The organism is Aeromonas sp. A600620 (assembly GCF_029479985.1).
Lineage (GTDB): Bacteria > Pseudomonadota > Gammaproteobacteria > Enterobacterales > Aeromonadaceae > Aeromonas > Aeromonas veronii_A.
Genome location: NZ_JAAKXB010000019.1, coordinates 1 through 55,893, shown reverse-complemented (window position 1 = coordinate 55,893; position 55,893 = coordinate 1). Strand labels below are relative to the sequence as shown.

Below are 55,893 nucleotides of genomic sequence, written 5' to 3'. Positions count from 1 at the left end.
CCTCCCTGAACGAGGCATGGCAGAGTCTGACCGAACAGGCCGATCAGGCGCTCTACCACGCCAAGTCTCAAGGACGGGCGCGCACTCTGGCCTATCGGTGATCCCATGCTGTTGCGTCGTTATCCCATCTTCAATCGCCGCCTGGCCCTGGTGGCCTACGGCATCGATTATCTGCTCGGCTCACCGGACGAGTGGCCCTCGCTGGCACAACATTGCCGCCTGCTGGCACAAGGGCGCCAATATCTGGTGCCCTTCACCCACGAACAGCTCGATGAACAGCGCCCCCTGCTGTTTGATCAGGATGCGATCCCGCTGGTCGAAGCCTCCAGCGAACGGCTACCAGCTTCCTTTCCGGTGCTGGAACAGTGGCGAGACAGTCGACGCCGGCTTGCCGTACACGGGGTCAGCCGTGAGCCACGCTGGCTCGGTGCCAGCCGTCTGCTGGTATTCTGGATGGGCGAAGAGGGGATCTGCCAGCCCACCGAACACAAGCGGATGGCCCTCGATATCGAAACCTGGGAAGACTTTCTCCCGCTGCGAGAGGCCGGAGTCGACTTCTTTGCCGGTGGTTTTCTCGCCCGCCCCGAGCTGGTCAATCAGCGTGCCACCCAGCCCGACATGGCACTTGTGCAGCAGATCCTCCAGCTCATCTGCCACGAGGAGTTCTCCTTTGCCCAGGTGGCCCGCCTGCTGGAGCAGGATGCCTTGCTCCCGGGCCAGCTACTCACCTATGTCAACGCCCCCGGCTTCGATCATGCCGCCCCCATCACCTCGGTTTCCCGCGCCCTCTCCTATCTGGGAGAGCAGGAGATCCGCAAGTTTGTGCTGATCAACGGCCTGGCCCGGGTAAGCCAGCATATGCCGGAGGCCTCTACCCGGATGGCCATCGCTCGCGGTCGCTTCTGTGAACTTATCGCCCTCACCGCCCTAGACAAACGCGAAGCAAGCTGGGCTTTTCTGGTAGGGCTGGTACTCGATGGTTCCCTGCTATCGGAGTCGCTGAAGGCCCACCTGCCCAACAACGTAAAACGAGCCATCGAGCGGCACGAAGGGCCGCTGTTCCACCTGTTCCAGCTGGTCAGGACCTACGAACAGGGCAACTGGGCCCTGCTGGAGCAGCTGGCACCGAAATACCAGCTCGACCCGACCAGACTCACCCCCGTCTATTTTCAGGCGCAAATGTGGGGGCAAGCGTTTCTCACCTGCTAGGTGATGGCGAGGCGGGGAGCCACTGGCTAGAATGGGCTCCCTTTTTTCAGAGACTGACCCGCACCATGACGCTTTCCGGATTCCAAGGCCTGGTCTTTGACCTTGATGGCACCCTGGTCGACTCCATGCCGCTGCACCTCGCCGCCTGGGAACATACCGCCCGTGAGTTTGGCTTTCGCTTCGATGCCGACTGGTTCTATGAACTGGGTGGCATGCCGAGCCGCAAGATAGCCCTGCTGGTCGCACAGGAGCAGCAGATCCCTCTCGATCCGCTCGAAGTCACCCGCTGCAAGACCGCCCACTATGTGGCCAACCTGCACAAGGCGACCGTCTTTCCGGCCATGCAGGCGCTGGTCGAGCGCTATCATGGCGTCATCCCGATGGGGATTGGCACCGGCTCGCCCCGCGTCAACGCCGAAGCGGTGCTGCGCAACACCGGGCTGGATCGCTATTTCTCCGTGGTGGTCACCGCAGACGATGTGGAGCTGCACAAGCCCAATCCGGACACCTTCCTGCTGGTCGCCAGCAAGCTGGGGGTCGAGCCATCAGGCTGTCTGGTGTTTGAAGATACCGGTATCGGGGTACAGGCCGGAGAGGCGGCGGGTATGCAGACCTGCATGGTCAAAGAGGGTCAACCGGTTGGCATAACCGCGTAGTGCGGAAAAAAATATCGCCCTGCAAGGGGCGATAACCGGAACCGGCTCTCATACGGGACATGAATGAAAAATGAGAGCAGGTTCCGTCAGCCGCTGACGCAGGGCGCGTCAACGGGGCGTGCGGGGCAGACGATTACTCGTTGTTGCCGCCGCCCTGATTGTCGTCATAACGACCCGGCGCACCGTGGGGGCGCGGCGCCATGGAGACACGCGGCTTGCGAGCACGCTGGATGTTCACCTGCGGACGGCCGGTGTGCATGGCGATGGTGGAGATCTTGGCCTTGTAGACCAGCTGCTGGTTACCATGAGCATCGGTCAGCAGCACGCTGTACTGGTCGAACCCGCTGATGGTGCCTTCCAGCTTGATGCCGCTCACCAGAAAAATAGCGACCTGACTGCGGTTCTTGCGCAACCAGTTGAGGGCAGAATCTTGCCCGTTCCCGAGGGAGAAGGCTTGCTCAATCGTGGAGTAGCTTGGGGATTCAGTTGTCATAAATTATTGTCCCGCGGAAAAAAAGTGGCGTTTGATTGTGCTAAATGGGCACTGGCTTGTCAAAGTCATTCTCACTCCCGCCAGCAATAGCGGCCTCCGGGGGCTGGTCGCTGACCAGCACAACTGCGATAATCGCCAGCTCTGGCTCCACCATGGGCCTTATCTGGGGTTTTATCTTGCATCCGGTTTCACACCAACACCACACCACCTATGTCCATGATGCCACTGCCTGCGAAGAGTGTGACCTGCTGATACCGGCCACACCGCTCGAGGTGGGACAGGCCAGCTGCTGCCCCCGTTGCGGACACACCCTGAGTCGCCACCTGCCACAGCAGGAGTTGCGGCCGATCTCCTACGGGTTCGCGGCACTTATCATGTTCGTGCTCGCCAATGCCTTTACCTTTATGTCCTTCTCGGCCAAAGGGGTGGGCCAGGAGATGACCTTTTTGCAGAGCATCACCACCCTGGTGGATGAGGGCTATCTGTTTCTCGGCGCGGTACTGAGCCTGACCCTGATCGGCCTGCCACTGGTTTATATGGGCTCCATCATGCTGGTGCTGTGGCGGATCGATAAAGATCTGCACAGCAATGCCCTGCGCTCCCTCGGCCGTCTGCTCTGCCGGATCAAACCCTGGCTGATGGTGGATGTCTTTCTGGTGGGGGTGCTCATCTCGCTGGTCAAGCTGATGGGGATGGCCGACATCAAGATGGGGCTGTCATTCTGGGCTTTCGTCGGCTACACGGTGCTGCTCATCAAGATGATCTCCTCGCTGGATCAGATGTGGCTGTGGCAGCGGCTGTTCGGCCCGACCGAGGCGCGGGAGATCGACCCGGAAGCGGGCGCGCTGGAATCAGGTCTGGTGGGCTGCCATATCTGTGGCGCCCTGAGCGAGGTGGGTAGCCACAGCTGCTCCCGCTGCGGGGGCAAGCTGCATGCGCGCAAGCCGGGCGGCCTGAACCGCACCTGGGCGCTGCTGTTTACCTCCGCCATTCTCTACATTCCGGCCAACGTCTATCCCATCATGGATACAGTGTTTCTCGGTGATGACAGCCCCTCCACCATCCTCGGCGGTGTGGTGCTGCTCTGGGCCATGGGCTCCTACCCCATAGCTGCGGTGATCTTTTTCGCCAGCGTGGTGGTGCCGCTGGTGAAAATACTGGCGCTATTCTGGCTTTGCTATATGGTGCAGCGCGGCAATGTCACCTCCCCCCTCGGCAAGCTCAAACTCTATCGCATGACCGAATTTGTCGGACGCTGGTCGATGATCGACGTCTTCGTGGTGGCCATTCTGGCGGGCCTGATCCGGCTCGACAATCTGATGACTATCTACCCCGGCCCTGCGGCCGTCGCATTTGCTGGTGTGGTGCTGATCACCATGGTCGCCGCCATGAGTTTCGACTCCCGCCTGATCTGGGATTTACAACAAGGAGAACGCGAACGTGAGTGAGCGTAAAAAAAGGTGGAAACCGGGCTCTGACTTTCTGAGCTCTGCCGCCGCAATCTGGATGGTGCCCCTGCTGGCGCTGTTCATCGGTCTCTGGATGCTGTTCCAGCACTGGTACTCCCAGGGCCCCAGTTTCACCCTGACAGTCGCCACTGCCGAGGGCATAGTCGCCGGCAAGACGGTGATCCGCTCCCGCGAAGTGGATGTCGGCCGCATCGAGGCCGTCGAGCTGAGCGATGACTACAGCCATGCGGTGCTGAAAGGACGGCTGACCAATGCCGCCTCCGGCATGCTGCGCGGTGACAGCCAGTTCTGGGTGGTCAAGCCCAGAGTGGGCCGTGAAGGGGTATCGGGTCTAAGCACCCTGCTCTCCGGCGCCTATATCGAGCTCGCCCCCGGCAAGAAAGGTCGGGCGCGGGACGAATACGCCATGCTCGACAAACCGCCGCTCGCCTCCCTCGATGCCAAGGGGCTGCGCCTCACCCTCAGCAGTCGCGACACCCGCGCGCTGGGGGAAGGCTCACCCATCAACTATCAGGGCTTCACCATAGGTCAGGTGGAAGAGGCGAAGTTCCTGCCGGAAAAGAGCGAGATGCAGTATCAAATCTTCATCCACGCTCCTTATGACATTCTGGTGAGCAGCAACTCCCGCTTCTGGATGACCCCGGGCTTCGAGGTCTCCATGAGCAGCGAGGGGATGAAGGTGAAGATGGATTCGCTGGAGAGCCTGATCGATGGCGGCATCACCATGGGTCTGCCACCCGGCTGGGCGCCTGGCGAACCGGTCAAACAGATGGAAGGGTTCACCCTGTTCCAGGATGAGGCGAGCGTGCTGGCCGGTAGTCTGGATCAGTTCATCGACTACGTCTTCCTGTTCGATGACAACGTGGGTGGCCTGCACCCGGGCGCGGCAGTGCAGTATCGCGGCATTCGGGTCGGTACCGTCATCTCCGCCCCCTACCTCATCGAGGACAAGGGCGTGCAGATCTTCAAGAGCCGCCAGATCCCGGTGCTGGCCCGCATCGAGGTGCAGCGCCTCTCCCACCGCTATGCCAAGGCGGAGAAGGATCAGTGGCGTGCCCTGTTCGGCAAACAGTTCAAGGAGGGGTTGCGTGCCAGCCTCAAGACCTCGAGCCTGCTGACCGGCGGCAAGATCATCGACCTCAACTTCTATCCGGACGCGCCACGTTTCGAACAGGCCAAGCTGGCCGGTTATCAGGTCTTCCCCACCGTGCAGGGCGGGCTGGATCAGATCGAGCGCAAGGTGAACCTCATCCTCGACAAGTTTGTCGACATGGACATGGCGACCACCCTGACCAAGGTCAACGGGTCACTCACCACCCTGGATGGCACCCTGAAGAACATCAGTGCAGTCAGCGCCAACCTGAACAAGCTCACTGCCAAGGATTCCACCCAGCAGCTGCCGGCCTCGCTCAACGAGAGCCTCAAGCAGTTGCAGGAGACCTTGCAGGCCTATGATGCCCAGTCGCAGACCAATCAGGACCTGCGCCAGTCGGTGCAGACCCTCAATCAGTTGATGCGCGAACTGCAGCCGCTGGTGCACTCCCTCAACGAGCAGCCCAGCTCGCTGATCTTCGATCGCGCGCATCCATCGGACCCTGAGCCCAAGCGAGGCAAACAATGAAAAAAGAGATCCTGACGCTGGCCCTGCTGGGCCTGCTGGCGGGTTGCAGCAGCCAGCCAAGCCTGCACTACTACTCGCTCGATGCCGACAACCAGCAACCCGTAACGGCCCCGGCCCAACCGCAGCACCAACTGGTGCTGCGCCCGGTGGCGCTGGCCAGCCAGCTCGACCGGATCAGTCTGGTCTATCAGCTGGAAGGGCAAGAGCTCCACTTCACCGAGTACCATCGCTGGGCCGGTGCGCTGGACGATCAGCTCAACCAGCTCACCCTCAATGGCCTCTCCACCCGCCTGCCGGGCTGGGTGGTACGGCAGGATGGCGCCCGCAAGGGGCCTGTGCTGACCATTCTGGTGGAGCGCTTTCAGGGCCGTCATGACGGCAGCGCCGTGCTGAGCGGCCGCTGGCGCCTGCTGGCGGAAGATGGCACCGTGCTGCGCGATGCCCCCTTCCGTCAGGAGCGGGTACTGCCAGCCGATGGCTACAACGCACTGGTGAACGAACTGGGTCAGGGCTGGCAACTGCTGCTCGACCAGATCGCCGCCGAGGTGCGCCAGAGCGCCAGCTAATCGCCCATCCGCCGATTGCAGAGATAAAAAAACGACGCCAGCTGGCGTCGTTTTTTTATGGGCAAGAGTCGGGGGCGACTTATGCCTTGGCAGGCAGGCTCAGGCGGGCAACCGCTTCCACATGCATGGAGTGCGGGAACATATCGACCGGTTGCACTTCGTCCAGCACGAAGTCCTGCTTGACCAGCCAGGCAAGGTCGCGGGCCAGGGTCTGCGGGTTGCAGGAGACATAGACCAGACGACGGGGCGCCATGGCGACCAGGGTCTGCAGCACCGCTTTGTCACAGCCTTTGCGGGGCGGATCCATCACCACCACATCAGCGGTCACGCCCTGGGCGTGCAGCTCGGGCATCAGCTGCTCCGCCTTGCCAACGTGGAATTCGGTGTGCTCGATGCCGTTGAGGGCAGCGTTGCGGCGGGCATCGCTGATGGCGCTCTCCACCGACTCGATCCCGACGACCTTGGCGGCCTTGCCAGCCAGGAACAGGGAGATGGTACCGATACCGCAATAGATGTCGAACACCGTCTCGTTGCCGGTCAGCTCGGCATACTCGAGGGCGCTGGAGTAGAGCACATCGGTCTGGGTCGGGTTGTTCTGGAAGAAGGAGAGCGGCGAGATCTCGAACTCGAGCTCATGGATCTTGTCGCGGATCACCCCTTCGCCGAGCAGCACCCGGTTGGTGGCGCCCAGAATGCGGTTGGTGCGCTCATCGTTGATGTTCTGCACCAAGGTTGTGACCGGCAGATCGCTCAGGGCTGCCAACAGTTCGGCTTCGAACGGTAGCTCCTCACCCAAAGTGACCAGCACCACCATCAGCTCGCCGCTCTTGAAGCCCTTGCGGGTCATCAGGTTGCGCACGCAGCCGCTGTGGTTCACTTCGTCATAGGCAGCGATGTCATGCGCGCGCATCCAGTTGCGTACCCGGGCGTTCAGCTCCACGTGCAGCGGATCCTGCACCGCACAGTCATCGGCGGTGATGAGATCGTGGGAGTGCTTGCGATAAAAACCGATCTCGGCACCGGCGTCACAGCCACGCACCGCATATTGCGCCTTGTTGCGATAGGCGAACGGGCTCTCCATGCCAAGGATATCCTTGACCGGCGTGTCACCCAGCCCGACCTGCTCCAGTGCGCTTTGCACCAGTGCCTGCTTGAGCTTGAGCTGGGCCGGATAGGCCAGCGGACGTACCTGACAGCCACCACACTCGGTGTTGGGGCAGAAATCGGCAACCCGATCTGCAGAGGGCTGGAGCAGCTCGGCAACCTTGCCGTGCAGATAGTTCGGCTTGACCTCGGTCAGCTCCACCAGCGCCTGCTCACCGGGCAGCAGACCTTCGACAAACAGGGGGCGATCGAACAGGCGTCCTTTGCCATCTCCTTTGTCGGTCAGTTCCAGGATCTCGATCTGGTGTTGATGTCCCACTAACGGCATGAGCGGCTCCAAAAGTACTAAAAATGGGGGGGGGGATGAACGCGGCAGAGCCATGCCCATCGAGAAAAGGTGGCAGAGTTTAGCGGAGATCCGGCCAAATTGCAGGCATAAAAAGCCTGCTTGTTGCAATGGTCATTGCCCCTGGTCATCTGCCGGGCGTGGCCACCTTTCGGGTTGCGGCAAATTTAGCCCTTGGGCCATAACGCCCAGCCTGTTAAAATTCCGCCCTTGAAATTATCCTGGGCCCCGCGCCCGTTCTAGCTAAGGTCTACCGCGATGCGTACCAGCCAATATCTGCTTTCCACTCTCAAGGAAACCCCCTCCGACGCTGAAGTTGTCAGCCACCAGCTGATGCTGCGCGCCGGGATGATCCGTAAACTGGCCTCCGGCATGTATGCCTGGTTGCCAACCGGTCTGCGGGTACTGAAGAAAATCGAGAACATTGTTCGCGAAGAGATGAACAATGCTGGTGCCGTCGAAGTCTCCATGCCGGTGGTACAACCCGCCGAGCTGTGGCAGGAGTCAGGCCGCTGGGATGACTACGGTCCCGAGCTGTGCCGTCTGACCGACCGTCACAACCGTCCCTTCGTGCTGGGCCCGACCCACGAAGAGGTGATCACTGCGCTGGTACGTTACGAAGTGAACAGCTACAAGCAGCTACCACTCAACCTCTACCAGATCCAGACCAAGTTCCGCGACGAAGTGCGCCCCCGTTTCGGCGTGATGCGTGGCCGCGAATTCCTGATGAAGGATGCCTACTCCTTCCACATCGACAAAGAGTCTCTGGTCGATACCTACGAGAAGATGCACGCCGCCTACTGCAAGGCGTTCACCCGCATGGGTCTGAACTTCCGTCCGGTGCAGGCCGATACCGGCTCCATCGGTGGTACCGGTTCCCACGAATTCCAGGTGCTGGCCGAGAGCGGTGAAGACTTGATCGCCTTCTCCGACAGCTCCGATTACGCCGCCAACATCGAGATGGCCGAAGCACTGGCACCGGCTGGTGAGCGCCCTGCCGCCACCGCAGCCCTGACCAAGGTTGCCACCCCGAATGTTCACACCATCGACGAAGTGGCTGCCTTCCTGAACGTGGCACCGACCGCCATCGCCAAAACCCTGCTGGTACTGGCAGAGGAAGATGAGCACGGCAAGCAGGCCGTTATTGCGCTGGTACTGCGTGGCGACCACGAGCTGAACGAAATCAAGGCAGAGAAACTGGCTGGCGTGGCTAACCCGCTGACCTTCGCCAACGACGAGCAGATCAAAGCTGCCGCCGGTTGCGACGCAGGCTCCATCGGCCCGGTCGGCTTTGCCGGTCGCATCATCGTCGATCGCAGCGCTGCCCATCTGGCGGACTTCGTCTGCGGCGCCAACGAAACCGGCTTCCACCTGACCGGTGCCAACTGGGATCGCGACATCACCGCTTACGAAGTTGCCGACCTGCGCAACGTGGTGGAAGGCGACCCGAGCCCGTGCGGCCAGGGCAAGCTGCTGCTCAAGCGCGGTATCGAAGTGGGCCACATCTTCCAGCTGGGTACCAAGTACTCCGAAGCAATGAAGGCAAGCGTGCTGAACGAAGCTGGCAAGTCCGTCACCATGGAGATGGGTTGCTACGGTATCGGGGTTTCCCGTCTGGTGGCCGCCGCCATCGAGCAGAACAACGACCAGTACGGCATCATCTGGCCGGACGCCATCGCTCCGTTCGAAGTGGCCATCGTGCCGATGAACATGCACAAATCCGAGCGCGTAGCCGAGCAGGCACAGCAGTTCTACGCCGAGCTGAAAGCGGCCGGTGTGGACGTGCTGTTCGACGACCGTAAAGAGCGCCCGGGCGTGATGTTCGCCGACATGGAGCTGCTGGGCATCCCGCACGCCATCGTCATCGGCGATCGCGGCATGGATAACGGCGTGGTCGAGTACAAGTGCCGCCGCACCGGCGAGAAGCAGGAAGTGGCCATCAGCGATATCGTCGCCATGATCAAGGCCAAGCTGGGCCGCTAAGCCCACCCTCTTCCCGATATAAAAAAGCGCGCCCAATGGCGCGCTTTTTGTTTGTCTTCTCTTCTAAAGCAAAGAGGATTGCCGCAAGGAGCCTACTCGTTGCGACCGATAAAGAGATCGGTCACGTGGCAGCTGCTTCTGGCTTCCAGTGCGTCGAGCATATAGGCCGCCGCATCTTCCGGAGTCATGAAGCCACTCGGGTCCACGTGATCCGAGTTGTCCCAGAATTCGCTGCGGATCCCGCTCGGGTAGAGGTTGACCAGCCGCAGTGGCGAGCCTTTCAGCTCGGCGCGCAAGGATTCGAGAAAGCCGCGCATCCCCCATTTGGAGGCGCAGTAGAGGCTCTCGTTGGCCTTGCCCACCTGCGCGGCGGAGGAGAGCACATTGGCCAGCACTCCGCCCTTGTCGCCGATAAGCCGCACCGTCTGCTGGGCCACCAGAATGGTGGAGATAAGGTTGCTCTCCACCACCCGGCGGATCTGCTCGGCAGTATAGACACCGACCGGGCCAAACTCACCCACCCCGGCGCAGTGGATCACCATGTCGGGCAGCCCGCCCCACTCCACCGCAGCGGCGAAGGCGACATCGACCTCTTCATGGTGCGCCAGATCGGCGGCGATGCCGATCACCGCGCTGCCGAGCAGTTGCTCCTGCTCCTGCAGTCGCTGATAACGGCGCCCCATCATGGAGACCTGGTGGCCCCGCTCAACCAGACCTATGGTCAGCGCCCGACCCAGACCAGAACCGGCACCTGTCACTATGATGTGGCCCATTATCGCTCCTCTTCGTCAGTTGACGGTCAGATTAGAAAGTGAATTCGCCGCCCATGAACCAGCCATCGATACGCTGGTCAACGTTGTCGAAGTCGACCTTGGCTTCACGCCAGCCGGCACGCAGCTTGATCGGCATGGAGGAGAACTTGTAGGAACCGCCCAGACGGTAGTCATAGTTGTCCGCATCGTGAGTGCGCAGATCACCGAAGAAGGCGATGCCGGTGCCCGGGATCTTCACTTCGCTGCCGGCATAAGCCATCAGGGTATCTTCGTTATAGCCCTTGCGACCGACATAGACCTGCTCGCCATCGTAGTGACGACCGGTCATACCCAGATCGATCTTGAACAGATCGTTGTTGAACAGACGGTAGTAGAGGCTCAGATCGTAGGCGGTCAGGTCGTTCTTGAAGTTGCCGCCGGAGGTGCTGAAATCGGAGACTTCAAACTTGGCGTTCGGCAGGAGGATGATGCCGTGCTCCAGTTGCAGATAGCCGTTCCAGTTGTAGCTGTCGTCATAGCTGCCATCGGCACTGGTGCCATAAGCCTGACCACTGCCCTTGGCTGCCCATACGTCGGCACCGGCGGCAAAACGCCAGTCGTCAGCGGCCATGGCACTCTGGCTGCACAGAGCCAGCACAAAACCGGCAATCAGCGTCTTTTTCATTACGTCACTTCCTCTTGCATACATGGAAAAGAGCACTATTTTACTCGGTGCAGCCAAAATACCCAGCGTCAATCCTGAACAAACGACGACAAATGTCAGTGCTTCATATGCTTCATCTCTGCCATCGGCTCAATCGGCTTCACCGGCAGTGACAGCTCCAGCTTCTGACCATCGTCCATGGTGAGGGTGAGCGGGAAAGGAGTCTGCTCGGAGAGCGTACCCACCTCGAACAGCATGATGTGCAGGCTGCCCGGTTTCAGCACCGCCTCGCCCTTGGCCGGGATCTCGATATTCTCGACCTGACGCATCTTCATCACACCATTTTCGTGCAGATGAGTGTGCAGCTCGGCACGCCCGGCCGCAGCAGAAGCCGCTGCCACCAGCTTGACCGGCTGGTCGGCGTCATTCTTGAGCACCATAAAGGCGGCAGTGTTGGGGGTGCCCGGCGGCAGCAGGCGCACATAGCCGTCGACGGCCTCGACCTTGGCCAGCGCGGGAGCCGTCATACCGAGCACCAGCAGAGAATAAAACGCACGTTTAAACATGGTTGAAATCCTTTTATGATGTTGTTAAACGGCAGCAAGGTTACCCCAGCAGAAACCTTTTGTGCACCTTTCAATAACAAGGATTTAGACATGGCCCCCATTCTCATTGCCGAGCGGCAGGATGGCTTGCTCACCCTGACCCTCCATCGCCCCGACAAGCGCAACGCCCTCAATACCGAACTGTACCGGCAACTGGTGGCAGCGCTGCGAGAGGCGGCGGTCGATGAGGAGGTGCATGTCCTGCTGTTGCAGGGGCAGCACGACTGCTTTACCGCGGGCAATGATCTGGCCGACTTTATGGGCAAGAGCTCGCTGGAGCCCGATGACCCCATCTTGCAGTTCCTCCACACCCTGGCCGATTTCCCCAAACCTGTGATCGCCGCTGTTGCGGGCCCGGCAGTGGGGATTGGCACCACCATCCTGCTGCACTGCGATCTGGTCTATCTGGGGGATAACGCCCGCTTGCAGCTTCCTTTCGTCGAGCTGGGGCTGGTGCCGGAGTTTGCCTCCAGCCTGCTGCTGCCACGTCTGGTGGGGCATCTCAAGGCAGCCGAGCTGTTGTTGCTGGCCGAGGCAATCGATGCCGAGGAGTCGCTGCGGCTCGGGCTTGCCAACAAGGTGGTGGCGGCCGATGGATTGCTTTCCTTTGCCCGCGAGCAGGGGCTGAAGCTGGCGGCCAAACCGCCCAGGGCGCTGCAAAAGAGCAAGGCGCTGCTCAAGCAGGAGCTTAAACAGGCGGTGCACTTTGTCATCGATCTGGAGGCGCGCGCCTTCGCGCAGGCACTGCAAGGGGAAGAGGCACAGCAACGCATTGCCCAGAAGCTCAAGCGACGGAGTTAAGTTATCGCTCAACCCCGGTCAGTTGAGGCGAAAGCGGCCGATCAGCTCGCAGCCCTGTACCTTGTCCTGTAGCTGGATCAGCCGGGCAATCTCGGGATTGGGGTGACGCTTGAGAAAGGCGAGCAGGGCGCCGCGACAGCAACCCAGTTCGCTGATCAGCGCTTCGCACTCCCGGTTGGGGCACTGTGGTACCAGTGCAGTCACCAGCTCGGAGGCGAGCTTCAGGTAGCGCAGCTCGTAAGTCGGCTCATCCATCGCCCGCCAGAAATCGGCCAGCCGGTGACAGGTGGCGACCCGCATGGTGGCCAACTCCGTCAACTCGACCTGGGTCATCTCGTAAACATCCCCCAGCGCCTGCTGATAAAAGCAGATAGCCGCCCCCAGCGAACCGGCCTGCCAGGCACGCTCCGCCTCCAGCATGTATCGTTGCCAACTTTGCGGTGTCATCTCGCTCTCCCGAGTCCGTCATGGTGGGAGTGTTATCATGGCTAATTGAGAATAAATATCAACCAGAGGGTTAGTGCAGGATCTCTCCCGCCCTTGGCAACCTTGCCATGACCGCCATGAGTGACGCTCGATCACCACCAGACAGCAGAAGGGCGACCCCGGGGTCGCCCTTCTGCTGCATTCCTTATTATGCCGCCATCACTTATCCGCTCACTGTGCGGTTTTGGACTGATTGAGACTGCACTGCTTGCCGGGATAACCGGGCAAGTCACTGGCATCGCTGCCGCAGGCGAGCCGTTTGGCCTGTTGCAGCCGGGCCGCCAGATTGGTGCTGTCTACCGGCATCCACTGCATCTGCTTGCCGAGCCAGCTGGCCCAGGCAAACTCGACGAAATAGACCCGTTTGTCCTTGCGAAAGTAGCCCGCATTCTGCAGCAGTCCGGCGAGGGTGCGATAGGGGTAATCAGGCAGCTTGTCGATGCTGGTCGGCAACTGCTCCGGGGTCAGCGGCTGTCCCTTCTCATCCTTGAGCCAGGCCCAATGATTGTTCTGCATCTGGCTCCAGAAGTTGGCTTTGTCCTGCAGACGGCCAATCACCTTGACCCGGGCATCCTTGACGCCCTGCTGCCACAACGCCTTGGTGAGATGGTGCCTGTCCACCAGCCAGTAGCTGCCATCCGGCGCAATCACCACGGGGATCTCTTTCTTTTTCATCAACTTGTCGAGCTGCTTTGCGCTCATGTCCGCCAATGTGGCCTGGGTCTCATCGACCTGGATCTGGCCGACGCCCCCCTGAGTCGGGTGCAAGGCATCGATGCCGATCTCGCACCAGTTGCCCACCGCCGTGTCGCTCTGGCACGGGGCCAACGCCCAGGCACCCTGGCTCAACACACAGGCCAGCACTAACCATGCTTTCATCGTTTGACACTCCTCACCACATTGAACTGCACAGACGCCGGGAACGCTCTTCTACCCCGATTGGGAGTGAGAGTCGAATGCTGGCGGTCAGACCAGCAAACGGGATATCATGATTTCCCATCTGTCGGCGATATTTTCTCGCCGAGTTTTCTCCCCGCTTCACACTATTTGAAGGATCCGACCCATGAAAGGATGGAGCCCCTTGCTGGCCCTGCTGGGCTGTGCTGCTGTCCAGGCTGCCGATATTCCCGCCGGAACACAACTCGCCGCCGAGCAGATTGTCGTCCGCCACCTCAAGGATGAACCTGCGAGCCTGAGCCCGCTCAAGCTGGTCGGCCTGCCGGAGTTGCAGGTACTACGGGATCTGTTCGAGGGGCTGCTGACCCAGGGGCCGGATGGCAAACCGGTTGCCGGAGTGGCGGCCAGCTGGGAGAACAAGGGCAACCAGTTCTTTACCTTCCATCTGCGCCCGGATGCGCGCTGGTCCAACGGCGATCCGGTCAAGGCCGGCGACTTCGTCTACGGCTGGCGCAAACTGGTCGATCCGAAAGAGGCGGCCACCTTCGCCTGGTTTGCCCAACTGGCCCGTTTCGACAAGGTGGACGAGATAGTAGCTAGCAAATTGCCTGCCAGCGAGCTGGGGGTCAAGGCCCTCGATGATCACACCCTGCAGGTGACCCTCTCCCAGCCGGTGCCCTACTTCCTGAACCTGCTGAGCCACCCCAGCCTGTCGCCGCTCCATCAGGCCAGCATCGAGCAGTACGGCAACCAGTGGACTCAGCCCGGTAAACTGGTGGGCAACGGTGCCTTTGCGCTGAACCATCGGGTGGTCAACGAGAAGCTGGAGCTGACCCCCAACCCTTATTACTGGGATCGGGCACATACCGTATTGACCAAGGTGATCTTCATGCCGATCAATCAGGAGAGCGCGGCCACCAACCGCTACCTGGCTGGCGATCTGCATATCACCGAATCCTTCCCCAAGGAGCAGTACGACAAGCTGAAGCAGCAGATCCCGAATGAGGTCTATACCCCGGATCAGCTCGGCACCTACTACTACGCCTTCAATACCAAACAGGCGCCACTGAACGATGTGCGGGTGCGCAAAGCGCTCTCCTACACCATCGACCGCGCCCTGATCGCAGACAAGGTGCTCGGCACTGGCGAGAAACCGGCTTATCACTTCACTCCGGATGTAACCGCCAGCTTCACCCCAGCCGCCAACCTGCTCTCCACCAGCAGCCAGCCGGAGCTGGACAGCAAGGCCAAGGCCCTGCTCAAGGAGGCCGGTTACGGCCCGGGCAAGCCACTCAAGCTGACCCTGCTCTACAACACCGCGGAAATTCACAAGAAGATGGCGCTGGCCATCGCCAGCATGTGGAAACAGAAGCTGGGCGCCGAGGTCGAGCTGACCAATCAGGAGTGGAAAACCTATCTCGACAGCCGCCAGAGCGGTCAGTTCGAGGTGATCCGCTCCTCCTGGGTCGCTGACTACAACGACCCGTCAGCGTTCCTCGGCCTGTGGGGCTCCCGTCACAGCGGCAATATGGCAGGCTTTGCCAATGCCCGTTATGACCAGCTGCTGGCAGAGGCGGCCAGCACTCAGGATGCCGCCAGCCGCAGCAAGCTGTTTGGCGAGGCGGAAGCGATCCTGCTGGATCAGGCCCCTATAGCCCCCATCTACCAGTACACCAATGCCCGCCTCATCAAGCCATGGCTCAAGGGCTACCCCATCAACAACCCGGAGGATGTGGCCTACAGCCGCCAGCTGTACCTGATCAAACACTGACACCGGCCACAACGATGCGAGGCCCCGCAGGGCCTCGCTATTGATACTGTTAACACCCCGATTTCCAGCCTAAAATGCCGCCCCTTCTGTTCAATTAATCTTCAATACCCAGTCAGACATGCGTTATTTGATACTGCTCTCGTTGTTGTGGACCCTGCCTGCACAGGCCAACAGCGAATCCCAATGCCAGCAAGAGTTTGTCGGCTGGATGCTGCATCAGCAGCAACAGTTCAGTGATCGCAAGTCTGACAAGATGGAGCGACGCCGGGCCGAGCGGGCCATCGATCTTGCCCGGCAGGAGTACGACAAGCAGGCCAGCTTCTGCAAGACCATGCAGCTTGTTCGTGAATACAAAGATGGCGATCCACGTTTTACTCCGCGCCCCGGAGAGATACACGACTACAGTACGACTTCTGACAACACATCAGGGTGACCCTGACCAGAAAAACCAAAAGCGCGTCGATTGACGCGCTTTTTGTGGTTCTTGCCCTGACAAAGCGGCTTATTCGGCCGTCTCGCTGCTGGCAAACTCCGGCACCTTGGCCATGGCATCCAGCACCACCTGAATACCGGCGCCCGGTTTGCAGGCGTTCTCGCTCAGGTGGCGGCGCCAGGCGCGAGCCCCCTGCATGTTCTGGAACAGCCCCAGCATGTGGCGGGTCATATGGGAGAGGTAGTTGCCCTTGGCCAGCTCCTGCTCGATATAGGGCAGCATCATCCGCACAACCTCGTGGCGGCTCGGCACGGCGTTGTTCTGGCCGAACACCAGATTGTCCACCTGCGCCAGAATGTAGGGGTTCTGATATGCTTCACGCCCCATCATGACGCCATCGACGTGTTGCAGGTGCTCCAGAGTCTGCTCCATGGAGGTGACGCCGCCGTTGAGGGCGATGGTCAGCTCCGGGTAATCCTGCTTGACCCGATAGACGCGGGGATAATCGAGGGGCGGGATCTCGCGGTTCTCCTTGGGGCTCAGGCCGCTCAGCCACGCCTTGCGGGCATGGACGATAAAGGTATCGCAACCGGCATCGCGCACCTGTTCGATAAAGGTCTGCAGAAATTCGTAGGAGTCCTGATCGTCGATGCCGATACGGGTCTTCACCGTCACCGGAATATCGACCACATCGCGCATTGCCTTGACGCAGTCCGCCACCAGCGCTGGTTCGCCCATCAGGCAGGCGCCAAAGCGACCGTTTTGCACCCGATCGGAGGGGCAGCCGACGTTGATGTTCACCTCGTCATAGCCGCGCTCCTCGGCCAGCTTGGCACAGCGCGCCAGATCGGCCGGATTGCTGCCCCCCAGCTGCAGGGAGATGGGGTGCTCCTGCTCGCTGTAACCCAGATAATCCCCCTTGCCGTGGATGATGGCGCCGGTGGTCACCATTTCGGTATAGAGCAAGGTCTGGCGGCTCATCAGTCGATGAAAGTAACGGCAATGCCGATCAGTCCAGTCCAGCATGGGGGCGATGGAAAAACGCTGCGCCTGCATAAAAATCATCCGGGTTGGCTAAAGAAAGGGGCGGATTTTATCACAACGTGAAGCAGCCCCAGAAAATGAATTTTGTCGCCGCGCCATGCGAGGCCCTGTGATAGTATCCGGCTAATAGAAAGGGTATCTGCGCGATCATGAATCAAGACCAACTTTTACAACGAGCCGAGCGACTCTGTATACAGCGAGGGATCCGCTTCACCCCGACCCGACGTCAGGTATTTCGCCTGCTGGCGGCACACGGCAACGCCATCAGCGCCTATGATTTGTTGGCCCAGCTGCAACAAACCGAAGCCAATGCCAAGCCGCCAACCGTCTATCGGGCACTCGATTTTTTGCTCGAACAGGGCTTTGCTCACAAAGTGGAATCGCTCAACGCGTTTATCTTCTGCTGCCACTTCGATCACGCTCACCCGATGCAGCTGCTGATCTGCGACGAGTGCGGGGATGTGGTCGAACTTCACGATAGTGCAATAGATAGCGCGTTTTCCGAGCAGGCCCACTTGCATGGCTTTACGATTACCAATAAGACAATAGAGGCACATGGCCAATGTGCTCGCTGTACGCCCACTGTAGGAAGTCATCATGAAGGCTGATTTTGTAAATCCGTTCCTGCTATCTCTGCTCAATGTGCTCTCGACCATGGCACAGCTGGAACTAAAACCGGGCAAACCGAAACGCAAGATGGATGAGCTGGCACGCGGCGACGTCTCCGGTCTGATCGGCATGGTCGGCCCGCAGACCCGCGGCTCCCTCTCCATCAGCTTCGAGAAGGGGCTGGCGCTGGAGATCATGCGTCGCATGCTGGGGGAAGCTCCCGCCTCCATCAATGAAGAGGTGACCGACATGGTCGGTGAAATCACCAACATGGTGACCGGCGGTGCCAAGCGGATGCTGGGCGAGAAGGGCTACGAGTTTGACATGGCGACCCCCATCATCGTCTCCGGCCCCAACCACACCATCACCCACAGGGCCGATGGCACCAAGATAATGATGCCGTTCGAATCCGATTTCGGTCGCGCCACTATCGAAATTTGCTTCGAGTAATCCTATGTGGAAAGCATTGAAATGGATTTTCATCTGCTGGGCACTACTGTTGATCCTGTCGGACATTCAGATCAGCACCTCCCTCTACAAGTACGAAGATAACCGGGTTCTCATCAACTTCCCGCGCTGGGAAACCAAACAGCCCTGGGGCACCTTCGAGTGGCATGCCGGACGGGTAGAAACCCACTGGTATGGTCTGGATGGCAAACCCAAGCCAGCAGGCCCGCAAATCTGATCCGGTAACGGATCCGGCAGAAACAGAAGAGGCCAGCAGATGCTGGCCTCTTTGCTATCTCGTTGATCCTGAATCAAGCCGCTTCGGCAGCCAGCTTTCCGTTTGGTCGCATCAAGATGCCAACGATGCAGGCCAGCAGAGTTGGCAGCAGCCAGGCAAGTCCCTTGTCGAACAGCGGCAGGAAGGCAAAGCCGTCCATAGCCATACCAGCAGCGCCCAGTCCGTCCAGACAGCCAAACAGGAAGGCGACCAGCAGCACGCCACGAAACGCCAGCCGTGGCTGGGCAAACCACCCTTTGAGGAAGGTCACCAGCACCAGTGCAATGGCAACCGGGTAGATGGCTACCAGCACCGGGATGGAGAGACTGATAAGCTCACTCAGCCCCACATTGGCCACCAGCGCGCAGAGTGCCCCCAGCAGCATCACCCACTTGTGGTAAGCCCAGCCAGTCAAACCTTGGAAATAATCGGCTCCGGCACAGAGTAGGCCTACTGCACTGGTAAAACAGGCCAGAGTGATGATGGCCGCCAAAATAAGCTGCCCAGGCTGACCAAACAGGCTCAGGACGTAGGCATTGACGATGGCACCGCCGTTGCTGATGTCGCTCGCTACTCCGCCGGCACTGTTGCCAAGCTGGAAAAGAGAGAGATAGACCGCCGACAACCCGACCGCCGAGATCAGGCCCGCAATGGTGAGGTATTTGAACTGGCTGCGATAGTCCTCGATCCCCTTCTGGCGCAGCAACCCGATGATCAGTGCGCCAAACATCAGGGATGCCAGGGTATCCATGGTGTTATACCCCTCCAGCATCCCCTTGGTGAGCGGAGCGCTGATGTAGTCACCGCTGGCATCGGGCATGGTACCCTGTGGCGCGATAAAGACCCCGACCGCCAGAATGAGCAGCATCGCCATCAGGGCGGGAGTCAGGTACTTGCCAACCGCATCGAGCAGTTTGCCCCGATCGAGCGCCACCATGATCACCAGCGCAAAGAAACTCAGGGTGTAGATCAGCAGCCCCTCATGACCGGCATCGCCGAGCCAGGGCTTGAGCCCCATCTCGTACGCGACCAGACCGGTGCGGGGAATGGCAAAGGCGGGCCCCATGATGATATAGATGGCGATGGCCAGCGCCGTCGCCGCCCCGGCGGGCAGATAGCGGGTCATTCCGGTCCAGCCACTCGCGCGGCCCCCCGAACTCCCCTTGGCAACCGCAATCAGGGTGATTAACGGCAGCCCCACCGCCGTCAGTAGAAAACCGCACATGGCGGCCAGCAGATGCTCACCAGCCATAAAACCCGCAAGCGGCGGAAAAATGATATTGCCAGCCCCCAGATAGAAGGCAAACGTCATAAACCCCAGTCCGAATACGTCGGACAACTTCAATGATTTCGTCAAACCCAACCTCATCTGCCTTATCAGCTTGTTATTGATTGCACCCACTGCCTGGCAGATAACCGGATAACAATACTGCTCGCTCCCCTGCGGTCAGCAGACCGGATGAGGAGCACCACCTTTAGCATAAAGAAGAGATGCGGGATCTCAATCACACATTAATATCTTGAAACAATTTATCCGCTCAAAATTAATCACCGAATGACCGAATTACCCAGACTGGGTGTAAACGCGCAGATAAACAGGGGATAGGGCCGCAAGGGAGCTGAAATTAGCCTGTGAGGATGGCCGGATACCATCCACCGGGCAAACCGCCAGCAGAACAGAAAAACAAAAGAGCCTGCACGGGGCAGGCTCTTGGCAATATCACATCGGGCGTGATCAGGCAGCTTCGGCAGCCATCTGTGTCGGACGCACCATCACGCCAACTACGCAGGCCAGCAGGGTCGGCATCAGCCAGGCGAGGCCCTTGTCGAACAGCGGCAGGAAGGCAAACGCATCCATCTTCATGCCGGCAGCACCCAGACCATCCAGGCAACCAAACAGGAAGGCAACCATCAACACCCCACGGAACACCAGACGGGGACGGCCGAAGTAACCCTTCAGGAAGGTGACCAGCACCAGCGCCACGGCAACCGGATAGATGGCAACCAGCACCGGAATGGAGAGGCTGATCAGCTGGCTCAGGCCTACGTTGGCCACCACGGCACAGATAACGCCCAGCAACACCACCAGCTTCTTGTAAGCCATACCGGTCAGATTGTGGAAGAAATCGGAACAGGCGGAGATCAGACCGACTGCAGTGGTAAAGCACGCCAGAGTGATGATGGCCGCCAGAATGAACTGACCCGGCTGACCAAACAGGCTCAGTACGTAGGCGTTGACGATGGCGCCACCATTGCTGACATCGGTCGCCACACCGGCTGCAGTGTTACCCAGCTGGAACAGGGAGACGTACACCACGCTCAGACCAACGGCAGAGATAAGGCCGGCAATGGCCAGATACTTGAACTGGCTCTTGTAATCGTTGATGCCTTTCTGGCGCAGCAGATCGACGATCAGGGCGCCAAACATCAGGGACGCCAGGGTGTCCATGGTGTTGTAGCCTTCCAGGATCCCTTTGACGAAGGGGCTGTTCTGATAGTCACCGGACGCATCAGGCATGGAGCCTTGCGGCGCAACAAATACCCCGATCGCCAGAGTCAGCAGCAGCAGCATCAGTACCGGAGTCAGGTATTTGCCGATGGCGTCCATCAGCTTGCCCTGGTTCATGGAGACCAGAATGGCCACACCAAAGAAGATCACGGTATAGGCAGCCAGACCCGCTTGCCCCATGTCACCGATAAACGGCTTGAGGCCCATCTCGTAGGCAACCAGACCGGTACGGGGCGCGGCAAAGGCCGGGCCTATGATGATATAGATGGCAACGGCCAGCGCAGTCGCGACACCGGCAGGCAGCAGCTTGGTCATGCCAGCCCAACCGTTACCGGCTTTCGCCACGGCCAGAATGGTCACCAGAGGCAGGCCCACGGCAGTGACCAGGAAGCCAAACATCGCCAGGGAGAGGTGCTCACCAGCCATGTAACCGGCCAACGGCGGGAAAATGATGTTACCGGCGCCCAAGTAGAAGGCGAAGGTCATAAACCCTAATCCGAGTACATCGGACAATGTGAGTGATTTCGTCAAGTTCAACCTCGTCTGTCTTGTAAATTATTGCTTGTTATAGTTTTTATCGGTCGCTGACCGGGTGTGTTCAGGGGGTATAAAAAAAGAGCCCCGCATGTTTTTTCATCGCAACCAGTGGTTTTAGCTGGTCTGGAGCGGGCGCTCGATCTGGAACCAGCATAATGGCGTGAAAAAATAGTTCAAGACGAAATTTACATCTTCAAATAGAAGGGGTTGGTCAGTTGGATATATCTGTCGGAATAGGCCCCATCAGCAGAATGGATCACAATTTCACCCCTCTCACACCTGTTTAATCCTCTGCCAAGTAGCAATAAAACACGATTTGCCTCTTTACCCTCTCTGGTGATAACAGCTGTATAACAAATGCCATGCAGATCATAATTCGCCGAAATGCATAAAATTTCATCGGCCATCGCCGTCGGCAGCACCAGCGCTACCTGCCCATTCGGGCTCAGCAAACGATCGCAGGCCGCCAGTAATGCGTGGCTGTCGAGGGCGCCGGTATGGCGGGCCAATGCCCGCGCCGGATCGCTAAATGACTGGCCTGCCACGAAATAGGGAGGGTTGGAGACGACAAGATCGTAAGGGTCAGCCTGATAATCCTGAATGGCACTCTCTATGACGGTCACCCGATCGGCCCAGGGAGAGGCAGCCGCATTCTCCTGCGCCTGACTGGCCGCATTAATATCCAGCTCGACCGCATCAAGACGGCAGTCAGATCTGCTGCGTTGGGCCAGCATCAGGGCGATCAGGCAGCTGCCGGTGCCGATATCGAGCACTCGACGCGCCTGTTCGACCGGCGCCCAGGCACCGAGCAAAATGCCATCGGTGCCCACCTTCATGGCGCAGCGATCGTGATTGATATGGAACTGTTTGAAGGTAAATCCGCGACTACGTCCCATCTGGCCCCCGTCATCTGCAAAAATGGTGGGCGATTATAGCGGCTAAGACACACTCACCAATAGGAGCCGACGAGATAATCGCCTATAATCTGCCGTTTCCTTAATGACCGAGTATTGCCATGAGCCAGTCCTTTGATGATTTCGACCTGCACCCAGCCCTCAACCGGGCCTTGGCCGAGATGGGATTCACCCGCCCCACCACCATCCAGCAGATGGTGCTGGAGCCAGCCCTGGACGGCCGCGATATTCTGGCATCCGCTCCGACCGGTACCGGCAAGACTGCCTCCTTCCTGCTGCCGGCACTCCAGCACCTGCTGGACTTCCCGCGCCGCAAGCCGGGCCCCTGCCGCATGCTGATCCTGACCCCGACCCGCGAGCTGGCCCTGCAGGTGACCGCCCACGCCAAGGCGCTGGCGGCCCACACCAACCTCAGCATCGAGACCATCATCGGCGGCGTCAGCCATGAAGAGCAGCTGCCTGCCCTGACCAAGACCACCGACATCGTGGTGGCCACCCCGGGTCGTCTGCTTGAGTACATCGAGAAAGAGGAGTTCGAGAGCCACGACATCGAAGTGCTGGTGCTGGATGAAGCGGACCGCATGCTGGACATGGGCTTTATCAAGGATGTGAACCGCATCGTGGAAGAGGCGCGCTACCGCAAGCACACCATGCTCTTCTCCGCCACCCTGGAAGGGGCCGGCCTTGAGAAGTTCGCCAACGAGATCCTCAAGGATCCGGTGGAGCTGCACGCCGAGCCGCCCCGCAGCGAACGTCGCCCCATCACCCAGTGGATCCATCTGGCCGATGACGCCGCCCACAAGCTGGCGCTGCTGACCCATATCCTGAAAGATCCGGAAACCCAGAAGGCGATCATCTTCGTCAAGACTCGCGAGCGTCTGGCGGAGCTCTCCGGCCAGCTGCAGGCGGCAGGTATCTCCTGCGCCTGGATCCGTGGCGAGATGGAGCAGAGCAAGCGTATCGAGTCGATCCGCAAGTTCCACGAAGGGGAAGTACCCTTCCTGATCGCCACCGACGTCGCCGCCCGCGGCATCGATCTGCCGAACGTCAGCCATGTCATCAACTACGACATGCCCTACGGCGCCGATGTCTACGTCCACCGGATCGGCCGTACCGGCCGCGCTGGCAACCGTGGCTGTGCCATCAGCCTGGTGGAAGCCCACGACATGGCGATGGTCGCCAAGATCGAACGCTACACCGAAGAGCGCCTCAAGCGCCGGGTGATCGACGAGCTGCGCCCGAAACACAAGGAAGCGCGGGTACCGGTGAAGAAGAAAAAGCCGGTCGACAAGAAGAAGTCCGCCAAGAAGAAAAAGAAGAAGTGATCGCCTAACGATAAAGAGAAGGGCCATCCCGCGGGATGGCCCTTCTGCATTCTGAATCACTCTGACGAGTGGTTATGCCACCACTCTGCGCATCCCCATATGGGGGATATCATCTTCGAGATAGCCTTCCCCTTCCGCCAAAAAACCGTGTTGGCTGTAGAAGCCTTGCAGATGGGCCTGCGCCCCCAGCCAGATGCTGTGGGTCGGCCAGCGCGCCTCGCACGCCTTGACCGCCTCGCTGATCAGCTGGTGACCGAGACCTCCGCCGCGCGCCTTGGGTGAGGTCACCACCCGACCGATAGCGGCACCGCTCTCGTCGCCGATGCCTGGCGCCATAATCCGCGCGTAAGCAGCAAGCTGGTCGCCCTGATAGCCGAGCAGGTGCCAGACCCCTTCGCGGCGATCGAGCCCGTCCAGATCCTGAAAGGGGCAGGTCTGCTCCACCACGAACACCTCGGCCCGCAGCGCCAGCAACTCATACAACTCGTCAGTGGTCAGTTCAGACCAGGGTTTCAGGATCCAGTTCATCGGCAACTCCTTATCAGTTCGGCCTGCCAGCATAATCGTGGCGCCAGCGCCCTGCATTAACCTTTGTTAAGTTCTTTCAGCCGTTTGCGAATGCGACTAAGACTGATGGGAGTGATACCGAGATAGGCGGCGATCTGGTGGTCGGGCACTCTGGCATCGAGTGCGGGAAAGCTGTCGAGAAAGTGCTGATAGCGCGCCTGCGGGCTGCCGGTCAGCAGCAACTGCTCCTTCTCCTCCTTGATGCGCAGCTGCACCTCCAGCAGGTGCTGGTACCAGCGCGGCCAGCCGGGCAGCTGGCGCAAGTCGACCAGACTGAACAGCTGCAGATGGCAGGGTTCCAGCGCCTCCACGCTGTAGCGGGCTGGCTCGCCACTGAGCAGGTGGTGGAAGTCGAGAAACTCGTCCCCCTCCCAGTAGAACTCCTTGATGTACTCGCGGCCATCCTCCAGCACCAGCTTGGCCCGCAGCAGCCCCTGCTCCACCCTGACCAGCAGATCCGGGCTGTCACCGGCGTGCCAGAGGCAGCTTTTCGGGCTGAGGGTCAGCGGGCGGGCAAAAGAGAGGAGGCGCGCGGCCTCCTCTTTATCTGCGACCTGCGCCCAATCGAAGGGGGGTCTGTCAGTCAGCATGATTAACCGCGACGCTGACGCACGGCTTCAAACAGGCAAACGCCGGTTGCCACCGAGACGTTGAGGCTGGATACCGCCCCTGCCATCGGGATGCTCACCAGCTCGTCGCAATGCTCGCGGGTCAGACGGCGCATGCCTTTACCTTCAGCCCCCATCACCAGCGCCATCGGGCCGGTCAGTTTGGCCTGATAGAGGTCGTGATCGGCCTCGCCAGCGGTGCCGACAATCCAGACGCCGCGCTCCTGCAACTCGCGCATGGTGCGGGCCAGGTTGGTAACCTGAATGAGCGGCACCACTTCGGCCGCGCCACAGGCAACCTTGCGTACGATCGGGGTCAGGCCGGTGGCCTTGTCCCGCGGCACGATGACAGCATGAGCTCCGGCAGCATCGGCGCTGCGCAGGCAGGCACCGAGATTGTGCGGATCGGTCACGCCATCCAGCACCAGCAGGAAGGGCTGGTTCTGTTGTGCCGCCAACTCATCCAGCAGGCTGGCCAGATCGTGCTCTGCCAGCTTCGGCGCCTCTTTCACCCGAGCCATGATGCCCTGGTGATTGTTGCCCTCCGCTTTATCGTCGAGTGTCTTGCGGTTCACGCTCTGCACCTTGAGGCCGAGGGACCCCAGCTCGGCCAGCAGGGGCTGCAGCCGGTCGTCATCGCGTCCCTTGAGTGCCCACACTTCGATGAAACGCTCCGGGGTGCGCTCCAGCAGCGCGGTGACAGCGTGAATGCCGTAGATCAGTTCAGTACTCATGTTCAAGATCCGTAGGTCGGGTCGCATGAATGCACCCCGAAGAAAAATGGCCGTACCGGCAGCCTGACCACAATGATGCTGGTCTCGTCACCGGTCGCTAAATGATGACGCATCATACCAGAGAGACCGGCATCTAGGGAGGAGGAAGCTGCTAGGCCAAGCGCCGAAACTATGACAGGCCTCTTGATCCGGCGGTGCCATCATCCTTGATGGTACACCTGACCCTACTCTCGGCTGATTGCAGGAGGACAATACCCTGCCCGGCAGTGACGAAGTGGGCTCGCTACGCGGCGCTCAAAACGGTCGCAGTCCCATTTTCAGCCCTTGGAGATCAGCCCTTTCGTTGTGGATGTTCGACTTCAACACGGCTCAAGATGATTAATTTATTGAGCTTGCTCAAAAAATCACCACCCCCTACGATCCTCTCCTGCATCGCACGCTAATATACTCGTTTAGCAACAGCCTCGTAGGAGTCACCCATGAGCCAAGCCAGTGCAACATCGCCGGTAAAAAGCAGCAGACTGGGGGCTGACACTCAGGGGCGGTAGCCTTGCCGGATAGCATGGATAAGCGAGTGAAGCAAAACGGTGGCTGTCCCAATTTCAGAACCACAGCTGACCAAGCCTGTCGACAACCCACTGGCGCCGGTGCTCATAGCTATTGCCAGAATGCGTATCTTGTCCACACAAGAAAGCCCGCCGCACACAACGGCTGACCACATGGTAATAGGGTGTATCTTGCAAGCTGATCTGGCGTGAACGAGCGATGGTCATGGCACACTCCTCGACTGGCGACCCATCAAGCGAAGCAGCATGCTACGCTACTGTCAAATTGGTGGGTGTCCCAGATTTTCACGGGCTGCTAGTAGCGTTGGCAGCCCCTTAAGCAGGCGTTAGGCAAGGAGAATGAAGATGGGTGACTGGGATCGAATGTTCGGTTGTGACGTCAGCGCAGAGTCTGTCATTGATGGCATCAACAGGGACTACTTCGCGGAGCAGAGGCGCGGAGAACGAGAAGCCCGTACATCCCGAAAGAAGGTATTCAGCACCTTTCAGGAAGCTTCAAACTGGGCAAGGAGCAACCCCGGGAAGTCCTTCAAGAGATCTCCAGACGGAAATGGATTTACCGAAACATGAAACAGTGGATTCATAACAAGGCATCCGTGATTTTCTGGGTCACGCTTGCCATATACATACTCATATGGATAACAGCCTCTTATGTTGGCGTCTATGTTACGTATGTTGCAGGCCCAGTCTTGGTATTCTCTGGCGCTATTGCCTGGCTGACATATCCCAATGAAGATGTTTAACAATTCATTCAAGCCGACGCCGCTTCGCGGCGCGGCTTAATTCAGATGGTTAGCTACTCATCAACGAACTATTGGGACACCCACCTTTCTGGCCTGACCACCATGATGCTGGCGTCGTCACCGGTCGCTAAATGATGACGCATCATACCAGAGAGACCGGCATCTAGGGAGGAGGAAGCTGCTCGGCCAAGCGCCTGCAGCTATATCGAGCCCTTCGGCGGCACATGGCGACAAGCCAATCATGGCCTGTTAGCCGCTGCGCGGTGCTCAAAGCGGTGAGTGTCCCAATTTCAGTCCCAATTTCACTGGGGTGATGAGTGTCTGAAGTGTCACGATACCGGGCGAGTGGTTCCGGATGCTGAGCTCGTGTCACGGCGCTTTGGAATGGCAATGAGCGAAGCTACAGAGCGACTGGTTGACGAGGTGATCCACCAGGCGTCAGACTTGGTGCGGATCATGGGCTGACAGGTGAGGGAGATGCTCGGGGCATAGGGAATCATCATACACTATGCAAAATAACACGTTGTTAAACGCTAATTTTCAGAATAACGGTGTATGATATAAGTATCTGAATATAATGAATATATGTGTTTTTTGGCACATTGAAATAGCACAAATTGTGATATTTTTTTATTGACGGAACAGCCATCATTGGCCATGATTCCGCTACACCTTTCAGTAACGAATCGTTAGTGAAAAGTGTAAAAAAGGGCCCGAAGGCCCTTGGATTTAAGTGAATATCTCCCCTATTTGCTCTATGGCATCTAAAGCAAGCCTGACAAGTCTGCAAAACGCGTTGGCTAGCTTGAGGAGTGATTCAACTGATTCAACTGTCGCAACCAGTTTCTCAGTTAGTTTCGAAGGCCCTACAGTCGCAACCTGTGGGGTCTTTGTCTTTTCGGCAGTTGCCGAGCCTTTTCGCCCTTTCGGACGTCTCGATGGCGCCATATAGTTCCTCCCTATTCGGCGGTTGATAAAGTCGTGTGTGTAAAAGCATGTTCACCTCGCTCGCTGTTTGGTGTTGTTGGGCCTTGTGGCCAATCCCTGTATTTTCCGATCATTCGTCAGCAGGGACAAGGCATGATTATCAATGTCTGTGTTGCGATTTATGACCTTACTGAATCCATTGCCAGAAGCTACCAGCAACCATCATGGTTCGCCAAACCGATCTGCGCATTTTTCATCACATCAGAATTCATTCGCACAAAATCCGATCACTTAGACATTGCCAAGCTGCTGCCATCACACAGCTACTCGACTATTGTACCACCGACACTGTATGTGATTTTTTTACTGTCGAGCTACAAGATATGGAGTCGGCACAGTTAATGCTACGTGTGGATAACTGGCTTGCTGTGGATAAGTTGTGCGTGTTGTTGTCCCTATTAGTAGTTGCTCACAGTGAGCGGGTTTTCATTCTTCTGTTTCGTCAAATGCAAGCATCCCGTGTGCAGATGGAAAATTTAAATAACTTTTTTTGCTTGCGAACCACAGGCCTTTTTAATAACAAACTCAATTTGGATGTAAATCGCACAGTGTTGAGCAAGTTCTGTTCTTCGACCACAAGAGAAAAATAGGAAAGAGAAAAAAGAAAAATAGGACACCCACCTTTCTGAGCGCCGCGTAGCGACCAATAAAGTGACCATCGCGCAGGGAGTGTACTCATCGCCATAGGCACCGCGCTTGGCCGATCTCCGCCTAAGGGCTGAGCCCCCCCCCACTTCGCTGACCATAAAAAATCCGAACCCCGGTAACAAGGTTCGGATTTTTTTCGTCGACATGCTGGCGGAGATAACCATAGGCCACCAGCCCTTTACGACTTCAGCCCGGGTCGTCGGACCCAAGCCATAGGCCGAGGGCTTACCCCTTGGCCTTCACCTTATCGCGAGCCTTTTTGCTCGGTCGCCTGTTGCTCGGTTTGGCGCGGCCACCCTTGTCGGATTTGCCGTGATCCTTGCCCTCTTTACGTTTTTCGTGGCGCTGGGCGCTCTTGGCCTTCTCTTTCTTGATCTCGGCCTGCTTGCGCGCCATCTCTTTGGCGTTCTTGCCGGTGGCCTTGAGCGGCTCTTCCACCATCACGAAGTCGATCTTGCGATCGTCCAGGTTCACGCCCATCACCTTGACCCGCACCTTGTCACCCAGACGGTAGCGACGGCGGAAGTTCTCGCCAATCAGCTGCATGTGCAGGGGATCAAACTGGTAGTAGTCGTTGGTGAGGGTGCTGACGTGCACCAGACCGTCGATGTGGATCTCCGCCAGACGTACGAAGAAGCCAAAGCCGGTGACGCTGGCGATAACGCCGTCAAACTCGTCACCCACGTGATCCAGCATGTACTCGCACTTGAGCCAGTCGGCCACATCGCGGGTCGCATCGTCGGCACGGCGCTCGGTCATGGAGCAGTGCTCGCCCATCGGGTCCACTTCTTCCAGCTGGTAGTGATAACCACCGCTCGGGGTCCACTTGTGGCGCAGGTTGCCCTGTTGCTCCTTGGCAGTCTGATACTTGATCGCCCGGTGTAGGATGAGATCTGGGTAGCGACGGATTGGCGAGGTGAAGTGCGCATAGGACTTCAACGCCAGACCGAAGTGACCGATGTTGTCGGCCTGATAGATGGCCTGACGCATGGAGCGCAGCAGCATGGTGGAGAGCAGCTCCGCATCGGGGCGCCCTTCAAACTTGGCGGCCAGCTCGGCAAAGTCTTTCGGCTCGGGCTCGAGTCCGCCCTTGAGCTCCAGACCCAGTTCGGCCAGAAAATCGCGGAAACCGGTCAGACGCTCTTCGCCCGGACGGTCGTGCACCCGGAACAGGGCGGCGGCTTCGTTCTTCTCGATATAACGGGCAGCAGCCACGTTCGCCTGGATCATGCACTCTTCGATGATCTTGTGGGCATCGTTGCGCACCAGCGGCACGATGCGGTCGATCTTGCGCTGGGCGTTGAAGATGAAGCGGGTCTCCTCGCTCTCGAACTCCACCGCGCCACGCTGATGGCGGGCATGCTTGAGCGCCTTGTAGAGGTTGTTGAGCTCCTCGATATGGCCCACCAGCGGATCATACTGCTGGCGCAGCTTGGGATCCCCGTCGAGGATCGCCGCAACCTTGGTGTAGGTCAGACGGGCGTGAGAGTTCATTACCGCTTCGTAGAACTTGTAGCCGGACATGCGACCAGCGGCGGAGATGGTCATCTCGCACACCATGCAGAGACGGTCAACTTGCGGGTTGAGCGAGCAGAGGCCATTGGAGAGCACCTCCGGCAGCATGGGCACCACGAACTCGGGGAAGTAGACGGAGTTGCCGCGCTGATACGCTTCGGCATCCAGCGCCGTGCCGGGCTTCACGTAAGCGGAGACATCCGCAATGGCAACCCACAGACGCCAGCCGCCACCACGCTTGGCTTCACAGAAGACGGCGTCATCAAAGTCACGGGCATCTTCCCCGTCGATGGTCACCAGCGGCAGGGCGCGCAGGTCGATGCGGCCCTCTTTGGCTTTCTCAGGCACCTGCTCGCCGAGACCGGCAACCTCTTTGGTCACCTCTTCCGGCCAGGTGTGCGGGATGCCGTGGGTACGCAGGGCAATTTCGATCTCCATGCCCGGCGCCATGTTCTCGCCCAGCACTTCCAGTACGGTGCCGACGGCATTGATGCGGGAGGTGGCGCGCTGATTGATCCGCACAACCACGACCTGGCTCTGACGAGCCCCTTTGTTCTCCCCTTCCGGGATGATGATGTCCTGGCCGATACGGCTGTCATCCGGCACCACGAAACCAACGCCATTCTCGACGAAGTAACGGCCGACAATGTCTGCCTCACGGGACTTGAGGAGGCGCACCAGACGCGCTTCCTGACGACCCTTGCGGTCAATCTCGGTCGGCTGCACCAGCACGTAATCGCCATGCATCAGGCGTTGCATCTCTCGGTTGTTCAGATACAGATCCGGACCACCACCTTCCGGACGCAGAAAACCGAAGCCATCCTTGTGGCCGATTACATAACCTTTGACCAGATTCAGGCGATCCGGCAGGGCATAACATTGGTTGCGAGTGAATACCAGTTGTCCATCACGCTCCATGGCGCGCAGACGACGACGCAAGGCTTCCAACGGCTCTTCATCTTTCAGCTTGAGGACCTTGGCCAACTCTTCACGGGACATGGGCTTTTCATGGCCCTTGATGAGTTCCAGGATCAACTCGCGACTGGCGATGGGGTTATCGTATTTTTCGGCCTCGCGTTCGAGGAAAGGATCTTTTTGAGACATAAGCAGGCCTTAGGGTAGGTGGTAACGGTGCCATTATATCGGAGGGGGGGGCGAATGGCATCCATCGGCTGCCTTTTGGCCAATCTCTCTGTCATACTATCTTCAGTTCGCTGGCATAATGAGACACAGAACTCATGAGTAAGGACACATTTGCCCAATCCGCCGCCTATCTCAAACAGGCGGTCCCTTTGATGATCAAGTACCAGATCCCCACGACGCCGGACAATTACCACCTGTGGTACAACTATGTCTCGGCCAGCATGCCCGAGCTCAACCAGGCGATTGATCAGGCTGTCAAAATGCAGGGAACCTGCTCGCTCACCACCTGCGAGCGACTCTATCACCAGTATCTGGCCGCTCAGGACGAAAAGCAGATGGAGGCGATGAAACTGAGCCTCGCCGCCATGGCCAACGAGCTAGGCCACTCCATGCAGGACGCCATCTCCGATACCGGCATGTTTCAGGAGATGCTCGACAAGAGTTTTGACAAGCTCAGCCGCATCGATGACGAGGGCTTCAGCCTGGAAGATACCATGGGGATCCTGCGAGAGCTGGTGCGCGAATCGCGGGATGTGCGCATGTCCACCATGCACTTTCGCAACCAGCTCAGCAATGCGGAGAAAGAGATCAAGGAACTGCGGGCGGCGCTCAACGAGACACGCAAACTGGCCAACGAGGATGCCCTCACCAACCTGCTCAACCGCCGCGCCTTCGATCTGGAGCTGGAGGGGTTGATCCGCAGCCAGCACCCCTTCTCGCTGATCCTCGCCGATATCGATCGCTTCAAGAACTTCAACGACGAGTACGGTCACCTGCTCGGCGATCAGGTGCTGCGCGCCTTCAGCAAACGGCTGCGCGATGCATGCAAGGAGGGGGTCACCGCCTATCGACTGGGTGGGGAGGAGTTCGCCATGCTGGTCCCCCATCGCTCGCTGGCGCTGGCCAGACAGATGGCGGAGAGCATGCGCCGCGCCATCGAGCGGATGTCCATTCTGGATCGCAAATCGGGCCGCCGCATTGACCACATCACAGCCTCGTTTGGCGTGGGTGAGTTCAACGGTCAGGAGAGCGCAGACTGTCTGGTCGAACGTACCGACAAGCTGCTCTACAAGGCCAAGGAGCTGGGGCGCAACCGGGTGATGCCGCTCCCTTCCTGATTTAGTCCCCTGCCCGACCGCAATGCCAATGTAAAAAGCCAGTCAGATCAACTGACTGGCTTTTTGGTCTCTCTTGCTCCGACAAGGGCTGTTCATTCCAGCCCCAGTGGAACTCTGCTCAGTGTGAAGGATTACTCCTGCACCTCGCTGACACCTTCGACTTTCACATCAACACGGCGATCCGGAGCCAGACAGACGATCAGCTCACGCTTGGACTTGCTGACGCAGCTGTCGCCGGTAACCGGCGAGGATTTACCACGCCCTTCCACATTGATCTTGGCGGCCGGGATCCCTTTACCAACCAGATAGTTGGCAACGGTCTGGGCACGCTGTTCGGAGAGCTTCTGGTTGTAGGCATCGGAACCGATACGGTCGGTGTGACCAATTACGGTTGCCACGCCATCTTTGGGTCGCGCCTCTTCAATCTGGCTGTAGAGGCTATCCAGAGCCTGACTGGCCTCTGGCTTGAGGGTCGCCTTGTTGAAGTCAAACAGCACATCAGAGCTCAGGGTGAACTGCTTCTCGACCATCACAGGCTCGGGAGCCGGGGCTGGTGCCGGAGCGGGTGCCACGGGGGCAACCTGACCAAAGCGATAAACCGCTGCCAACGACAGCAAGCCGTTATCCATTCTCAGGCCGGTATCATCACGGCTGCCATACGGGGTGGTGTACTGGTACTCTAGGCGAGCAGCCCAGTCGAGGTTAAACGCATACTCGGCACCCAGAGCACCGACCATGACAAAGCGGCTGTCATCCTTGTAGAGATCGCTCTTGGTATCAGCCCAGCCATAACCGCCACCGACACGACCATACAGATCCAGATTATCGGTAACCGGGAAACCCAGTTTCAGGGTCAGTTGGGCCAGCTGTGCTTTCACTTCATCACTGAAAGCGCCTGCCGCCGTAGTCGCATCGTATTTGTAATTGCCCAGGTAGTCGTAACCCAGCTCCAGCCCCAGATTTTTGTTGATCTGATAGCCGCCGAACACACCCGCACCCAGGGCATCGTTGGTCTCATTGCCAAGCGTCAGGGCATTGCTTTCATCAATGCCGTAGAAGTTGGACCAACCCAGTTTGGCACCACCATACCAGGTGTTGTCCTGACCGGCCGCCTGGGCATTGGCCGCCAGCAAGCCGGTAACCAGCAAGGTAATCAATGATTTTTTCATGTTTGAGCCTCTGCAACTTTATGTAGGAGGAGGTTGATTGATATCACCTCGTCTTATAGGTGCAACCACCCAAAAGCGATCGCAACATATCAACGTTAGCCTATTTTCAAGTCACTGATATCAATTAACAAAAAACACTCTAACGCAACCACGTTACAAAAACAGCAACAAACGCTTGTTATTTGAACTGAATGTGACGCAAAAATACGCACAGATGAGGATAGATAGCAGAAAAAGGGCCAGCAACATGCTGGCCCGAAGCGATATCAGTGACGAACAAACTCGTAGTGCTGATCGATAAAGTCAGCTACACGCTGGCTCAGTACCTTGTGCACCGTCCTGGTCGGATGCACCTGATCCCAGAACATATGCTCATCACAGTTAAGAGTTGCGGCTCGCTCTTTTGCCTGCCCACTCACCACCGCCTGCGCCAGGATCGGGTTACCGGCAATAGCCACTCTTTCGGAGACACTCAAAGCCGGGGTCGCAGCCACCTCGGCGGCGCTGCCGGAGAACGGCTTCCACGTATAGCCGCCACCGTAGCAGGCGTGTTCTGTGTAACTCAGCCCGAACAGCTGGGGATCACGCATCATCTCGTCAAACTGCTTGTCCACTTCGAACAGCTTCACGATGCCAAGGGGAGCCAGCTCGCGAGTGAGGTTCTGCAACTTCTGGTTGTGGTAGCTGGCCACATGGCGCACCTTCTCCACCACCTTCATGCTGCGGGCTGACGGGGTCTGCCCCAGATCAGGAATGTTGAACAGCAGGATCTGCTGCGCGCCGTTGAGCACCAACCGGTTGGATGCCAGCCGGATGGTATCGATCACCCGATCCGCATCCCGCTCGGTGTTCCAGCCATAGGCCAGATAGTCGTTGGCACCGACCCAGATCACCACCAGATCATCGGGGCGGAACTTGTCCTTTTTCAGGAACTGATCGATCTCGTAATCGAGATTGTTGATCACCTGATATTTGGGATCCCAGGACCAGAAACCGAGCCAGCCGTTCAGGGCGCCCAGATGGTTATAGGCCACCGCGGTTGCACCGCCTTCCGCCTCGTTGGCCACGACCAGACCGGGGAAACGTTCGTCACCCAACTGCTCCAGCCACACCGGGCCGTTGCTGAAGCGCCCGTTGAAGTAAGGTGGGCTGGAGGGGAGATACCCCCGCATCTTCTTGTACATCTTGCCGGTGTCGGAGAGGCTGTCACCAAACATCACGACCCGGGAAAAAGGTTGGCGTCCCTCTGCCGCTTGCGCGGTTAATGCCATTAACCCCAATAAACAAACAAGCCATTTTTTCATATTGTTATGCTCTTCGATTAAGCAGGTGAGACCTGCGGACTTCTCCTCGAGTGGCGACAGGCATGGGAAGAGTCTGCTGCCACTGACTTCTGGTGAAGGCGACAGATTACAGTTCCAGATGAAATCACACATGTTCCGCCACCGATGAAATCGCTTGCGCTCACAAAACAGACAATCACACCAGCCTATTTCTTTCACGCTTGTTTCACGCCCTGCACAGCACAATGCCCCCATACCAACGACAGGAGTATGAAATGAACAAGGCAAGCGCAAGCGTAATCGGACTGTTGACCCTGATGTCTGTCTCCTCTTTTGCCATGGCGGCCTATACCGGCCCGCAAGAGCAGAACAAGGTTTCCGTTGCTCAACTGAAAGATCTGGCCGATGACAGCTGGGCCACTCTGGAAGGGAAACTGGTCAAGCACCTGGGCGGCGAGAACTATCTGTTCCGCGATGCCAGCGGTGAAGTGGAGGTCGAAGTGGATCAGGATGTGTGGCGTGGCACCGAAGTGGGCCCGGATGATCAGATCCGCATCCATGGTGAAGTGGACCACAGCTGGAACAAAACCGAAGTGGAAGTGAAAACCCTGGAGAAAGTGGGCGCGGCCCCGCAGACCAAGGGCGGCTTTATTGCCAAATAAGGCCACTTCAACGACGAACGGGCCAGACGTTAAAAGGGCGCTTGATATCAAGCGCCCTTTTGCATGGTTAACCCAGCGTCACCGCTTAACCGGCCCGACTGGCAAAGGCTCTCTTGAACCCTTTCTCGGCCTGATTGACCTTGTAGAGGTAACGGCGCGCCTCCTCTTTGGGATGCTGCTCGGTCAACACCTGATAGACCGCCTCGGGGGAGAGCCGGTTGATCCGGCCCGGCGCCGCCTTGCGATCGCTGGAGAAGGTATTGAGTACCCCGCCCGCACCACCGTTATAGGCGGAGATCACCGCATAGCGACGGGAGCGCGGATCCTGAATATCCGCCAGATAGACGGTCTGCAACAGGTGCAGATAGGCGGTACCGACATCGATGTTGTAGGCCGGGTTGAACAGCTCCTCCCGGGTCGGCTGGCCGTTCTTACCCTTGACCCGAACATAGACGTCACGACCCGCGGTGGCCGGGATCACCTGCATCAGGCCATAAGCGTTGGCATGACTCACCGCATAGGGGTTGAAGCTGCTCTCGGTCTTGATCACCGCATAGATCAGGCTCTCCGGCACGCCGTATTTGCGCGACGCTTCCCGGATGATCCCCGCATACTTGTAGCCCCGTCGATCTTCATGGTTGGCCACCATGGGTATATCGACGAAGAAGATGGTGCGAATACCCAGAGTGCGCTTCTTCATCGCCGTGTTGAGCAGGTAATCGGCATAACGCTCGGCGCGCCAGGAGGCGCGGATTGGCTGGCGCTGATTGTCCAGCACCTGACCGTAGAGGAAGGGCTCGCCGCCGGTCAGAATTTCCCGGTCGGAGTAAAGATCCACTTCGGCCGGATCGTCCGGCGTCAGCAGAGTCTCGATGATGGCGCGACGCAGGTGAGCGCGGGGATCGATGCCCGAGACCGTCTCCACCATGATGTGGCCGCTGGAGAAGTCGATGTGGGCCCGGCTCTTGTACTGATCCGTGTATTTTACGTAGTCAAACTTGCCCGCAAACAGCGCCTCCCGCCCCCATATCTCGTTCACGTTATGGGAGAGCGCGCTGATCATATGTTCAAAACCGCGGATGTCCTTGCCGTTGACCAGATCGTCATCCTCACTCCCGCTGGGCTTGGGGGAGGATGAGCAGGCAGAGAGAAACAGCAGGGTGCACAGCAGCCAAAAAATTCGGCCCATAGGATCCTCAAACCGGGCAGCAGAGCTGCCCATCATTCATTTGCTGCGACTTCAGGAGCGGTCACGCCAGTGTGGCGCCATTACCGCACCTGTTCACACGTACAACAGCCGGAGAGCTTACTGGGAAGGCGGGGTGTAACCTTCGATCTGCACTTCACCTGCATCAAACAGATAGCTGACCATCTCTTTTTCCAGCAGTTGGCGATGCTCAAGATTCATCATGTTGAGCTTTTTCTCGTTGATCAGCATCACCTGCTTCTTCTGCCACTCGGCCCAGGCTTCCTTGCTGATGTTGTCAAAAATTCGCTTGCCGAGCTCACCGGGATAGAGTTGGAAATCCAGACCCGGGCCCTCTTTTTTCAGGCGTTGGCAAAATACAGTACGGCTCATGTTGACCTCTATGGTTGTAACTCTGGATAGGCGAGCAGACGGGCCGTGGCGGCCGCCAGCCCCACCTCGGCAGGATGGCGTAAGTTATACCAGAGTCGGTTATCTGCTTCCATGAGCCGCAGCGGCTGCGCCTCATCAATGTCAATCAGCAGCGGCCGAATATCGAGATGGAAGTGGCTGAATGTATGGCGAAAACCGGCCAGTTCCCGATAGCCGTGATGGCTCAGGCCAAGGGACGCCAGCAGACCATCCACCTCCGCCAGCGAAGCCACCTGCGGGAAGCAGTAGAGCCCGCCCCAGATCCCCTGCGGCGGCCGCTTCTCCAGCAGCAGCTCATCGCCGTGACGGATCAGCAGCATGATGCCATCGCGAGCCGGAATGCTCTTCTTCGGCTTGCTGTTGGGATAAGCGGTGGGCTTGCCTTGCGACAGCCCCTGGCAATCGGTCCGCACCGGACAGCGATCACAGGCAGGCTTGCTGCGGGTGCAGATTGTCGCCCCGATATCCATCATCGCCTGATTGTATTGCGCCACACCCAGCTTGGGAGTGAGCCGGATGGCGATCTCCCACAGCTCATTCTCCACCTGTTTTTGGCCCGGCCAGCCCGGCAGCGCCAGCCAGCGGGTGAGCACCCGCTTCACGTTGCCATCAAGGATGGCGTGAGGCTGACCAAGAGAGAGCGACAACACGGCCCCGGCGGTTGAGCGACCAATGCCCGGCAGCGCCACCACCTCGTCAAAGCGCTCGGGAAAGAGGCCGTGGTGGTGATCGCGGATCTGCTGGGCCGCCTTGTGCAGATTGCGGGCCCGGGCATAGTAGCCAAGCCCGGTCCAGTGGTGCAGCACCTCGTCGACGGGGGCATCAGCCAGTGCCACCACATCGGGGAAGCGTGCCATAAAACGTTGGTAATAGGGGATCACGGTAGCGACCTGAGTCTGCTGCAGCATGATCTCCGAGACCCAGACCCGGTAAGGGGTCTTCTCCTGCTGCCAGGGCAGGGTTTTGCGGCCATGAAGCTGGTACCACTCCAGAACCCTGCTTGCGAAGGTTGATTGATTCACGTTGTTCTCATGTCGTTGATATATGGGGAACTCTGCGGTTCCTTCGGCTCATCTGGCCTGCGCGGGCATAAAGTCATCCGGCACGCCAGCTGTCTGGTGCGGCAGCGTAAGGCCTCGTCACGCCCAAGTCAAAGCCGCGCTGACTGGCGCTGCGGGCAGGTGGTGGTCAGGCAGCAAAGCGGTAACAAAGACGATATACTCGGGCCCACGATTGATGACGGGAGAGACGGTTTGCAGACTTATCTGGTTGGGGGCGCAGTGCGGGATCGCCTGCTGGGATTGCCGCAGGGCGACAGGGATCATCTGGTGGTCGGCGCCACCGTGGAGCAGATGCTGGCGCTGGGGTTTACCCAGGTCGGTCGTGACTTTCCGGTATTTCTTCACCCCAAAACCCAGCAGGAGTATGCCCTCGCCCGTACCGAACGCAAACAGGGTCAGGGCTACACCGGCTTTGTCTGCCACGCCGCCCCCGATGTGACGCTGGAACAGGATCTGCTGCGCCGGGATCTCACCATCAACGCCATCGCCGAAGATGATCAGGGCCAGCTCCACGATCCCTACGGTGGCATCGAGGATTTGGAAAAGCGGCTGCTGCGCCACGTCTCTCCTGCCTTTGCCGAAGACCCGCTGCGCATCTTGCGGGTCGCCCGCTTCGCCGCCCGCTTCCACGCTCAGGGCTTTACCATAGCGCCGGAGACCCTCGCCCTGATGAGCGAGATGACGGCCGCTGGCGAGCTGGCCCACCTCACGCCAGAGCGGGTCTGGAAGGAGCTGGAAAAAGTGCTGCTGGGGCCAACCCCGCAGATCTTTATCGAGGTGCTGCGCCAGTGCGGCGCCCTCAAGGCACTCTTCCCCGAAATCGACGCTCTGTTCGGCGTCCCCGCCCCGGCCAAGTGGCACCCGGAGATCGACACCGGCATCCACACCCTGATGGTGCTGGAGCAGGCGTGCCGGATCTCCCCCGAGCTGACCGTCCGCTTTGCTGCCCTCTGCCACGACCTTGGCAAGGGAGTAACCCCCAAGGAGTTCTGGCCAAGCCATCACGGTCACGGCCAGAAAGGGCTGCCGCTTATTCGCGCTCTGTGCGAGCGGTTCCGGGTACCCAATGAGTGCCGGGATCTGGCGCTGCTGGTGAGCGATCTGCACACCCACATCCATATCGCCTTTGAGCTCAAGCCCGCCACCCTGCTCAAGGTGTTCGACAAGGCTGATGCCTGGCGTCGCCCCGAGCGCTTTGCCCAGCTGCTGGATGCCTGCCGCGCCGACTTCCACGGCCGCACAGGTTTCGAGGAGCGGGTCTACGCCGAGCCGGACTATGTGGCAGAAGCGCTGGCTGCCGCCCAGGCGGTGCCGGTGAAAGATATAGTGGCGGCCGGTTACAAGGGAGAAGAGATCAAGGAGCAGCTCGCCAAAAAGCGGACCGATGCCATTAGCCGCATCAAGGATGAGTGGACCTTTATCGAGGAGTAACCTCGGCCCCATAACAGACGGCCGCCCTGATGATGAGCTCCGCAAGGAGAGCATCGCCAGGGCGGCCGTTTTGCATCCAGATTGATATGTGAGGGGACGCTAACCCCTGCTGGTGCCGTTATGCAGGACCAATTCGCTCCATCAGGCTCATATGGGATGAGCCATCGTGGCGCTTGAGGTTCTGACGATACTCGAACTGGCGCTGGCTCTCCTGTTTAAGCCCCAGCATCAGCGAATAACACATGGCCAGCATGATCACCGAGAAGGGCAGCGCGGCTATGATGCTGGCCGCCTGCAGGGCAGCAAGACCGCCAGAGACCAGCAAAATCGCAGCGACCAGCCCCTGCCCCAGACCCCATACGGCGCGGTGCAGCACCGGCGGCTCCTGATCACCGATGGAGAGCAGTGTGGTGATGACCAGCGTGCCCGAATCACTGGAGGTGATGAAGTAGGTGCAGATGAGTAGGGTCAGCACGGCCTTGGTGATCCAGCCGAAGGTATCCCAGTGCAGCAGCTCGACCGTCTTGTAGAGCGCCAGCGTCACATCCTGATTGACCGCAGCGACCACGCCGCCACCGCCAAACAGCTCCAGATTCATCGCCGTGCCGCCAAACACGGTGAGCCAGAACATGCCGAGCAGCGAGGGTACCAGCAGCACACCTAGCACAAACTCGCGAATGGTACGCCCCTTGGAGATACGGGCGATAAACATGCCGACAAACGGCGCCCAGGCAATCCACCAGCCCCAGTAAAACGCCGTCCAGCTCGACTGCCAGGCCGAGGTGCCGTTGGCCTCGGTGTTGGTCCAGAAGCTCAGTTTGACGATGTTCTGCAGGTAATCACCGATGTTCTGCACATAGGCGTTGAGGATATAGGTGGTCGGCCCCAGCACCAGAAAGAGTGCGAGCACGAAGACGCTCAGCCAGATATTGAGCTCGGAGAGGATCTTCACTCCGCGCCCGACCCCGGAGACCGCCGAGAGGGTGGCGATCAGGCTGATGCCACCAATCAGCCAGAGCTGGTTGGACTGCGATACCGCCATACCAAACATCTGGTTGAGGCCGGTATTCATCTGGGAGACCCCCAGACCAAGGGAGGTCGCCACCCCGAAGACGGTGCCGAACACGGCCAGCACATCGGCCGCATGGCCCCAAAAACCGTAAATCCGCTCGCCAAGGATGGGGTAGAGCACGGAGCGGATCGCCAGCGGCAACTTGCGCCGGTAGCTGAAAAAGGCCAGTGACAGGCCGACGATCACATAGATGGCCCAGGGGTGCAGGCCCCAATGGAAAAAGGTGAGGCGCATGGCGATCTGGGCCGCCTCCGGGGTCATCCCTTCGGTAATGAACGGATTGTCCTGCAGATGATTCATCGGCTCGGCGATGCTCCAGAACACCAGACCGATCCCCATGCCCGCACTAAAGAGCATGGAGAACCAGGCGAAGTAGCCGAACTCCGGTACCTGGTCGTCGTCACCCAGCCGGATGCTGCCAAAACGGCTGAACATCAGGTAGACAGCGAAGAACAGGAACAGGGCGACCACCAGAATGTAGTACCACTTGAACCCGGCAATAATCTGATCCTTGGCACCGACAAACCAGGCGGCCGCGGTATCGGGAACAAATACGCCAAACAGCAAAAACAGGGTGATCACGGTGAGGGCCGTCATGGCCATGGTCGGGTTGAGGCCTTTCAATAGCCCTTTGCTTGCTCGCATCCAGCCTCCTTAGTCGTTGTTGAAAAAGTCTTCGCCCACATGATCACCGGCACCGCCGATGGCGCGATAGACCAGTTTGCCAGCCGCCTGTTCGCGGTGATCTACCAGCGAAACCGAGGGCTGGCCGTTCACGGCGTGACGCTTGCCGAGGAAGATGGCCATGGGGACACCCAGATTGGAGACACCGCTGGTGATCCAAAGGCGGTTGAAGTCGTAAGAGCCACCGATGAACTCCAGCTGGGCCAGGCCGGTATCGAGGCCGGTCAGATAGAAGTTCATGGCACTTTCGTCAGGAAAGAGGTGCACCAGCACATAGGCGTAGCGCAATTCATTCACCAACTCCTTTAGGTTGAAAGTACCTGTCTCACTGCAAGAGAGGGGTAACTCACCATCATAGTGGTGTACTTTGAGGTTGTTGGGGTCTTCATCATAGGCAGGCTGATAGCGCACAAAAGCCGAGGTATCCGGCAGTTCATAGCGCACTCTGACCACACGTAACTCGGCCACCAGAGACTTGATATCCAGCTCGTCATTCATCATTTCGCTCCTCAAATGTCAGGGTGAATTCCGTGAAATGCCCGTCAACCTAACACAGAATTAGTTAGAGCAGAAATTATTACATCAAAAACCATATTGACCTTGTGACGAATTAGGCGGAAAATTTTGCTCCTCTCCATAGCCTTCCAATGACGCACACCCAATGGAAAAACATGATGAAGTGCTGGTCGCCCTGCGCCAGATTATTCGTGCCATCGACATGCACTCCAGGCGCTTGATCAAAGAAGCCGGGCTCACTTCCCCGCAACTATTGCTGCTAAAAGGGATCGACGAGCTGGGACAGATCTCCATGCGTCAGCTGGCCGATCACACCAACATGAGCCAGGCCACCGCCACTACCATCATGGACCGATTGGAGAGCCGTCAACTGGTGCAGCGCGTTCGCAGCAATACCGACAAGCGCAAGGTTCACGCGACACTGACTGACGCAGGCCGCGCCCTGCTGGCCCAGGCCCCGACCCCGCTGCAAGAGCGCTTCATCCAGCGTTTTCAGGCGCTGGAAGCGTGGGAACAGACCCTGCTGCTCTCCTCCCTGCAACGCATCTCCACCATGATGAATGCAGATGAAATCGACGCTGCCCCGGTGCTGAGCGTCAGACCCCTGACCGAAGAGCAAGCTTAAACAGCCACAGAATGACAGACATAAAAAAAGCTCCCGACCGGGAGCTTTTGTCTATCAGGCACCGGAGATAATTACTCTTCCAGGCTGATACCGATATTGGAGACGCCATCCTGAGAGGCGAATGCTCTGATAGCCAGGATACGATCGCTGTCGCGCTCATGGGCAACCCGCTTGAGCAACTCGACCTGAAACTCCAGCTCGGCCTCCATGTACTCGTGCTCGTAGAGCTCCTCTTCTGTCAGATCCCGCTCCTCCAGCAGCTCGATAAAACCGGCCACAGTGCCAACGGAGGCATGGCTGGCATCGTTGGCCTCTTCGCCAACCCGGCAGATCACCGAGTTGTAGGCGCAGCCCAGTGCCACACAGGCATCCAGCGCCGGATAGGCGCCGTAGGATTCAAACTTGCGGGGATCCGGGATATGGGCTTCTAACTCTTCGAGAATGGCTCCCAGATTGACACGTGAGCCCTTGACGGTCAGATAGTTCCACATCTGATCCAGCGCGTGCCGGAAGGCATCTGCATTGCCAAAACCGGAAGCCTGGCTGAACAGGGCATAGTTGGGGTACATGCGCTCTGCCAGCGCCAGGGTGTAGACGGTCTGTTGCCAAGGCTGTAGCTCGGCCAGTCGCTTATAAAACTTGTCACCAAACACTGGAGTCGGATCCTTTGCAAAATGTGGGGCAGATTGTAGCCCACGAGGGGCGTGGCGAAAACGAAAAAGCGCCCTGGTCGGCTATGTTGCGCTGGCAACTCGGGTAAGATGGGACGAGAGCGGCATCTTGTCGCGCCGCAAATTCTGATAAGGAACAAGAGTATGAGCCAACGTACCCTTCTTTTGCTCAGCCAGGATAATGCTCACTACGAACGTCTGCTCAAGGCGGCCAACCTCCCTCATCTGCGCATTCTGCGGGCCGACAACCCGAGCGATGCCGAACAACTTATCGGCGAGGCCCATATTCTGCTGGCAGAGCCAGCCCGCGCCAAGCCACTGCTGCCCAAAGCCAACAAGCTGAGCTGGTTCCAGTCCACCTATGCCGGGGTCGACGTGCTGCTCGATCCGGACAGTCGTCGCAACTATCAGCTCACCAACGTGCGCGGCATCTTCGGCCCGCTGATGAGCGAGTATGTCTTTGGTCATCTGCTCAGTCTGACACGCCAACTTCCTCTCTATCGGGAACAACAAAGACAACGACTCTGGCAGAGTCACCCCTATCAGGGGCTCAAAGGGAAAACCATGCTGATCCTGGGTACCGGCAGCATTGGCCAGCATATCGCCCACACCGGCAAACATTTTGGTATGAAGGTGCTGGGCATCAGCCGCAGTGGTCGGGAGCGTGCCGGGTTTGACCAGGTTTATCAGCTGCCTGCGCTCAACAAGATGCTGGCGCAGGCCGATGTCATCGTCAGCGTGCTGCCTGCCACCCGCGATACCCGTCATCTCTTCAATGCCGCCCGCTTCGAACACTGCAAACCGGGCGCCATCCTGTTCAACGTCGGTCGTGGCAGCGCTGTACACTCGGGCGATTTGCTCACCGCACTGCGTACCGGCAAGCTGGCAATGGCGGTGCTGGATGTATTCGAGCAGGAGCCGCTGCCCGCCGACAGTCCACTGTGGGGACAACCCAACCTCATCGTCACCCCCCACAACAGCGCCTACAGCTTTCCAGAGGATGTGGCCCAGATATTTGTACGCAACTACATTCGCTTTATCGATGGCCAGCCACTGGATGGCAAGATTGACTTCGACAAGGGTTACTGACCAACACTGCGCATGCAAAAAAGCCCCGCCAGTCTGGCGGGGCTTTTTCATTTCAGCTAGTGGCTACAGCGATTAACCGGCGGCCAGCTCCTTGCGGTAGCTCTTCACCTTGGCCAGGAACTGGCGACGCTCCTTGCCACTGAGCGGTTCAGCCATCGGCAGCTTGGCGGTCATGGCATTAACCGGACGGTTGTTGATCCGCAGCTCGTAATGCAAGTGAGCACCAGTCGAGCGACCGGTATTGCCGGAGAGGCCGATCTTGTCGCCCATCTTCACCCGCTGACCGGTTTTGACCAGCAACTTGCTCAGGTGCAGATAACGGGTAGAGAGGGTTCGACCGTGCTTGATGACGATATAGGTACCCGCCAGCGGGTGGCTGGTCGCCTTCTGGACCACACCGTCACCCGTGGCCAGTACCGGGGTACCCACCGGAACGGCAAAGTCGGTCCCCTCGTGGGGACGGATAGCACCAGTCACAGGATGCTTGCGCGCGGGGTTGAAGTTTGAGCTGATCCGGTAACGACTGTGGGTCGGATAACGGCGGAAACCACGCTCCAGGCTGTTGCCCTGACCATCGTAATAGTTGCCATCATCGGAGAGCCAGGCCGACACCGTCTTGCCCTGACTGATCATTTCCACACCCAGCAGCTGGCTGTTACCGGTGCTCTTGCCCTCGACTGTCTCCTGGCGTACCAACACCTTGAATTTATCGCCCTTTTTCAGATCCTGGGCAAAGTTCATCCGCCACTGGAACAGGTTGGCAATCTTCTGGATATGATTGGCCGGAATCCCCGCATTGCGGGCACTGACATAGAAGCTGCCGTTGATCACGCCGTTGTAACGCTGAGGTTGCCACTCGACCTTCTCATTGATCATGGAGGCGGTATAGGCATCATCGCTGCGTGCCATCACCAGAGTCTGCTTGATGTTCAGGCGGATTTTGAGTTGCTGCAGGATGTTGTCCTGATCGATCAGCAGCTCTATGGTCTGGCCCGGTTTCAATCTGGCCAGATAGTTCTTGCTGTCCGCATCAAGTACCTTGTAGAGAGTAGTGGTAGAGAGTCCCAGATTGTTAAAAATGGCGGTCAGGTTCTCACCATTACGCACCCGGTAATCCTGCCACTGCGGTGCGGTATCAACAGGGATGTCGTCATCCGGCGCACTCTGATCAACCAGTTCGTGATCGGGGATTTCGTTAAAGTCGGTGTTGTTTTCGTTGGTTGCCGTACCGGCGGTATCAATGGGCAACTCAAGACGCAGCGGCCGCTCGAGGATGTCACCCGGAGCTGGCAATAATGCCACTGCTGACAGGGTCATGGCCGTCAGCATCAGCATGGCGTAAAAGTGTTTGCGGGGAACCGGTGGTTCCCAATTGGCAGCCTGTACTACCAAGGGACGGAGACGTTTCATCCGCTATCCTGTATTTAGATCTAAAGAGTGTGAGTTGCGATGTCAGTTGTGACAAAACCGTATAAAACTGTTTGTTGGACACAAATAGTTACAAATAGTTCATCACAATCTGCATGAACCTCACATTTTATGCATAACACGCCCTGATGGGCAGAAATGATCGCCTTTTTTAACTATTTTTTCCTATTTTTAAGAGCCGGGTCGGACTCGATTCGGCATTAAAAATTCAAATGTTGCGATAATTTTTCCATGGAGTGGATATGTCGTTAGCAAAACTGTTAATCAGAATAATTGTCGTCCTGTTCCTGATCGGTGCAGCGCTGCTGTTTGCACTGGAAGTCACGACAGTCCGCCAGTCAATCCTTGATCAGATGTCGGCCAATCTGGAGACCGCCATCACAGCCCTTGGACTGGTACTGCAAGGCACCCTGCTCAATGATGATCAGGTGCTGGCCGAAACCATCGTCAATGCCATGTTCGATGGCGGTTTCGTCAGCTCGGTCATGCTGGTGGATCCGGATGGTCAGGTGCTGTTTCAGAAGGTATTCCACTCTACCCAGCAGAATGTTCCCGGCTGGCTTCCCTCGGTTATCGGCATGCCCCCCGTCAAGATTGAGCAAGAGTTGACCGATGGCTGGCGCATGCTGGGCACTCTGACCCTTGAGGGACATAGCGGCTACGCCTATCAGCATCTGTGGAATGCCATCAGTCGCACCGGCATAGCCCTGCTGGCGGGGCTCGTCGTATTTACCCTGGTCATCTCTCTGGTGTGCAAGCGCCTGCTGCAACCACTGGAGCAGATCAATGTGCAGCTGATCCGGCTGCGCAAACACCAGTTCAACAGCACCCTGCCCACCCCTTGGTTGCAAGACCTTAAAGAGGTGGCACTTTCCATCAACCAACTGGTCTCCGAACGCAAGCGGGATCTGCTGCAACAACGGCTCAAGATCACCCAACTGGGAAAACAGCTTGCCCCAACCATGCCACAGCCACTGCAAGGGCTAAGCCCGCTGCCAGAAGGCGGGCAACTGCAAAAATTTGTCTCCACACAAGGGGAAATCGCCCTCTATCAGCGTTTCTTGCCCAGTCAGCCCCTCGGAGCCGACAGCGATCTCGCGACCATCCATAGCACCCTGGAGTTATGGCAGCGCTCCCATATAGAGGGGATCTTGCTACCCCTCTCCCTGCTCAATCATCCGCAATGGTCAGAAATCGCCCCTCTGCTAAGCCAGGGCCGCGGCAAAACACTGGATTGGCGCTGGGATGTGGCCACATTCCCTGCCCATGGCCAAGTCACATTGGCTGCGTTGCAGGAAAAGGGGTGTGAGCTCGCCTTCAGCGCCATTCCCCTCAATGCGGATACCTTCAATCAACTTGACCCGCTCAATCCCATCTTTATCAGCTGTCAGCTGACCGATGAACCGCTCTACTGGAATCTGCTCTCCCAGACCATGCATGCCGCCGGTTATACCCTGCTGGCAGAATCGGGAGAGTGTCGCGACATCGACAAACTGCGGACCTGGGGTATCGATGGTTATGCCAAGGAGACGCAATCATGAAGAAGCTCGCCATGCTGTTGCCCCTGCTGTGGCAACCCTGCCTGATGGCTGAAACCGTCACTATAACCACCGGGGGTGAGCAGGGGATTTATCACCAGATAACCAAAGAATTTTGCCGTCTGGCTCATGAGGTCGACGAGCAACTTGCGTGCAAGCTGCAGAGCTCATCGGGTTCAATAGAAAACCTGAAGCGACTGAAGAGTGGCGAGTCCTCCTACGCCATGGTGCAGTCAGACTGGCTGTATCAGGCAAGCAAGGGCTTGGGCCCTTTTGCCACGCAGCCGCAACCTGAGCTGCGCGCACTATTTGCCACCCATGCAGAGCCCTTCACCATAGTGATACGTGCCGATGGAGATATCACGTCACTGGAACAGCTCAAGCTCGCCCCCATCGATATGGGGTTGAAGAACTCGGGTACCCGCCAGACGGCGCTGGCCCTGTTCAACATCTTGGGAGCGAAAGAACAGGATCTCGATCTGAAGAGCATGGCCAACCTGCCGGATGCGCTCTGTAGCAAGCAGATCGATGCATTTGCACTGGTGATGGGACACCCTAACCGGATTGTGCTCGACACCGCCAAACGTTGCGCGGTCACTTTCCTCCCCATCGATGGGGCCACCCGGGATCAGCTACTCAAGGGTGTCAAATATTACCAACGCAGTCAGGTGCCTGCCCGCATCTACCCCGGCAATCTGAAGGCGACGCCCACCTTTGCTATTGCCGCCACCCTGGTTACCAATGCCACCATGCCGGAAGAGTCTGTCTATCGCCTGACCAAGGCCATGCTGACCCAGCAAACCAAATTCAATGAGCAAACTTATGGCTACGCCAATATGTTTCACCGGGCACGCAATAAAACCGGCCCTGTGCTGAGCATTGAACAGCATCCGGGCGCGGCGAAATATTTCGATGAGTTGAAGGCGGCGGGCAAGCTATAGCTGACGACGGGGAGAGCGCAGTTGCTCGCTGGAGAAACGGGTCTTCATCGATGTCCACTGCGCCAGCCGATCGGCACTCCCCGCCAGCGTCCCTTCCCGCCGTGACTTCATGATCCAGATGCTTTTGGCATCGAAACTGTAAACGGGAATGAGATCGGTACGCTTGCTACCCGGCAGGATCCGGCTGTTGATGTTGTCGAGCACCAGTGGATCAGCCTTGGGTGTCGGGAAGTAGAGCGTCACCATGTGGAACTGGTTGTAACGCACCGCCTTGACGTAGGCCAACCGCAGCTTCTTCTCATCCACCCCCAGCTCCATCAGGGTGTAGTACTTGGAGATGCTGTAATCCTCGCAATCCCCACCCCGGGCACCGATGAACTCCAGCGGATTGGCCCAGTAATCCTCATCTCCCCACAGCTTGGGGTCTTCACTGTAGGTGAGATTGTTGAAGTAGTTGTTCACCAGCTCGATCTTCTGCTGATCCGTGGTTCCCGCTCTGGGAGTGAGCAGACGAGAGAATGCCTCGGCCCGCTGGATGGCGCGGCCACCGTACACCTCCTGCAGTTTGGCCCGCAGATCGGGGCTGGCAATATATTCGGAAAGGCGCGAAGCCTGCACACTGGCGCAACATAGCGCCAGTGTGCAGGCCGGGATCAACAACCATTTCATACCGGACACTCCATGTCAGATGCTGGAGGTCAGTATAGTCCGTCCGGATGAGAGACTCAGCCGCTAATCAGCGACATTGGGCAAATGCGTCTGCCAGTTGTTGCATGAATTGGGGATAACCATCCGGGCCGAGCGGCACCTGTTCACCCACCTCATCAAGCAACAGCACCTTGGCGCCAGTATTGCGTGCCACCGATTCGATCACTGCCGGTGAAAATTGCGGCTCGGCATAAATGCAGCTCGCCTGCTTCTCTTCCAGTGCCTTGCGGATATCCACCAGGGTCTTGGCGCCCGGGCGACGCTCAGGGCTCACGGTAAAGTGACCTTTTGAACTCATGCCGTAATGGCGCTCCCAGTAGCCATACGCCTCGTGGAAGACAAAGTACCCCTTCTCATTCACTGCCTTCATCTGGCCGGCAATCACCTTGTCCTTGGCATCCACCTTGGTATCAAATGCCGCGAGGTTGGCGTCATAGCGAGCCTGATTGGTCGGATCCAGCTTGCCCAATTCACTTGCGATCGCCTTGGCAATTACCTTGGCCTGCGTCGGGCCAAGCCAGATGTGGGGATCGACCCCTTCGTGATGATGCCCCTCATGCCCTTCATCATGGTCACCGTGCTCGTGGGCGGCATGATCGTGATCATCATGGTCATGGGAGTCATGACTATCCTGAGTCGCGTAGTTGAACAGCGGCATTCCCTCAACCTGAGTCAGGGCCAAAGCATGGGGATGATTGGCCAGCGGCTTGGCCATAAAACCTTCCAGCTCGGGGCCAACCCACACCACCAGCCCAGCACTGTTGATGTTGCGAATATCGGAAGGGCGCAGGGAGAAATCGTGGGGAGAGGCACCGGTCGGCAGCAATACCTTGGGCTCGCTCACCCCGTCAGTGATCGCCGCAGCGATGAAGCCAAGGGGCTTGATGGTGGTCAGAACCTCAATGGCACGAACAGGCAAACTCACCGCCAGCAGGGCAGTGAAAAGCACAATAATTCTCATTGGTGAATCTCGTCAGGGGGTGAGTATGTGATAATATAACAGCCGCTTTTTGTTATATTATAACTCTCACTGGCTGTAAACCCCGGAGTTGTCATGAACCAACTGGTAGAGCTGAAAGAGGTCTCTCTCTCGTTTGATGGACGCTCTGTGCTCGACAAGGTCTCCTTTACCCTCAATAAAGGCAAAATCACCACGCTCGTCGGCCCCAACGGGGCGGGCAAGAGCACCCTGAGCAAGCTGGTGCTGGGCCTGCTCACGCCGGATTCGGGCAAGATCACCCGCAGCCGCGATCTGAGAGTCGGCTATGTACCACAGCGCCTCTATCTGGATCCCACCCTGCCGCTGACAGTGCGACGCTTCCTGCAACTGGGCAAAAATAGCCGCCTCTCCATCGAGGAGGCACTGACCCGGGTGGGCGCAGAGGGATTGCTGGAAAACCGGATGCAAAAACTCTCCGGCGGCGAGATGCAGCGCGTGCTGCTGGCTCGCGCCCTGCTGGTCAAGCCCGAGCTGCTGGTGCTGGACGAACCGGTGCAAGGGGTTGATATCACCGGCCAGATTGAACTCTATGCCCTCATCGGTCAGCTCGCCGCCGAGTTCAATTGCGCCGTGCTGATGGTATCCCACGACCTGCATCTGGTGATGGCCAGCACCCACGAGGTGATCTGCCTTAATCGCCACGTCTGCTGCCATGGCGAGCCGGAAAGCGTGGCCCGCCATCCCGAATTTGCCCGCCTGTTCGGGCGCCCGGAGCAGGAGGTGCTGGCGGTCTATACCCACCATCACCACTGCGACGGCGAACACCATCATCATGAACCGCAGGCCCCCGTCATCCGCCTGCCTTCTCGCAACAACGCTCACAGTAAATAGCGCAAGCAACAGGACATTCAAGTGGACAGCTTTCTGTTATACGCCCTCGCGGCCGGTCTCGGCATTGCCCTGCTGGCCGGCCCCCTAGGTAGCTTCGTGGTATGGCGCAAGATGGCCTACTTTGGCGACACCCTCTCCCACGCCTGCCTGTTCGGCATCGCGCTGGGCATTCTGCTGCAGGTCGATCTCACCCTGGCGGTAGTGGTCTGCTGCCTCGCCATGGCAATGCTATTGGTGATCATGAGTCGCAACCAGCAGGTGGCGACCGATACCCTGCTCGGCATTCTGGCCCACAGCGCCCTGTCTCTCGGTCTGGTTACCTTGAGTTTTATGGATAACGTGCGGGTGGATCTGATGGCCTACCTGTTCGGCGACCTGCTCTCGGTACAACCGATGGACCTGCTCTGGATCTACGGCGGTGGCGCGCTGGTGCTGCTCACCCTGTGGCGACTTTGGGATCCCCTGCTCTCCATGACCATCTCGGAAGAGCTGGCGCGGGTCGAGGGGATCCGGGTCGACGTGTTGCGCTGCGTGCTGATGCTGCTGATCGGGCTGGTGATCGCCGTAGCGATGAAGTTTGTCGGGGCGCTGATCATCACCTCCCTGCTGATCATCCCTGCCGCTACCGCCCGCCGCTTTAGCCAGACACCGGAGCAGATGGCCGGCTTTGCCGCGCTGATTGGCTGTCTCGCCGTGCTGGGTGGATTGACCCTCTCCTGGTATCAAGATACTCCGGCAGGCCCCTCTGTCGTCGTCTGCGCCACCAGCCTGTTTGTCCTAAGCCAGTTCAAGAACGCTTGATGCCGCGCTAGAGCGGCATGCTCTGGCGTGTCTCCATCATCAGCCACTGGCGCAACCGGCTGATGGCGGGCTCATGGGCCCGCGAGCGCTTGCAGGTAAAGTAGAAGGCATCCCCCGTCTCCAGCTGGTGTACCGGCAAGGCCACCAGCTGGGGATCATCGGGCCGCAGCATGTAATCATTCACGAATGCCACCCCCTGATCCCAGGCCGCCGCCTCCATCGCCAACAGCACATGGCTGAAGTGGTGCATCCGTGCCTCGTCCGGAATAACCAGCCCGCCGGCCTTGGCCCAGCGCTGCCAATCCTCCCCCCGCGCCTTGTAGATGGACTGCACCGACAGCAGCGGCAACTGCCAGATGGCCTCAGGCCACTCCCCGCTGATCTGCTGCAACAGGCGGCGACTACAGACCGGAAAGAGCCGCTCCTGATAGATAAGATCGTGGCAGTAGCCCCGTCCGTGGGGTGAGACTGTGATAAAGCAATCCGCCACCCTATCAGATAGCTCAGGATCTTCCGCCACCATCTCCAGACTCAAATCCAGCTCGGGGTAGAGCTGGCGCAATCCAGCCAACCGCGGGATCAGCCACTTAACCGCAAACGAGCTGTAGACCGCGAGGCGCAACCGCATCTCGCCGCCACCGCGCAGCTGTTCGCTGCTCTGGGCAATCTGGCTAAGCCCGGCAGCAATCCCTTCGAAGTAGCTCTCCCCCTGGGTTGTCAGCGAGAGCAACCGCCCCTGACGCAGCAGCAAGCGCTCACCCAGAAAATCCTCCAGCAGACGGATCTGGTGGCTGACCGCACTCTGGCTGACGTTCAGTTCCAGAGCGGCGCGGGAGAAGCTGAGCAGCCGGGCCACCACCTCGAAATATTGCACCGCACGCAGGGGAGGAAGCTTCATTATCTAAATATCTCATGAATGGTCATTTTTTATCATTTTACTGGATATCAACCGGCACGCTACCCTCCCCTCATCTGAAGTGGGAGGTGGTATGAATGCAGTAGGGATCGGCATCCTTTATCTGGTGCTGGGCAATATGGTGGCGGTTTTTTCCGATGCGCTGGTCAAGGTGCTGGAGCCGGATCAGCCCATCTTCCAGTTTGTCTTTTTCCGCCAGCTCTCGGCCGCCATTCTGCTGATGCCCTGGCTGCTCTGGTCATGGCGCCGCAACCCGCCGGTGGCCATCAAGTGGCACCTGCTGCGGGCCCATATCTGGGCGGTCGGCGTCTGTCTGATGGTAGTGGCCCTCACCCGCTTGCCGCTCGCCACTGCCAACGCCCTCTTCTATGTCGCGCCGCTGATGATGGTACCGCTGGCGGTGTGGATGGCGGGGGAAGCGATCTCGCGCCAGAAGGTGCTGACCGCAGTCATCGGATTTATCGGGGTACTGATCGTGCTGCGCCCGACCGAAGTGAACTGGGCCGCACTGGCGGCGCTCGGGGTAGCGCTGTCGATGGCGCTCAACAATCTGCTGATCAAGCGGATCCCGCTCAAGCAGCCCATCGCCCAGACCCTGTTTTTCACCAACGTGCTGAGCATGCCCTTCATTCTGGCGCTGGCACTGTGGGAAGGGGGCGACTGGCAGTGGCAGATGTGGTGGCCCGCCTTCGGATCTTCGGCGCTGATCATGGTCTATGCGGGATTGTGCGTGGTGGCCTATCGCAAGGCGGAGGCTAGCAAGATCGCCTCGGCGGAGTACACCGGTCTGCTGATGGCGGTGGCCATCGGGGTATGGTTGTTTGACGAGCAGCCGGGCCTGCCGCTGCTGCTGGGCTGTATCTGCATCGTCCTGCCACTTATCGCCATGGCGCGCAGCAAGCCAAAACCGCTGGCCGAGCCAGCGCTCTAATACTCAGGGTCTCCCCAGAAGCGGGGCGACCCTTTGCTGCAGATGGGGGACGATCTCCTCCTCGAACCAGGAATTCCTCCTGAGCCAGAGGGTATTGCGTGGGGAGGGATGCGGCAACGGCAGCCAGCCGGGGCCATAGTCGGCCCAGCTGCGCACCGTGTCGGTGAGTGACCCTTTGGCAGCCCCCCGCAGATAGTAGGCTTGTGAATATTGGCCGATCAGCAGGGTCAGTTCGATATTGGGCAACAGCATCAATACCTTGTCGTGCCAGGTGGGTGCACATTCGGGGCGCGGCGGCAGATCGCCGGATTTTCCCCTGCCGGGATAGCAGAGCCCCATCGGCATGATGGCGATGCGGGATTCGTCGTAAAAGGTGGCCTTATCGACACCGAGCCAATGGCGCAGCCTGTCACCGGAAGGGTCATCCCACGGGATACCGCTGGCATGCACCCGGGTGCCGGGCGCCTGACCGATGATCAGCAAGCGGGCACTCTCGGCCCCGCGGATCACCGGACGAGGCCCCAGCGGCAGATGAGCCTCGCACAGACGGCAGGCCCTGATTTGCTCAAACAACTTATCGATTCGCTGCATGACGTTGATAGTACCAGCATTTCCCTGCTTTCCCTCTTGTGGAAACAGGGCACTCCCCCTACTATCGCCATGGATGTTTAATTTAATAAACGGACAATAATGAAAAACTGGCTAGGTACCGGCACCGCGACCCTCTCCTTCATCCTGTGGGGGATGCTGCCGCTCTATTATCAATTCATGCCCGAGGTCAACATGTGGGAGCTGATCTCCCACCGGGTGCTCTGGTCTGTGGTGCTGCTGGGTGCCCTGTTTTTGCTGCTTGGCCACAAGGTGCCCTGGGCACAACTGCGCAGCGAGCCGCGCCAGCTCGGCCTCATTCTGCTGGCGGGTCCAGTGATGTCGATCAGCTGGTGCATGTTCACCTGGTGCCTCACCACCGGACAGGTACTGACCACCAGCCTCGCCTTCTTTATGACCCCGCTGTTCAATATCGTATTCGCCGTCATCTTCCTCAAAGAGCGACTCACCCCGCAAAAGCATCTGGCAGTCGCCCTGGCGCTGGCGGGGCTTGCCTACATGCTGTTCTGCTACGGCCAGCTCCCCTGGTTCTCCCTCATCATGGGGGCCAACTTCGCCTGCTACGGCCTTATCAAGAAGAAGATCCACTACGACACCGGCACCAGCCTCTATCTGGAAGCCATGGTGCAACTGCCCGTCGCGCTCATCATCATCGGCACGCTGGCGTGGCACGGGGAAGGGGCATTCGTGAACAGGGATCTGGCCGACAAGCTGCTGCTGATGGGCAGTGCCCCCGCCACCCTGCTGCCGGTGGGGCTGTTCTGCTACGCAGTGGCGAGAACCCGGATGAGCACTGTGGGGCTGCTGCAATATATCGAGCCCAGCCTCGCCTTCCTGCTCGCCATCTACTGGTTTGGTGAAGCGCCGGACCCCATCAAGGCGGTCGGTTTTGCCTTCGTCTGGGCAGGTTTGCTGGTGAGCCTGTTGCCGCTGCACCGGCTCAAGCGCCGCCCTCAGGGCGTACCGCGATAGGACTCCAGCACCTTGTGCCAGCGGGGATCCTTGTCCATCTGCTCGGCGATGTCGTTGAGGGTGGCATGCAGCTCTGGGCGAGATTTGGGCAGCAGGATATGGCGGGTATAGCTGGATTGGGGGAAGGGCGAGATAAACAGCTTGCCCTGATAGTGGTTTGAGTCGATGAAAAAGCCTAGCGCGGAGCCAGGCACCATGGTCACATCGATGCGGCCGCGCACCAGCAGCTCAAGATTGGTCTTCACCTTCTTGGCATCGTGACGCTCCAGCTCTCCCCTTGCTGCCGCATCGTCGATCCCCTGATAGCGGTAGCCCTCCACCCCGCCGAACACCAATCCCTTGAGGGAGTCGGGTCCGCGATAGGTGATCGGCTTGTCGATGTTCGAGATTAGCTCGTTGGTGTCGCGCATCACCGGAAAGGTCCAGAGATAACGCTCGCGATGGGGATCCCCTACCCAGGCGGGATTGACCCAGACCACCAGACCGTCAAAGTCGGGATCCGCCATCTCCAGCGCCAGCCGGGCGCGATTAACCAGCCAGAGCTCGATTCTGGGTTCCCCCCCCAACTTTTCATTGAGATACTTGACCAGCTCGCGGCTCAGTCCGGCATCCACTCCGGTATTGAAGGGCGGATGCTGATGGTAATCGTAGAGACGGATCGTCTCCCCCAGAGCCGGAACCGACAACAGTAACCACAACCAGAACCAGACTCTCATCGCACCTCCTTGCACTGCTTTTGAGTTTGGCACAGAGAAGTACAAATGATAAAACCTCCTGACGGGATATCCCCGCACGCCTCTCCCCCCTCTTCTCGCTGGTTTATCTATATGGTGCGCACCGCCACCGGCCTGCTCTATACCGGGGTCAGCACGGATCCTCAACGTCGTCTGCGTCAGCACCAGAGCGGCAAGGGGGCTCGCGCCCTGCGCGGCAAGGGCCCCTTGACGCTGGCTTGGCAGCAGGAGGTCGGCGAGAAGGGGGCAGCCCTGCGCCTCGAATATCGCCTCAAGCAGCAGCCAAAATCCTTCAAGGAGCAGCTGATCCACAGCCCGGCACTCTGGCAGAGCTGGAGCCCGCAGTGGTTACCCGAAACGACCCGACCTTAAGGGTTACTATCTAGTCCTGAAATAGGTTTACACATTTTCAACTAGCATTTCTCTACTCAGAACCCCCTATGTACCGCATCGGGG

The 55,893-nt window shown here is 58.7% G+C and carries 55 protein-coding genes and 1 pseudogene (1 of these 56 only partly in view); 26 read left to right on the top strand and 30 right to left on the bottom strand.

Going from position 1 to position 55,893, the window contains the following annotated elements; translation table 11 throughout:
* The 3 genes from G5533_RS19000 to G5533_RS18990 form a co-directional block, all read left to right on the top strand.
* Positions 1–101, top strand: partial view of a GGDEF domain-containing protein gene (locus G5533_RS19000; RefSeq protein WP_227341411.1) — the 3' portion only. 1,540 nt of this gene lie to the left of the window's left edge; the window shows 101 of its 1,641 coding nt (coding positions 1,541–1,641); its start codon lies off the left edge, out of view; its stop codon occupies positions 99–101.
* A gap of 4 nt (positions 102–105) precedes the next feature.
* The gene (locus G5533_RS18995; protein WP_216952069.1) at positions 106–1,209 is read left to right on the top strand and encodes an EAL and HDOD domain-containing protein; all 1,104 of its coding nucleotides are present in this window, start codon (positions 106–108) and stop codon (positions 1,207–1,209) included.
* A gap of 65 nt (positions 1,210–1,274) precedes the next feature.
* Complete coding sequence (locus G5533_RS18990; RefSeq protein WP_064339401.1) at positions 1,275–1,865, top strand: HAD family hydrolase; 591 nt, start codon at positions 1,275–1,277, stop codon at positions 1,863–1,865.
* Positions 1,866–1,998: 133 nt separating this feature from the next.
* Here the strand turns inward: G5533_RS18990 and hfq are convergent, their stop codons facing one another.
* Positions 1,999–2,358 carry an RNA chaperone Hfq gene (hfq, locus tag G5533_RS18985; RefSeq protein WP_005335772.1) on the bottom strand — a complete coding sequence of 120 codons (360 nt, stop codon included), beginning with the start codon at positions 2,356–2,358 and terminating at the stop codon, positions 1,999–2,001.
* Positions 2,359–2,534: 176 nt separating this feature from the next.
* On the opposite strand from hfq, the gene G5533_RS18980 reads away from it, so the two are divergent.
* The 3 genes from G5533_RS18980 to G5533_RS18970 are packed head-to-tail and all read left to right on the top strand — an operon-like array spanning position 2,535 to position 6,014.
* Positions 2,535–3,806, top strand: coding sequence for a paraquat-inducible protein A (locus G5533_RS18980; protein ID WP_106844099.1), 1,272 nt, complete (start codon positions 2,535–2,537; stop codon positions 3,804–3,806).
* Positions 3,799–5,448, top strand: a complete 1,650-nt coding sequence (gene pqiB / locus G5533_RS18975) for an intermembrane transport protein PqiB (RefSeq protein ID WP_005335774.1) — start codon at positions 3,799–3,801, stop codon at positions 5,446–5,448. The genes G5533_RS18980 and pqiB overlap by 8 nt, the downstream gene beginning before the upstream one ends.
* Positions 5,445–6,014, top strand: a complete 570-nt coding sequence (locus G5533_RS18970) for a PqiC family protein (protein ID WP_213389298.1) — start codon at positions 5,445–5,447, stop codon at positions 6,012–6,014. Before pqiB ends, G5533_RS18970 begins: the two co-directional genes overlap by 4 nt.
* A gap of 79 nt (positions 6,015–6,093) precedes the next feature.
* Here the strand turns inward: G5533_RS18970 and rlmD are convergent, their stop codons facing one another.
* On the bottom strand, positions 6,094–7,446 hold the full coding sequence (rlmD, locus tag G5533_RS18965; protein WP_441255220.1) for a 23S rRNA (uracil(1939)-C(5))-methyltransferase RlmD: 1,353 nt from the start codon (positions 7,444–7,446) through the stop codon (positions 6,094–6,096).
* Positions 7,447–7,722: 276 nt separating this feature from the next.
* Here rlmD and G5533_RS18960 point away from each other — a divergent pair, with 276 nt between their 5' ends.
* Positions 7,723–9,447 carry a proline--tRNA ligase gene (locus tag G5533_RS18960; RefSeq protein WP_216960816.1) on the top strand — a complete coding sequence of 575 codons (1,725 nt, stop codon included), beginning with the start codon at positions 7,723–7,725 and terminating at the stop codon, positions 9,445–9,447.
* Positions 9,448–9,539: 92 nt separating this feature from the next.
* Here the strand turns inward: G5533_RS18960 and G5533_RS18955 are convergent, their stop codons facing one another.
* The 3 genes from G5533_RS18955 to G5533_RS18945 all read right to left on the bottom strand — a co-directional run bounded on the left by G5533_RS18955 (position 9,540) and on the right by G5533_RS18945 (position 11,429).
* Complete coding sequence (locus tag G5533_RS18955; protein WP_216960813.1) at positions 9,540–10,220, bottom strand: SDR family oxidoreductase; 681 nt, start codon at positions 10,218–10,220, stop codon at positions 9,540–9,542.
* Positions 10,221–10,251: 31 nt separating this feature from the next.
* Positions 10,252–10,884, bottom strand: coding sequence for a TIGR04219 family outer membrane beta-barrel protein (locus G5533_RS18950; protein ID WP_058059690.1), 633 nt, complete (start codon positions 10,882–10,884; stop codon positions 10,252–10,254).
* 95 nt (positions 10,885–10,979) lie between these two features.
* A complete protein-coding gene (locus G5533_RS18945) occupies positions 10,980–11,429 on the bottom strand; it encodes a copper chaperone PCu(A)C (protein WP_216960811.1) in 450 nt (149 codons plus the stop codon).
* 90 nt (positions 11,430–11,519) lie between these two features.
* Here G5533_RS18945 and G5533_RS18940 point away from each other — a divergent pair, with 90 nt between their 5' ends.
* Positions 11,520–12,269 carry an enoyl-CoA hydratase-related protein gene (locus G5533_RS18940; protein WP_216960808.1) on the top strand — a complete coding sequence of 250 codons (750 nt, stop codon included), beginning with the start codon at positions 11,520–11,522 and terminating at the stop codon, positions 12,267–12,269.
* A gap of 18 nt (positions 12,270–12,287) precedes the next feature.
* On the opposite strand, the gene G5533_RS18935 is transcribed toward G5533_RS18940, so the two are convergent.
* Both G5533_RS18935 and G5533_RS18930 read right to left on the bottom strand, forming a co-directional pair.
* Positions 12,288–12,716, bottom strand: a complete 429-nt coding sequence (locus G5533_RS18935; protein ID WP_005335785.1) for a DUF2753 family protein — start codon at positions 12,714–12,716, stop codon at positions 12,288–12,290.
* Between the two features lie 210 nt (positions 12,717–12,926).
* A complete protein-coding gene (locus G5533_RS18930) occupies positions 12,927–13,634 on the bottom strand; it encodes a ParB-like protein (RefSeq protein ID WP_421172380.1) in 708 nt (235 codons plus the stop codon).
* Positions 13,635–13,818: 184 nt separating this feature from the next.
* Between G5533_RS18930 and G5533_RS18925 the strand changes: the two genes are divergently transcribed.
* Positions 13,819–15,423, top strand: a complete 1,605-nt coding sequence (locus G5533_RS18925; RefSeq protein WP_266135401.1) for a peptide ABC transporter substrate-binding protein — start codon at positions 13,819–13,821, stop codon at positions 15,421–15,423.
* Positions 15,424–15,541: 118 nt separating this feature from the next.
* Positions 15,542–15,856: a hypothetical protein gene (locus G5533_RS18920; RefSeq protein WP_227341416.1), complete on the top strand. Its 315-nt coding sequence runs from the start codon at positions 15,542–15,544 to the stop codon at positions 15,854–15,856.
* A gap of 69 nt (positions 15,857–15,925) precedes the next feature.
* On the opposite strand, the gene dusA is transcribed toward G5533_RS18920, so the two are convergent.
* On the bottom strand, positions 15,926–16,912 hold the full coding sequence (gene dusA / locus G5533_RS18915; protein WP_042062963.1) for a tRNA dihydrouridine(20/20a) synthase DusA: 987 nt from the start codon (positions 16,910–16,912) through the stop codon (positions 15,926–15,928).
* A gap of 137 nt (positions 16,913–17,049) precedes the next feature.
* Between dusA and zur the strand changes: the two genes are divergently transcribed.
* Genes zur through G5533_RS18900 form a run of 3 tightly spaced genes read left to right on the top strand, consistent with a single transcriptional unit; the run spans position 17,050 to position 18,194 of the window.
* Positions 17,050–17,508: a zinc uptake transcriptional repressor Zur gene (zur, locus tag G5533_RS18910; protein WP_160882369.1), complete on the top strand. Its 459-nt coding sequence runs from the start codon at positions 17,050–17,052 to the stop codon at positions 17,506–17,508.
* On the top strand, positions 17,498–17,959 hold the full coding sequence (locus G5533_RS18905; protein ID WP_005343179.1) for a chemotaxis protein CheX: 462 nt from the start codon (positions 17,498–17,500) through the stop codon (positions 17,957–17,959). The genes zur and G5533_RS18905 overlap by 11 nt, the downstream gene beginning before the upstream one ends.
* A gap of 4 nt (positions 17,960–17,963) precedes the next feature.
* Positions 17,964–18,194, top strand: coding sequence for a hypothetical protein (locus tag G5533_RS18900; RefSeq protein WP_160882368.1), 231 nt, complete (start codon positions 17,964–17,966; stop codon positions 18,192–18,194).
* Positions 18,195–18,267: 73 nt separating this feature from the next.
* Here the strand turns inward: G5533_RS18900 and brnQ (G5533_RS18895) are convergent, their stop codons facing one another.
* The 3 genes from brnQ (G5533_RS18895) to G5533_RS18885 all read right to left on the bottom strand — a co-directional run bounded on the left by brnQ (G5533_RS18895) (position 18,268) and on the right by G5533_RS18885 (position 22,175).
* The gene (gene brnQ / locus G5533_RS18895) at positions 18,268–19,545 is read right to left on the bottom strand and encodes a branched-chain amino acid transport system II carrier protein (protein ID WP_421236121.1); all 1,278 of its coding nucleotides are present in this window, start codon (positions 19,543–19,545) and stop codon (positions 18,268–18,270) included.
* 423 nt (positions 19,546–19,968) lie between these two features.
* Complete coding sequence (gene brnQ / locus G5533_RS18890) at positions 19,969–21,273, bottom strand: branched-chain amino acid transport system II carrier protein (RefSeq protein WP_421255235.1); 1,305 nt, start codon at positions 21,271–21,273, stop codon at positions 19,969–19,971.
* Positions 21,274–21,464: 191 nt separating this feature from the next.
* Complete coding sequence (locus tag G5533_RS18885) at positions 21,465–22,175, bottom strand: tRNA1(Val) (adenine(37)-N6)-methyltransferase (RefSeq protein ID WP_441255219.1); 711 nt, start codon at positions 22,173–22,175, stop codon at positions 21,465–21,467.
* A 119-nt stretch (positions 22,176–22,294) separates the two neighbouring features.
* Here G5533_RS18885 and srmB point away from each other — a divergent pair, with 119 nt between their 5' ends.
* Positions 22,295–23,518, top strand: coding sequence for an ATP-dependent RNA helicase SrmB (srmB, locus tag G5533_RS18880; RefSeq protein ID WP_005335816.1), 1,224 nt, complete (start codon positions 22,295–22,297; stop codon positions 23,516–23,518).
* A 72-nt stretch (positions 23,519–23,590) separates the two neighbouring features.
* Here srmB and G5533_RS18875 read toward each other — a convergent pair whose 3' ends face one another.
* From G5533_RS18875 to rnr, 5 genes and pseudogenes are all read right to left on the bottom strand, one after another.
* Positions 23,591–24,046, bottom strand: a complete 456-nt coding sequence (locus G5533_RS18875) for a GNAT family N-acetyltransferase (protein ID WP_441255218.1) — start codon at positions 24,044–24,046, stop codon at positions 23,591–23,593.
* Between the two features lie 56 nt (positions 24,047–24,102).
* Positions 24,103–24,675: a Crp/Fnr family transcriptional regulator gene (locus G5533_RS18870; RefSeq protein ID WP_159162904.1), complete on the bottom strand. Its 573-nt coding sequence runs from the start codon at positions 24,673–24,675 to the stop codon at positions 24,103–24,105.
* Positions 24,676–24,677: 2 nt separating this feature from the next.
* The gene (rlmB, locus tag G5533_RS18865) at positions 24,678–25,427 is read right to left on the bottom strand and encodes a 23S rRNA (guanosine(2251)-2'-O)-methyltransferase RlmB (protein ID WP_265061576.1); all 750 of its coding nucleotides are present in this window, start codon (positions 25,425–25,427) and stop codon (positions 24,678–24,680) included.
* A 611-nt stretch (positions 25,428–26,038) separates the two neighbouring features.
* A pseudogene (locus tag G5533_RS18860) lies at positions 26,039–26,200 on the bottom strand (alpha-amylase family glycosyl hydrolase); the annotation flags it as partial.
* A gap of 2,396 nt (positions 26,201–28,596) precedes the next feature.
* Entirely contained in the window at positions 28,597–30,990 is a 2,394-nt protein-coding gene (gene rnr, locus G5533_RS18855) for a ribonuclease R (RefSeq protein WP_021231727.1), read from the bottom strand.
* Positions 30,991–31,124: 134 nt separating this feature from the next.
* On the opposite strand from rnr, the gene G5533_RS18850 reads away from it, so the two are divergent.
* Positions 31,125–32,147, top strand: a complete 1,023-nt coding sequence (locus G5533_RS18850) for a GGDEF domain-containing protein (protein ID WP_019445736.1) — start codon at positions 31,125–31,127, stop codon at positions 32,145–32,147.
* A gap of 131 nt (positions 32,148–32,278) precedes the next feature.
* Here the strand turns inward: G5533_RS18850 and ompA are convergent, their stop codons facing one another.
* Together ompA and G5533_RS18840 are read right to left on the bottom strand one after the other, a co-directional pair.
* On the bottom strand, positions 32,279–33,316 hold the full coding sequence (ompA, locus tag G5533_RS18845; protein WP_227341426.1) for a porin OmpA: 1,038 nt from the start codon (positions 33,314–33,316) through the stop codon (positions 32,279–32,281).
* A 266-nt stretch (positions 33,317–33,582) separates the two neighbouring features.
* Positions 33,583–34,620, bottom strand: coding sequence for an SGNH/GDSL hydrolase family protein (locus G5533_RS18840; protein ID WP_441255217.1), 1,038 nt, complete (start codon positions 34,618–34,620; stop codon positions 33,583–33,585).
* A 254-nt stretch (positions 34,621–34,874) separates the two neighbouring features.
* Here G5533_RS18840 and G5533_RS18835 point away from each other — a divergent pair, with 254 nt between their 5' ends.
* Positions 34,875–35,261, top strand: a complete 387-nt coding sequence (locus G5533_RS18835) for a YgiW/YdeI family stress tolerance OB fold protein (RefSeq protein WP_263085375.1) — start codon at positions 34,875–34,877, stop codon at positions 35,259–35,261.
* 85 nt (positions 35,262–35,346) lie between these two features.
* Here the strand turns inward: G5533_RS18835 and mltC are convergent, their stop codons facing one another.
* The 3 genes from mltC to mutY all read right to left on the bottom strand — a co-directional run bounded on the left by mltC (position 35,347) and on the right by mutY (position 37,901).
* Positions 35,347–36,450, bottom strand: a complete 1,104-nt coding sequence (mltC, locus tag G5533_RS18830; RefSeq protein ID WP_005354839.1) for a membrane-bound lytic murein transglycosylase MltC — start codon at positions 36,448–36,450, stop codon at positions 35,347–35,349.
* Between the two features lie 117 nt (positions 36,451–36,567).
* On the bottom strand, positions 36,568–36,840 hold the full coding sequence (locus G5533_RS18825; RefSeq protein WP_005343152.1) for an oxidative damage protection protein: 273 nt from the start codon (positions 36,838–36,840) through the stop codon (positions 36,568–36,570).
* 8 nt (positions 36,841–36,848) lie between these two features.
* Positions 36,849–37,901 carry an A/G-specific adenine glycosylase gene (gene mutY / locus G5533_RS18820; RefSeq protein WP_421209352.1) on the bottom strand — a complete coding sequence of 351 codons (1,053 nt, stop codon included), beginning with the start codon at positions 37,899–37,901 and terminating at the stop codon, positions 36,849–36,851.
* Positions 37,902–38,132: 231 nt separating this feature from the next.
* Here mutY and G5533_RS18815 point away from each other — a divergent pair, with 231 nt between their 5' ends.
* Complete coding sequence (locus tag G5533_RS18815) at positions 38,133–39,371, top strand: multifunctional CCA addition/repair protein (protein WP_421348257.1); 1,239 nt, start codon at positions 38,133–38,135, stop codon at positions 39,369–39,371.
* Between the two features lie 118 nt (positions 39,372–39,489).
* Here the strand turns inward: G5533_RS18815 and G5533_RS18810 are convergent, their stop codons facing one another.
* Entirely contained in the window at positions 39,490–41,088 is a 1,599-nt protein-coding gene (locus G5533_RS18810; RefSeq protein WP_441255216.1) for a BCCT family transporter, read from the bottom strand.
* A gap of 9 nt (positions 41,089–41,097) precedes the next feature.
* On the bottom strand, positions 41,098–41,625 hold the full coding sequence (locus tag G5533_RS18805; protein ID WP_069526903.1) for a hypothetical protein: 528 nt from the start codon (positions 41,623–41,625) through the stop codon (positions 41,098–41,100).
* 163 nt (positions 41,626–41,788) lie between these two features.
* Here G5533_RS18805 and G5533_RS18800 point away from each other — a divergent pair, with 163 nt between their 5' ends.
* Positions 41,789–42,268, top strand: coding sequence for a MarR family winged helix-turn-helix transcriptional regulator (locus G5533_RS18800; protein WP_216952087.1), 480 nt, complete (start codon positions 41,789–41,791; stop codon positions 42,266–42,268).
* A gap of 71 nt (positions 42,269–42,339) precedes the next feature.
* Here the strand turns inward: G5533_RS18800 and G5533_RS18795 are convergent, their stop codons facing one another.
* Positions 42,340–42,921: a YjaG family protein gene (locus G5533_RS18795; protein ID WP_216952088.1), complete on the bottom strand. Its 582-nt coding sequence runs from the start codon at positions 42,919–42,921 to the stop codon at positions 42,340–42,342.
* Between the two features lie 162 nt (positions 42,922–43,083).
* Between G5533_RS18795 and G5533_RS18790 the strand changes: the two genes are divergently transcribed.
* A complete protein-coding gene (locus tag G5533_RS18790) occupies positions 43,084–44,028 on the top strand; it encodes a D-2-hydroxyacid dehydrogenase (protein WP_266135387.1) in 945 nt (314 codons plus the stop codon).
* A 72-nt stretch (positions 44,029–44,100) separates the two neighbouring features.
* On the opposite strand, the gene mepM is transcribed toward G5533_RS18790, so the two are convergent.
* Entirely contained in the window at positions 44,101–45,438 is a 1,338-nt protein-coding gene (gene mepM / locus G5533_RS18785; protein WP_421209347.1) for a murein DD-endopeptidase MepM, read from the bottom strand.
* A 260-nt stretch (positions 45,439–45,698) separates the two neighbouring features.
* On the opposite strand from mepM, the gene G5533_RS18780 reads away from it, so the two are divergent.
* Positions 45,699–46,997: a LapD/MoxY N-terminal periplasmic domain-containing protein gene (locus G5533_RS18780; protein ID WP_421209345.1), complete on the top strand. Its 1,299-nt coding sequence runs from the start codon at positions 45,699–45,701 to the stop codon at positions 46,995–46,997.
* Positions 46,994–47,935, top strand: a complete 942-nt coding sequence (locus G5533_RS18775) for a TAXI family TRAP transporter solute-binding subunit (protein ID WP_421206171.1) — start codon at positions 46,994–46,996, stop codon at positions 47,933–47,935. The genes G5533_RS18780 and G5533_RS18775 overlap by 4 nt, the downstream gene beginning before the upstream one ends.
* On the opposite strand, the gene G5533_RS18770 is transcribed toward G5533_RS18775, so the two are convergent.
* Complete coding sequence (locus G5533_RS18770; protein ID WP_042052461.1) at positions 47,930–48,604, bottom strand: transglutaminase-like cysteine peptidase; 675 nt, start codon at positions 48,602–48,604, stop codon at positions 47,930–47,932. The genes G5533_RS18775 and G5533_RS18770 overlap by 6 nt on opposite strands.
* Positions 48,605–48,671: 67 nt before the next feature.
* Entirely contained in the window at positions 48,672–49,604 is a 933-nt protein-coding gene (gene znuA, locus G5533_RS18765) for a zinc ABC transporter substrate-binding protein ZnuA (RefSeq protein WP_421252202.1), read from the bottom strand.
* A 93-nt stretch (positions 49,605–49,697) separates the two neighbouring features.
* Here znuA and znuC point away from each other — a divergent pair, with 93 nt between their 5' ends.
* Both znuC and znuB read left to right on the top strand, forming a co-directional pair.
* Complete coding sequence (gene znuC / locus G5533_RS18760) at positions 49,698–50,474, top strand: zinc ABC transporter ATP-binding protein ZnuC (protein WP_421209341.1); 777 nt, start codon at positions 49,698–49,700, stop codon at positions 50,472–50,474.
* 21 nt (positions 50,475–50,495) lie between these two features.
* Positions 50,496–51,275 (top strand): zinc ABC transporter permease subunit ZnuB, encoded by a 780-nt coding sequence (znuB, locus tag G5533_RS18755; protein ID WP_421209339.1) that lies wholly within the window; start codon positions 50,496–50,498, stop codon positions 51,273–51,275.
* 7 nt (positions 51,276–51,282) lie between these two features.
* Here znuB and G5533_RS18750 read toward each other — a convergent pair whose 3' ends face one another.
* Complete coding sequence (locus tag G5533_RS18750) at positions 51,283–52,173, bottom strand: LysR substrate-binding domain-containing protein (protein WP_040067029.1); 891 nt, start codon at positions 52,171–52,173, stop codon at positions 51,283–51,285.
* Between the two features lie 91 nt (positions 52,174–52,264).
* On the opposite strand from G5533_RS18750, the gene G5533_RS18745 reads away from it, so the two are divergent.
* Positions 52,265–53,122, top strand: coding sequence for a DMT family transporter (locus tag G5533_RS18745; RefSeq protein WP_421352789.1), 858 nt, complete (start codon positions 52,265–52,267; stop codon positions 53,120–53,122).
* Between the two features lie 3 nt (positions 53,123–53,125).
* On the opposite strand, the gene G5533_RS18740 is transcribed toward G5533_RS18745, so the two are convergent.
* On the bottom strand, positions 53,126–53,713 hold the full coding sequence (locus G5533_RS18740) for a uracil-DNA glycosylase family protein (protein ID WP_421254343.1): 588 nt from the start codon (positions 53,711–53,713) through the stop codon (positions 53,126–53,128).
* A 99-nt stretch (positions 53,714–53,812) separates the two neighbouring features.
* Between G5533_RS18740 and rarD the strand changes: the two genes are divergently transcribed.
* Positions 53,813–54,703 carry an EamA family transporter RarD gene (rarD, locus tag G5533_RS18735; RefSeq protein ID WP_421295731.1) on the top strand — a complete coding sequence of 297 codons (891 nt, stop codon included), beginning with the start codon at positions 53,813–53,815 and terminating at the stop codon, positions 54,701–54,703.
* Here rarD and G5533_RS18730 read toward each other — a convergent pair.
* A complete protein-coding gene (locus G5533_RS18730; RefSeq protein WP_421172392.1) occupies positions 54,685–55,419 on the bottom strand; it encodes a substrate-binding periplasmic protein in 735 nt (244 codons plus the stop codon). The genes rarD and G5533_RS18730 overlap by 19 nt on opposite strands.
* 45 nt (positions 55,420–55,464) lie before the next feature.
* Here G5533_RS18730 and G5533_RS18725 point away from each other — a divergent pair, with 45 nt between their 5' ends.
* The gene (locus G5533_RS18725; RefSeq protein WP_216952097.1) at positions 55,465–55,809 is read left to right on the top strand and encodes a GIY-YIG nuclease family protein; all 345 of its coding nucleotides are present in this window, start codon (positions 55,465–55,467) and stop codon (positions 55,807–55,809) included.
* Positions 55,810–55,893 lie beyond the last annotated feature (84 nt).

What these genes read in the sequence shown, in the direction of transcription:
- G5533_RS18995 (WP_216952069.1), top strand. Translation starts at nt 106, where the DNA reads ATGCTGTTGCGTCGTTATCCCATCTTCAATCGCCGCCTGGCCCTGGTG.
- G5533_RS18990 (WP_064339401.1), top strand. Translation starts at nt 1,275, where the DNA reads ATGACGCTTTCCGGATTCCAAGGCCTGGTCTTTGACCTTGATGGCACC.
- hfq (WP_005335772.1), bottom strand. Translation starts at nt 2,358, where the DNA reads ATGACAACTGAATCCCCAAGCTACTCCACGATTGAGCAAGCCTTCTCC.
- G5533_RS18970 (WP_213389298.1), top strand. Translation starts at nt 5,445, where the DNA reads ATGAAAAAAGAGATCCTGACGCTGGCCCTGCTGGGCCTGCTGGCGGGT.
- rlmD (WP_441255220.1), bottom strand. Translation starts at nt 7,446, where the DNA reads ATGCCGTTAGTGGGACATCAACACCAGATCGAGATCCTGGAACTGACC.
- G5533_RS18960 (WP_216960816.1), top strand. Translation starts at nt 7,723, where the DNA reads ATGCGTACCAGCCAATATCTGCTTTCCACTCTCAAGGAAACCCCCTCC.
- G5533_RS18955 (WP_216960813.1), bottom strand. Translation starts at nt 10,220, where the DNA reads ATGGGCCACATCATAGTGACAGGTGCCGGTTCTGGTCTGGGTCGGGCG.
- G5533_RS18950 (WP_058059690.1), bottom strand. Translation starts at nt 10,884, where the DNA reads ATGAAAAAGACGCTGATTGCCGGTTTTGTGCTGGCTCTGTGCAGCCAG.
- G5533_RS18945 (WP_216960811.1), bottom strand. Translation starts at nt 11,429, where the DNA reads ATGTTTAAACGTGCGTTTTATTCTCTGCTGGTGCTCGGTATGACGGCT.
- G5533_RS18940 (WP_216960808.1), top strand. Translation starts at nt 11,520, where the DNA reads ATGGCCCCCATTCTCATTGCCGAGCGGCAGGATGGCTTGCTCACCCTG.
- G5533_RS18935 (WP_005335785.1), bottom strand. Translation starts at nt 12,716, where the DNA reads ATGACACCGCAAAGTTGGCAACGATACATGCTGGAGGCGGAGCGTGCC.
- G5533_RS18930 (WP_421172380.1), bottom strand. Translation starts at nt 13,634, where the DNA reads ATGAAAGCATGGTTAGTGCTGGCCTGTGTGTTGAGCCAGGGTGCCTGG.
- G5533_RS18925 (WP_266135401.1), top strand. Translation starts at nt 13,819, where the DNA reads ATGAAAGGATGGAGCCCCTTGCTGGCCCTGCTGGGCTGTGCTGCTGTC.
- G5533_RS18920 (WP_227341416.1), top strand. Translation starts at nt 15,542, where the DNA reads ATGCGTTATTTGATACTGCTCTCGTTGTTGTGGACCCTGCCTGCACAG.
- dusA (WP_042062963.1), bottom strand. Translation starts at nt 16,912, where the DNA reads ATGCAGGCGCAGCGTTTTTCCATCGCCCCCATGCTGGACTGGACTGAT.
- zur (WP_160882369.1), top strand. Translation starts at nt 17,050, where the DNA reads ATGAATCAAGACCAACTTTTACAACGAGCCGAGCGACTCTGTATACAG.
- G5533_RS18905 (WP_005343179.1), top strand. Translation starts at nt 17,498, where the DNA reads ATGAAGGCTGATTTTGTAAATCCGTTCCTGCTATCTCTGCTCAATGTG.
- G5533_RS18900 (WP_160882368.1), top strand. Translation starts at nt 17,964, where the DNA reads ATGTGGAAAGCATTGAAATGGATTTTCATCTGCTGGGCACTACTGTTG.
- brnQ (WP_421236121.1), bottom strand. Translation starts at nt 19,545, where the DNA reads ATGACGTTTGCCTTCTATCTGGGGGCTGGCAATATCATTTTTCCGCCG.
- G5533_RS18885 (WP_441255219.1), bottom strand. Translation starts at nt 22,175, where the DNA reads ATGGGACGTAGTCGCGGATTTACCTTCAAACAGTTCCATATCAATCAC.
- srmB (WP_005335816.1), top strand. Translation starts at nt 22,295, where the DNA reads ATGAGCCAGTCCTTTGATGATTTCGACCTGCACCCAGCCCTCAACCGG.
- G5533_RS18875 (WP_441255218.1), bottom strand. Translation starts at nt 24,046, where the DNA reads ATGAACTGGATCCTGAAACCCTGGTCTGAACTGACCACTGACGAGTTG.
- G5533_RS18870 (WP_159162904.1), bottom strand. Translation starts at nt 24,675, where the DNA reads ATGCTGACTGACAGACCCCCCTTCGATTGGGCGCAGGTCGCAGATAAA.
- rlmB (WP_265061576.1), bottom strand. Translation starts at nt 25,427, where the DNA reads ATGAGTACTGAACTGATCTACGGCATTCACGCTGTCACCGCGCTGCTG.
- rnr (WP_021231727.1), bottom strand. Translation starts at nt 30,990, where the DNA reads ATGTCTCAAAAAGATCCTTTCCTCGAACGCGAGGCCGAAAAATACGAT.
- G5533_RS18850 (WP_019445736.1), top strand. Translation starts at nt 31,125, where the DNA reads ATGAGTAAGGACACATTTGCCCAATCCGCCGCCTATCTCAAACAGGCG.
- ompA (WP_227341426.1), bottom strand. Translation starts at nt 33,316, where the DNA reads ATGAAAAAATCATTGATTACCTTGCTGGTTACCGGCTTGCTGGCGGCC.
- G5533_RS18840 (WP_441255217.1), bottom strand. Translation starts at nt 34,620, where the DNA reads ATGAAAAAATGGCTTGTTTGTTTATTGGGGTTAATGGCATTAACCGCG.
- G5533_RS18835 (WP_263085375.1), top strand. Translation starts at nt 34,875, where the DNA reads ATGAACAAGGCAAGCGCAAGCGTAATCGGACTGTTGACCCTGATGTCT.
- mltC (WP_005354839.1), bottom strand. Translation starts at nt 36,450, where the DNA reads ATGGGCCGAATTTTTTGGCTGCTGTGCACCCTGCTGTTTCTCTCTGCC.
- G5533_RS18825 (WP_005343152.1), bottom strand. Translation starts at nt 36,840, where the DNA reads ATGAGCCGTACTGTATTTTGCCAACGCCTGAAAAAAGAGGGCCCGGGT.
- G5533_RS18810 (WP_441255216.1), bottom strand. Translation starts at nt 41,088, where the DNA reads ATGCGAGCAAGCAAAGGGCTATTGAAAGGCCTCAACCCGACCATGGCC.
- G5533_RS18805 (WP_069526903.1), bottom strand. Translation starts at nt 41,625, where the DNA reads ATGAATGACGAGCTGGATATCAAGTCTCTGGTGGCCGAGTTACGTGTG.
- G5533_RS18800 (WP_216952087.1), top strand. Translation starts at nt 41,789, where the DNA reads ATGGAAAAACATGATGAAGTGCTGGTCGCCCTGCGCCAGATTATTCGT.
- G5533_RS18790 (WP_266135387.1), top strand. Translation starts at nt 43,084, where the DNA reads ATGAGCCAACGTACCCTTCTTTTGCTCAGCCAGGATAATGCTCACTAC.
- mepM (WP_421209347.1), bottom strand. Translation starts at nt 45,438, where the DNA reads ATGAAACGTCTCCGTCCCTTGGTAGTACAGGCTGCCAATTGGGAACCA.
- G5533_RS18780 (WP_421209345.1), top strand. Translation starts at nt 45,699, where the DNA reads ATGTCGTTAGCAAAACTGTTAATCAGAATAATTGTCGTCCTGTTCCTG.
- G5533_RS18775 (WP_421206171.1), top strand. Translation starts at nt 46,994, where the DNA reads ATGAAGAAGCTCGCCATGCTGTTGCCCCTGCTGTGGCAACCCTGCCTG.
- G5533_RS18770 (WP_042052461.1), bottom strand. Translation starts at nt 48,604, where the DNA reads ATGAAATGGTTGTTGATCCCGGCCTGCACACTGGCGCTATGTTGCGCC.
- znuA (WP_421252202.1), bottom strand. Translation starts at nt 49,604, where the DNA reads ATGAGAATTATTGTGCTTTTCACTGCCCTGCTGGCGGTGAGTTTGCCT.
- znuC (WP_421209341.1), top strand. Translation starts at nt 49,698, where the DNA reads ATGAACCAACTGGTAGAGCTGAAAGAGGTCTCTCTCTCGTTTGATGGA.
- G5533_RS18750 (WP_040067029.1), bottom strand. Translation starts at nt 52,173, where the DNA reads ATGAAGCTTCCTCCCCTGCGTGCGGTGCAATATTTCGAGGTGGTGGCC.
- G5533_RS18745 (WP_421352789.1), top strand. Translation starts at nt 52,265, where the DNA reads ATGAATGCAGTAGGGATCGGCATCCTTTATCTGGTGCTGGGCAATATG.
- G5533_RS18740 (WP_421254343.1), bottom strand. Translation starts at nt 53,713, where the DNA reads ATGCAGCGAATCGATAAGTTGTTTGAGCAAATCAGGGCCTGCCGTCTG.
- rarD (WP_421295731.1), top strand. Translation starts at nt 53,813, where the DNA reads ATGAAAAACTGGCTAGGTACCGGCACCGCGACCCTCTCCTTCATCCTG.
- G5533_RS18730 (WP_421172392.1), bottom strand. Translation starts at nt 55,419, where the DNA reads ATGAGAGTCTGGTTCTGGTTGTGGTTACTGTTGTCGGTTCCGGCTCTG.
- G5533_RS18725 (WP_216952097.1), top strand. Translation starts at nt 55,465, where the DNA reads ATGATAAAACCTCCTGACGGGATATCCCCGCACGCCTCTCCCCCCTCT.